At 61.0% G+C, this 57,671-nt stretch carries 52 protein-coding genes, 1 other RNA gene, 1 pseudogene and 1 riboswitch (2 of these 55 only partly in view); of the genes and pseudogenes, 33 read left to right on the top strand and 21 right to left on the bottom strand.

Annotated features, from left to right (window positions below):
* Together CVS28_RS06870 and CVS28_RS06865 are read left to right on the top strand one after the other, a co-directional pair.
* Positions 1–941, top strand: partial view of a glycosyltransferase family 4 protein gene (locus CVS28_RS06870; protein WP_103481072.1) — the 3' portion only. The gene continues 151 nt to the left of window position 1, outside the view; the window shows 941 of its 1,092 coding nt (coding positions 152–1,092); its start codon lies beyond the left edge, outside the window; it ends in the stop codon at positions 939–941.
* A 36-nt stretch (positions 942–977) separates the two neighbouring features.
* Positions 978–2,525 (top strand): DUF2029 domain-containing protein, encoded by a 1,548-nt coding sequence (locus CVS28_RS06865; protein WP_103481071.1) that lies wholly within the window; start codon positions 978–980, stop codon positions 2,523–2,525.
* Positions 2,526–2,549: 24 nt separating this feature from the next.
* Here the strand turns inward: CVS28_RS06865 and CVS28_RS06860 are convergent, their stop codons facing one another.
* The 4 genes from CVS28_RS06860 to CVS28_RS06845 all read right to left on the bottom strand — a co-directional run bounded on the left by CVS28_RS06860 (position 2,550) and on the right by CVS28_RS06845 (position 6,334).
* Positions 2,550–2,909: a DUF2304 domain-containing protein gene (locus CVS28_RS06860; RefSeq protein ID WP_103464632.1), complete on the bottom strand. Its 360-nt coding sequence runs from the start codon at positions 2,907–2,909 to the stop codon at positions 2,550–2,552.
* Positions 2,910–2,913: 4 nt separating this feature from the next.
* Positions 2,914–3,579, bottom strand: a complete 666-nt coding sequence (locus CVS28_RS06855) for a glycosyltransferase family 2 protein (protein WP_243399737.1) — start codon at positions 3,577–3,579, stop codon at positions 2,914–2,916.
* 64 nt (positions 3,580–3,643) lie between these two features.
* Positions 3,644–4,708: a non-hydrolyzing UDP-N-acetylglucosamine 2-epimerase gene (wecB, locus tag CVS28_RS06850; protein WP_103464630.1), complete on the bottom strand. Its 1,065-nt coding sequence runs from the start codon at positions 4,706–4,708 to the stop codon at positions 3,644–3,646.
* Positions 4,709–4,717: 9 nt separating this feature from the next.
* The gene (locus CVS28_RS06845) at positions 4,718–6,334 is read right to left on the bottom strand and encodes a hypothetical protein (RefSeq protein ID WP_133159075.1); all 1,617 of its coding nucleotides are present in this window, start codon (positions 6,332–6,334) and stop codon (positions 4,718–4,720) included.
* A 107-nt stretch (positions 6,335–6,441) separates the two neighbouring features.
* On the opposite strand from CVS28_RS06845, the gene CVS28_RS06840 reads away from it, so the two are divergent.
* The 16 genes and pseudogenes from CVS28_RS06840 to ssrA all read left to right on the top strand — a co-directional run bounded on the left by CVS28_RS06840 (position 6,442) and on the right by ssrA (position 22,054).
* Entirely contained in the window at positions 6,442–7,605 is a 1,164-nt protein-coding gene (locus tag CVS28_RS06840) for a glycosyltransferase (RefSeq protein ID WP_165788089.1), read from the top strand.
* Between the two features lie 358 nt (positions 7,606–7,963).
* On the top strand, positions 7,964–10,036 hold the full coding sequence (locus tag CVS28_RS06835; RefSeq protein WP_103481068.1) for an acyltransferase family protein: 2,073 nt from the start codon (positions 7,964–7,966) through the stop codon (positions 10,034–10,036).
* Between the two features lie 213 nt (positions 10,037–10,249).
* Positions 10,250–11,473, top strand: coding sequence for a TadA family conjugal transfer-associated ATPase (locus CVS28_RS06830; protein WP_103481067.1), 1,224 nt, complete (start codon positions 10,250–10,252; stop codon positions 11,471–11,473).
* The gene (locus CVS28_RS06825) at positions 11,473–12,327 is read left to right on the top strand and encodes a type II secretion system F family protein (protein ID WP_103464625.1); all 855 of its coding nucleotides are present in this window, start codon (positions 11,473–11,475) and stop codon (positions 12,325–12,327) included. The genes CVS28_RS06830 and CVS28_RS06825 overlap by 1 nt, the downstream gene beginning before the upstream one ends.
* Complete coding sequence (locus tag CVS28_RS06820) at positions 12,324–13,262, top strand: type II secretion system F family protein (RefSeq protein WP_103481066.1); 939 nt, start codon at positions 12,324–12,326, stop codon at positions 13,260–13,262. Before CVS28_RS06825 ends, CVS28_RS06820 begins: the two co-directional genes overlap by 4 nt.
* A 72-nt stretch (positions 13,263–13,334) precedes the next feature.
* Positions 13,335–13,589, top strand: coding sequence for a hypothetical protein (locus CVS28_RS06815; protein ID WP_243399736.1), 255 nt, complete (start codon positions 13,335–13,337; stop codon positions 13,587–13,589).
* Positions 13,590–13,633: 44 nt separating this feature from the next.
* Positions 13,634–13,981 (top strand): TadE/TadG family type IV pilus assembly protein, encoded by a 348-nt coding sequence (locus CVS28_RS06810; protein WP_103464623.1) that lies wholly within the window; start codon positions 13,634–13,636, stop codon positions 13,979–13,981.
* A complete protein-coding gene (locus tag CVS28_RS06805) occupies positions 13,962–14,408 on the top strand; it encodes a hypothetical protein (protein ID WP_165788088.1) in 447 nt (148 codons plus the stop codon). The genes CVS28_RS06810 and CVS28_RS06805 overlap by 20 nt, the downstream gene beginning before the upstream one ends.
* Before the next feature lie 95 nt (positions 14,409–14,503).
* Complete coding sequence (locus CVS28_RS06800; protein WP_243399735.1) at positions 14,504–14,911, top strand: pilus assembly protein TadG-related protein; 408 nt, start codon at positions 14,504–14,506, stop codon at positions 14,909–14,911.
* 56 nt (positions 14,912–14,967) lie between these two features.
* Positions 14,968–16,086 carry a peptide chain release factor 2 gene (gene prfB / locus CVS28_RS06795; protein ID WP_103464622.1) on the top strand — a complete coding sequence of 373 codons (1,119 nt, stop codon included), beginning with the start codon at positions 14,968–14,970 and terminating at the stop codon, positions 16,084–16,086.
* 193 nt (positions 16,087–16,279) lie between these two features.
* A pseudogene (gene ftsE, locus CVS28_RS06790) lies at positions 16,280–16,975 on the top strand (cell division ATP-binding protein FtsE); the annotation flags it as partial.
* 218 nt (positions 16,976–17,193) lie between these two features.
* A complete protein-coding gene (ftsX, locus tag CVS28_RS06785; protein ID WP_103464620.1) occupies positions 17,194–18,108 on the top strand; it encodes a permease-like cell division protein FtsX in 915 nt (304 codons plus the stop codon).
* A gap of 110 nt (positions 18,109–18,218) precedes the next feature.
* On the top strand, positions 18,219–19,634 hold the full coding sequence (locus CVS28_RS06780) for a M23 family metallopeptidase (RefSeq protein WP_103481064.1): 1,416 nt from the start codon (positions 18,219–18,221) through the stop codon (positions 19,632–19,634).
* 118 nt (positions 19,635–19,752) lie between these two features.
* Complete coding sequence (smpB, locus tag CVS28_RS06775; RefSeq protein WP_103464618.1) at positions 19,753–20,223, top strand: SsrA-binding protein SmpB; 471 nt, start codon at positions 19,753–19,755, stop codon at positions 20,221–20,223.
* Between the two features lie 93 nt (positions 20,224–20,316).
* Entirely contained in the window at positions 20,317–21,582 is a 1,266-nt protein-coding gene (locus tag CVS28_RS06770) for a glycoside hydrolase family 3 N-terminal domain-containing protein (protein WP_243399734.1), read from the top strand.
* A 106-nt stretch (positions 21,583–21,688) separates the two neighbouring features.
* Positions 21,689–22,054: a transfer-messenger RNA gene (ssrA, locus tag CVS28_RS06765) on the top strand.
* Between the two features lie 578 nt (positions 22,055–22,632).
* On the opposite strand, the gene CVS28_RS06760 is transcribed toward ssrA, so the two are convergent.
* From CVS28_RS06760 to CVS28_RS06750, 3 genes are read right to left on the bottom strand one after another with little or no spacing between them, the layout of a single operon-like run.
* Positions 22,633–23,340 carry a hypothetical protein gene (locus CVS28_RS06760; protein WP_103481063.1) on the bottom strand — a complete coding sequence of 236 codons (708 nt, stop codon included), beginning with the start codon at positions 23,338–23,340 and terminating at the stop codon, positions 22,633–22,635.
* Complete coding sequence (locus tag CVS28_RS06755) at positions 23,337–24,071, bottom strand: hypothetical protein (protein WP_103464615.1); 735 nt, start codon at positions 24,069–24,071, stop codon at positions 23,337–23,339. The genes CVS28_RS06760 and CVS28_RS06755 overlap by 4 nt, the downstream gene beginning before the upstream one ends.
* 52 nt (positions 24,072–24,123) lie before the next feature.
* On the bottom strand, positions 24,124–24,519 hold the full coding sequence (locus CVS28_RS06750; RefSeq protein WP_103464614.1) for a hypothetical protein: 396 nt from the start codon (positions 24,517–24,519) through the stop codon (positions 24,124–24,126).
* A 325-nt stretch (positions 24,520–24,844) separates the two neighbouring features.
* Between CVS28_RS06750 and CVS28_RS06745 the strand changes: the two genes are divergently transcribed.
* Together CVS28_RS06745 and CVS28_RS06740 are read left to right on the top strand one after the other, a co-directional pair.
* The gene (locus CVS28_RS06745; protein WP_103464613.1) at positions 24,845–25,144 is read left to right on the top strand and encodes a DUF4193 domain-containing protein; all 300 of its coding nucleotides are present in this window, start codon (positions 24,845–24,847) and stop codon (positions 25,142–25,144) included.
* 93 nt (positions 25,145–25,237) lie between these two features.
* Positions 25,238–26,893 (top strand): AMP-binding protein, encoded by a 1,656-nt coding sequence (locus tag CVS28_RS06740; RefSeq protein ID WP_103464612.1) that lies wholly within the window; start codon positions 25,238–25,240, stop codon positions 26,891–26,893.
* A 26-nt stretch (positions 26,894–26,919) separates the two neighbouring features.
* Here CVS28_RS06740 and CVS28_RS06735 read toward each other — a convergent pair whose 3' ends face one another.
* The 7 genes from CVS28_RS06735 to CVS28_RS06705 all read right to left on the bottom strand — a co-directional run bounded on the left by CVS28_RS06735 (position 26,920) and on the right by CVS28_RS06705 (position 34,308).
* Positions 26,920–27,681 carry a metal-dependent transcriptional regulator gene (locus tag CVS28_RS06735; protein WP_103481062.1) on the bottom strand — a complete coding sequence of 254 codons (762 nt, stop codon included), beginning with the start codon at positions 27,679–27,681 and terminating at the stop codon, positions 26,920–26,922.
* A gap of 22 nt (positions 27,682–27,703) precedes the next feature.
* Positions 27,704–28,474, bottom strand: coding sequence for a class I SAM-dependent methyltransferase (locus tag CVS28_RS06730; RefSeq protein WP_103481061.1), 771 nt, complete (start codon positions 28,472–28,474; stop codon positions 27,704–27,706).
* Positions 28,475–28,539: 65 nt separating this feature from the next.
* Complete coding sequence (locus CVS28_RS06725) at positions 28,540–29,949, bottom strand: aminotransferase class V-fold PLP-dependent enzyme (RefSeq protein ID WP_103464609.1); 1,410 nt, start codon at positions 29,947–29,949, stop codon at positions 28,540–28,542.
* Between the two features lie 43 nt (positions 29,950–29,992).
* Positions 29,993–30,106, bottom strand: a riboswitch (SAM riboswitch).
* A gap of 148 nt (positions 30,107–30,254) precedes the next feature.
* Positions 30,255–31,070, bottom strand: a complete 816-nt coding sequence (gene hisN, locus CVS28_RS06720; protein WP_103464757.1) for a histidinol-phosphatase — start codon at positions 31,068–31,070, stop codon at positions 30,255–30,257.
* A 264-nt stretch (positions 31,071–31,334) separates the two neighbouring features.
* A complete protein-coding gene (rsgA, locus tag CVS28_RS06715) occupies positions 31,335–32,453 on the bottom strand; it encodes a ribosome small subunit-dependent GTPase A (protein ID WP_103464608.1) in 1,119 nt (372 codons plus the stop codon).
* A gap of 4 nt (positions 32,454–32,457) precedes the next feature.
* On the bottom strand, positions 32,458–33,786 hold the full coding sequence (gene aroA / locus CVS28_RS06710) for a 3-phosphoshikimate 1-carboxyvinyltransferase (RefSeq protein ID WP_103464607.1): 1,329 nt from the start codon (positions 33,784–33,786) through the stop codon (positions 32,458–32,460).
* A 6-nt stretch (positions 33,787–33,792) separates the two neighbouring features.
* Positions 33,793–34,308 carry a DoxX family protein gene (locus CVS28_RS06705; protein WP_103464606.1) on the bottom strand — a complete coding sequence of 172 codons (516 nt, stop codon included), beginning with the start codon at positions 34,306–34,308 and terminating at the stop codon, positions 33,793–33,795.
* A 205-nt stretch (positions 34,309–34,513) separates the two neighbouring features.
* Here CVS28_RS06705 and CVS28_RS06700 point away from each other — a divergent pair, with 205 nt between their 5' ends.
* Both CVS28_RS06700 and rsrA read left to right on the top strand, forming a co-directional pair.
* Positions 34,514–35,293, top strand: a complete 780-nt coding sequence (locus CVS28_RS06700; RefSeq protein WP_103481060.1) for a sigma-70 family RNA polymerase sigma factor — start codon at positions 34,514–34,516, stop codon at positions 35,291–35,293.
* Between the two features lie 2 nt (positions 35,294–35,295).
* Positions 35,296–35,556 (top strand): mycothiol system anti-sigma-R factor, encoded by a 261-nt coding sequence (rsrA, locus tag CVS28_RS06695; protein WP_103481059.1) that lies wholly within the window; start codon positions 35,296–35,298, stop codon positions 35,554–35,556.
* A 6-nt stretch (positions 35,557–35,562) separates the two neighbouring features.
* Here the strand turns inward: rsrA and CVS28_RS06690 are convergent, their stop codons facing one another.
* The 6 genes from CVS28_RS06690 to CVS28_RS06670 form a co-directional block, all read right to left on the bottom strand.
* Positions 35,563–36,105 carry a group III truncated hemoglobin gene (locus CVS28_RS06690; RefSeq protein ID WP_207797171.1) on the bottom strand — a complete coding sequence of 181 codons (543 nt, stop codon included), beginning with the start codon at positions 36,103–36,105 and terminating at the stop codon, positions 35,563–35,565.
* Positions 36,106–36,207: 102 nt separating this feature from the next.
* Positions 36,208–36,282: a 50S ribosomal protein bL37 gene (locus CVS28_RS20420; protein ID WP_370739471.1), complete on the bottom strand. Its 75-nt coding sequence runs from the start codon at positions 36,280–36,282 to the stop codon at positions 36,208–36,210.
* A 91-nt stretch (positions 36,283–36,373) separates the two neighbouring features.
* Positions 36,374–36,982 carry a PadR family transcriptional regulator gene (locus tag CVS28_RS06685; protein WP_103464604.1) on the bottom strand — a complete coding sequence of 203 codons (609 nt, stop codon included), beginning with the start codon at positions 36,980–36,982 and terminating at the stop codon, positions 36,374–36,376.
* Positions 36,982–37,806 carry a DUF4097 family beta strand repeat-containing protein gene (locus tag CVS28_RS06680; RefSeq protein WP_103481058.1) on the bottom strand — a complete coding sequence of 275 codons (825 nt, stop codon included), beginning with the start codon at positions 37,804–37,806 and terminating at the stop codon, positions 36,982–36,984. Before CVS28_RS06680 ends, CVS28_RS06685 begins: the two co-directional genes overlap by 1 nt.
* A gap of 169 nt (positions 37,807–37,975) precedes the next feature.
* Positions 37,976–38,575 carry a GDSL-type esterase/lipase family protein gene (locus CVS28_RS06675; protein WP_103464602.1) on the bottom strand — a complete coding sequence of 200 codons (600 nt, stop codon included), beginning with the start codon at positions 38,573–38,575 and terminating at the stop codon, positions 37,976–37,978.
* 83 nt (positions 38,576–38,658) lie between these two features.
* Positions 38,659–42,480 (bottom strand): multifunctional oxoglutarate decarboxylase/oxoglutarate dehydrogenase thiamine pyrophosphate-binding subunit/dihydrolipoyllysine-residue succinyltransferase subunit, encoded by a 3,822-nt coding sequence (locus CVS28_RS06670; RefSeq protein WP_103464601.1) that lies wholly within the window; start codon positions 42,478–42,480, stop codon positions 38,659–38,661.
* Between the two features lie 323 nt (positions 42,481–42,803).
* Here CVS28_RS06670 and guaB1 point away from each other — a divergent pair, with 323 nt between their 5' ends.
* Positions 42,804–44,303, top strand: a complete 1,500-nt coding sequence (gene guaB1, locus CVS28_RS06665) for a GMP reductase (protein ID WP_103464600.1) — start codon at positions 42,804–42,806, stop codon at positions 44,301–44,303.
* Positions 44,304–44,404: 101 nt separating this feature from the next.
* Here the strand turns inward: guaB1 and CVS28_RS06660 are convergent, their stop codons facing one another.
* On the bottom strand, positions 44,405–45,448 hold the full coding sequence (locus tag CVS28_RS06660; RefSeq protein WP_103481057.1) for a LacI family DNA-binding transcriptional regulator: 1,044 nt from the start codon (positions 45,446–45,448) through the stop codon (positions 44,405–44,407).
* Positions 45,449–45,731: 283 nt separating this feature from the next.
* On the opposite strand from CVS28_RS06660, the gene CVS28_RS06655 reads away from it, so the two are divergent.
* From CVS28_RS06655 to uxaC, 10 genes are all read left to right on the top strand, one after another.
* Entirely contained in the window at positions 45,732–46,580 is an 849-nt protein-coding gene (locus tag CVS28_RS06655; protein ID WP_243399744.1) for a sugar phosphate isomerase/epimerase family protein, read from the top strand.
* A 66-nt stretch (positions 46,581–46,646) separates the two neighbouring features.
* Positions 46,647–47,654, top strand: a complete 1,008-nt coding sequence (locus CVS28_RS06650) for a Gfo/Idh/MocA family protein (protein ID WP_103481055.1) — start codon at positions 46,647–46,649, stop codon at positions 47,652–47,654.
* A 266-nt stretch (positions 47,655–47,920) separates the two neighbouring features.
* The gene (locus CVS28_RS06645) at positions 47,921–49,447 is read left to right on the top strand and encodes an ABC transporter substrate-binding protein (protein ID WP_103464596.1); all 1,527 of its coding nucleotides are present in this window, start codon (positions 47,921–47,923) and stop codon (positions 49,445–49,447) included.
* Between the two features lie 98 nt (positions 49,448–49,545).
* Positions 49,546–50,487 (top strand): ABC transporter permease, encoded by a 942-nt coding sequence (locus CVS28_RS06640; protein WP_103481054.1) that lies wholly within the window; start codon positions 49,546–49,548, stop codon positions 50,485–50,487.
* Positions 50,484–52,340: a dipeptide/oligopeptide/nickel ABC transporter permease/ATP-binding protein gene (locus CVS28_RS06635; protein WP_103481053.1), complete on the top strand. Its 1,857-nt coding sequence runs from the start codon at positions 50,484–50,486 to the stop codon at positions 52,338–52,340. Before CVS28_RS06640 ends, CVS28_RS06635 begins: the two co-directional genes overlap by 4 nt.
* Positions 52,341–52,384: 44 nt before the next feature.
* The gene (locus tag CVS28_RS06630; protein WP_103481099.1) at positions 52,385–53,245 is read left to right on the top strand and encodes an ATP-binding cassette domain-containing protein; all 861 of its coding nucleotides are present in this window, start codon (positions 52,385–52,387) and stop codon (positions 53,243–53,245) included.
* Positions 53,246–53,319: 74 nt separating this feature from the next.
* Positions 53,320–54,180 (top strand): sugar phosphate isomerase/epimerase family protein, encoded by an 861-nt coding sequence (locus tag CVS28_RS06625; RefSeq protein WP_243399733.1) that lies wholly within the window; start codon positions 53,320–53,322, stop codon positions 54,178–54,180.
* 60 nt (positions 54,181–54,240) lie between these two features.
* Entirely contained in the window at positions 54,241–55,407 is a 1,167-nt protein-coding gene (locus CVS28_RS06620; protein WP_103481052.1) for a Gfo/Idh/MocA family protein, read from the top strand.
* Positions 55,408–55,516: 109 nt separating this feature from the next.
* Entirely contained in the window at positions 55,517–56,569 is a 1,053-nt protein-coding gene (locus CVS28_RS06615; RefSeq protein ID WP_103464591.1) for a LacI family DNA-binding transcriptional regulator, read from the top strand.
* A 74-nt stretch (positions 56,570–56,643) separates the two neighbouring features.
* Positions 56,644–57,671, top strand: the 5' portion of a protein-coding gene (gene uxaC, locus CVS28_RS06610; RefSeq protein ID WP_103481051.1) for a glucuronate isomerase. Its footprint extends 430 nt past the window's final position; only the first 1,028 of its 1,458 coding nucleotides appear in the window; its start codon is at positions 56,644–56,646; its stop codon lies off the right edge, out of view.

Here is a 57,671-nt window from a genome sequence, read left to right as displayed (position 1 = left end):
TGATCAGGGCACTGAAGCGGCGCATTGCCGCGGGGGAGCGTTTTGACTTCCTGTACTCGGAGAGCCACACCATGCCCACAGCGCTGACGGATGCCGACCATTTGCCGCGCCGCCCGCTCATGGATGTTGGATTCTTACGGTACGCTCGCAAGCACGGCATCAAAGTTGGTTTGTTTTACCGGGATGTTTACTGGCGCTTCCCCGAGTACAAGGAACGGCTTAACCCGCTGGTTCACACTGCCACCCGTGCCCTCTACAATCTGGACCTTTTGGCCTATAAGTTCGCCGTTGACAAGCTTTATCTGCCGTCGCTGGACATGGGCAAATTTGTTCCGCACGTCCCGGCAGGGCGGCACGCCGCCCTGCCGCCAGGCGGGGAGATTGTTGACGTGCCGGCGACACCCAAGGATGGCATCCACTTGTTTTACGTGGGAGGGGTTGGCAGTTACTACAACATGCACGACTGCGTGCGTGCCGTCGCGGCGTCCAAGAATGCCTGCCTGACCATTTGTACCAGGGAAGAGGAATGGGAAGAAAACGCGGCGGGCTACCGGGAATTGCTCAATGATCGGATCCAGGTGGTCCACAAGAACGGCGAAGACCTCATACCGTATTACCAGCAGGCGGATATCTGCATGCTCTTCATTGAACCCAGCATTTACCGTTCCTTTGCCGCACCGATCAAGTTTGCTGAGTACATTGGATTCGGCAAACCCGTCATCGTCAACCAAGGAACCAATGTGGCCCAGTTCGTGGCCAGTCATGGCAACGGTTGGGCCGTCCCGTTCGATGCGCCGTCGCTGACGCGGCTCCTTGATGATCTCGCCGAGCACCCGGAGAAAATTGCCACCGTGACACAGACAGCCATGGGCCTTCGTGCGGACAACACGTGGCAGGCCCGCGCCCGCCAAGTGGCGGCCGAGCTCACCACCCACCCCTAAACGGAGTCTCGCCAGCGCTGACGCAGAAGGAACAAAGTGGCCATTTACCGTTTCAACGCCCGGTTCGTGCCGGGACTGCTCATTGGCGCCCTGGGTGCTGTGGCGTTTCTCACCCGGCTGCTGCCGCTGCTTGAATCGGGCACCTTGGGTGGGTTCAGGGGTTACGACGACGGCGTTCACTATGCTGCTGGTGTGCACCTGCTGGCAGGATCCCTGCCATATCGGGACTACGTCTTGGTACACCCTCCGGGCATTGCGGTGCTCATGCTGCCCTTCGCGCTGATAGGCCAGTTGGCCACAGACCCGGCTGGCGTTGCCGCAGCCAGGGTGTTCTTTGCCTTGCTAGGAACCTTGAACACCCTGATGCTGGGTATCCTCTTGCGACGATGGGGGCACCCGGCAGTCATAGCCGGGGCGGGCATATATGCCGTGGGTTCGATTGCCACGATTGCCGAGCGTTCCATCATGCTTTCGCCGGTTCTTGGTGCGTGTGTTTTGGCGGCGTTGCTTGCCCTGCGAGATTATCGCCAAGCGCCTCGCCGGGCCGTCACGGTTGCCGCAATATTTCTGGGCCTGGCCTTGTGCTTCAAGCTGTGGGCGATCCTGCCCATCCTCGTCGTGGCCGTCATGGTGGCTGTACGTTGCGGACCACGGCTGTTGCAGCGCTTCCTGGTGGCGGGAGCTGCGACGTGCCTTGTTGTCATGGGGCCGTTCTTCATTCTGGCCCCTGGTGCAATGTTCACCGATGTGATTCTGGCGCAAGTGGCACGAACGGATGGCACGGCCAAGGGCCTGGTGCATCGGCTCGGCGACTTTGCCGGCAATCACGGCGCACCGTGGGTGCTGTTCCTGTTGGGCGCTGTGGCTGTTCTGTGCATAGTTGCCGCGGCTGCTGTGGGACTCTCCGGGGGCCGCAAGCCCCGAGAATGGGGGGAGGAATTCTGGTGGGCCATGCTGGCTTCGGTAGTTGTTTGTGCTCTGCTTGCTTCAGCCAGCTTCTTTGACCACTACCCTAATTTTGCTGCCCCGTACCTGGCACTCTGCCTCGGTGTGTCGGTGGGTGCCTGTGCCGAGGCCCTGTCGCGGCGGCAAGCGTCACAGGGCCGCAGGTCCGGGTGGAAGGCCCGCGCGCCCGGTGCCGTGATGGCGGCACTCGGGTTGGCCGTGCTGGTTCCGGTGGGAGTGCGCGGTTTCGTGTTGGAACCGCAACCCCTGCCGGGGGTTGTTGGGGCAGACTTGGTGGCAGCCGCGGCGCCCTACGACTGCGTGTTCTCCACCTATGCGTACATGGGTATTGTGAGCGATTCATTGTCCCGGTCGATGCGCCATGGTTGTGGTTCCATTGTGGATGTTTTCGGCACCAGGATGGTTGAAGAACTCTCCACGAATGGTGCGCGACCCGCCATGGGCGCCGGCGTCTCAGCCCAAGAGCTGCAGGAAAGTCAACTCAACAACGCCCAGGCGGCGGTGGTCGGCGCACCCCAGGCCGACTACGGGCTCTCGGAGAAGGCCATTGAGACGCTGCGAACCAAGTTTGTGCTGGCAGCTGGCTCGGGGAACTATCAGGTGTGGATCAGGCGGTAGGTGCTGCGCCAGTCTGGACGCCGGTTACGATTCGTCCTGTTTGCTCAGCCACGGCTTCTCGGCTTCTTCGAGAGCCACATGGCGGGAAAGCCTGGTGATTGATTTTTCCGCCTGCCGGAACCGGTGGTTGTTGGTGGCCACGAACACCAGAAAACTCACAATCAGGGCATAGAGAACTAAGTCTGTTCCACGCCCGATGCCCAGGAATTGTGCAAGTCTGGTGAGGGCCACCGGAAAGAAGACGGAAAACGCCGCGACGCAGGCAAACAGGACCAGCATCATCCGCCGGATGGCCAGATTGCGGGCATTGGAACCGCCGCGCATCAGGGCCACGGAGACGATGATGACAGCCAGAACGAGCGCTATCTGAACGATGATCTGCATGGTGTTACCTAAAAAGAAGGTCCGCGAGGATGTTGACCGAATTGAGCAGTGACTGGCCCTTGGCCTTGGAATAGTCGGTGTAGATAATCTTCACAGGATGTTCCACCCAGCGTGGCTTGATGTCGGACAACTGGTGAATGAGTTCGGAAGCATGCGCCATGCGGTTTTGGGTTAGGTTGATCTTTGCTGCGGTCCCGGCGTCAAACGCGCGCAAACCATTGTGAGCGTCGGTGAGCGCCATGCCCGTGGCCATCCGTGATTGCAGTGCGGCCACTCGCAGCACCAATCTCTTCAGGGCGGAGACCTGGGTGCGGTCATCCAAGAATCGAGAGCCCAAGACAACTTGTGCTTCGCCGGACCGAATTCTGGAAACCATGTCCTTCGCATCCGACACCTGATGCTGTCCATCGGCGTCGAAGGTGACAATCTCGGTGGTCCCCGGATCGAGCAGGGCATAGTGCAAGCCTGTTTGCAGGGCGGCCCCCTGTCCCAGGTTCACGGGATGCTCCACCACCACAGCCCCGGCAGCACGGGCAACAGCTGGCGATCCGTCAGTGCTGCCGTCGTCGATGCAGACTATGTGGCTGAATTCGGAATGAAGACCCTTGATGACGTCGGCGACCACAGTTGCCTCGTTGTACATCGGGATAACAATCCAAGTTCGACTCACCCAACCAGTATCCCACGGATAAATTTAGCAATAGACGTGGATCAGGCGTCCGGCTGCTGTGATGTCAGCCGCCAAAGGCGGTCAGGATTGCGGCCACAGAACGACCGGCCGCCTGACCATCGCCATAGGGTGAGGCATCGCTTGGGGCAGGAGCAGGCCGCCGAACAGTGCTGGCCAAGCGTGTCAGATCGTCGCTGACCAGGGCATTCCAGCCGAGTTCAACGGTTTCAACCCATTCGGTCTCCGGGCGGATGGTGGTGCACGGCACACGCAGCAGGAACGCTTCTTTTTGCAGGCCTCCCGAGTCGGTGACCACTCCGGCGGAGTTCCTTGCCGCATTGATGAGGTGGGGATAGGACAGCGGGGGGCTCGGAATTATGCTCCCGCGGCCCAAGGTGATGCCATGCTGTTCGGCCAGGCTGCGCAGCCGTGGATGCGCCAAAAGGAGCACGGGTTTGTCCAGGGAAGCCAATTCATCAATGATCGCAGCCAGCCTGGCAGGGGAATCAGTGTTGTCCGGGCGGTGGATGGTGGCGACATAGTATTCTCCCGGGACCAGGCCCGCTGGGAGCGGCGCAGCGGAATCGCCCAGGGAGTCCCGCACCGCGAAAAGCACATCCGTCATGACGTCGCCAACAAGCACGGATCGGGCGGCGAGGCCCTCGTGGGCCAGATGGTCCATGGCCACTTGGGTGGGAGCCAGCAACAGGTCTGCACTGTGGTCTGTCAGGACACGGTTGTGTTCCTCCGGCATCCGGCGGTTGAAGGAACGCAAGCCTGCCTCCAAATGTGCCACGGGCACATGAAGCTTGGTTGCCGCAATGGCCGCAGCCAGCGTGGAATTGGTATCACCGTAGACCAAGACGCAATCCGGTGCGGATCCTTCGATAATCTCTTCCAATCCGGCCAACATGGCACCTGTCTGAGCTCCATGTTTGCCCGAACCCACACCAAGGTTGAAATCCGGGGCTGGAATGCCCAGGTCCTGAAAGAAGACATCGCTCATGAGCTCGTCATAGTGCTGTCCGGTGTGCGCGATCAGGTGTTCCGCCCGGCCCCGCATGGCGGTGGCGATGGGGGCTAGTTTGATGAATTGGGGACGCGCGCCAACAACACTGAGAATTCGCATGATTCCAGCTTAGTGAAAAGTATCTTCCGGAGTGAAAAGCCGGCAATGACTGTTCCAGGTGTCTGTTAGAAATTCATCGGCGTAAGCGCCCAGCAGATTTCCGCCGCTGCGTGTGTATGCGAAGAGTTCGGCGGGGCTCATGCCCTGAACAAACCAATTGAATCCCATGGGGTGATTCTGCACGGCCCGTGCCGTGACAAACCCTTCGACGACCCGGAGCAGCCCAACGCGACCCAAGATGCGCTTAACGGCATCCCGACGGCTTTTCGGGACGTCGGTGGGGGCAAAAGTTCCCAAGTCCTGACCGGTTGTGGCCCCGTACCGCCGGTTGACATAGCCTTCATACCAGTCCCGGTTGCGCGTGATGTTGGGGTGCAAGTCCCCCCATGCCAGGTAGACTTCCCTGTCCAACATGGGCAAGGCCCAGTCATAGCCAAAGAACTCGTAGTTTCGCACGGAGTTATTGATGTACTTGGTTTGGCGCTCACGGACATTCCAGTACTCCAACGCTGTCAGCCGTGACACTGCTGAGCCGTCATAGCCAATCTGGTCCAAAAAGGCATCAATGGTTCTTGTCAGGCGCACGTTCCTGTGGGCTGCGCCATTGTCCGGCTGCAGTGTGTAGTGGTGCTTCAGTATCAGTTCCTTGATGTCGTCCCTGGATGTGCTTTCAGCCTCAAGGATGGCGTCGTCATGCATATTGCCCACAATGGTGTGCCCCGGCAAGAAAATGGCGTCGTCGTCAATCAGGCCCTCCTCCTTGAGCCAGCGAACTGCGTACCAGTCTTGAATATGTGGCAGTGAGGCTCCGGCATGGGTGAACTCAATGAAGTCGGCGGTTTCCGGGGTGTCCCAGGCATCGCGGATTGTTGCCTCGTCGTAGCGGCAGAAAAGCCATTTTTGGTCCAGGGCAGCGGCCACTTGCTCGCTGATCAGCACCTCGCGTGTTTTGCCGGTGCCGTAGGTGAAATTCACAACATTGGTGTAGCCGGCGTCCTTGAGATAGACACTCAACAGCCGTGAATCCAGGCCGCCGCTGAGGGGCACCACCAGCTGGCGCCCCTTGGCGTGGGCCAGGAGCCTGGACATGGAGGCATCCAGGGCGGCGGTGAAGTGTGCGTCAACGGCGGCCGTTTCTTCCAGACGTAGGGCAGAATACTGGATTTGACGGTAAAAATTCTGTGAAATGTCGCCTGTGGCGCTGATGGTCACGAGTTCACCGGCTTGAACTTGACGCACGTCTGCGTGGACAGTGTTGCTTCCCGCTACGTAGGCCCCATGACGGAATTCGATCCGTGAGTCGTAGTCAGCCACATAGTCGGGGCCCGAGCCGGCCAAGGCTGAAACGCCGTCGGAAACTCGGGCAACATTGCCCGTCACGGTGTAAAAGATCGGGAAACTGCGAATGGGGTCCTCAATGAGGAGAATCCTTTCCGGGCCAACAACCACTGCCGCAAAATGCCCGGCAACCGTTCGGAGGCCTTCGGTGAGGGAGTCGACGTCGTCCATCAGCCGGCACAGCTGGGCGTCACAGGATGCATCACCCATGACCCAGAGGGTTGTTGTAGCGGAAACGGTGTGGGTTCGCCATTGACTGCGGGCAAGGATGGGAGACTCGAGAGGCATTCCGCTATTCTCTCACCGCCCATGTGGGCACCCGTGCAGTGGAGGCCTCCGCGCCCACACGTAGAATGTCACAGACCGCCACCAAAAAATTTAGGGGACCACAGGAAATGCACGTTCTGTTTTTACCGTCTTGGTACCCAGCAGACGAGACTGACTTTTCCGGCAGTTTCTTCATCGAACAGGCTCAAGCGGTGGCGCTTGCCGGTCACGATGTTGGTGTTGTCAGTGTCAAGGGCATCCCCATCTATTCGCCGGCGCAACTGCGTGGCCGGGCGCCCGGTATTCGCCGCAGCGTTGAATCAGGGATCTCCACGTACCGGCTGGACAAGGTGCTGCCCTTTCCCAAAGTTCCTGGCGGAAACGAACGGGTCCTCCTGCACGCATGGCGTGTGCTGCTCACCCGGTACATCAGCGAAAATGGGTTGCCGGATGTCCTGCATGCCCACGCCATGTTCCCGGCGGGAATCGTGGCGCACGCGCTGTCTGACGAATTTGGGATTCCCTTCATTGTCACTGAGCACAGGCCTTCATCCGTGGGGCGGCTCCAAGAAAAATGGAGTGGTGTGCATGGGCGCCGGGCGGCGTATGCCGCCTCGGCGCTTGTCGCCGTTGCCCGGGGGTTTGTGCCAGTGCTCAATGAGGCTTACGGAATTGCTCCGGACAAGTGGCAATACATACCGGGCCTTCTCAGCCCTCAATTTCAGGATATTGCCACTCGTGATGTTCCCCAAGGCCCTTTCGTCTTTGGTCACGTTTCACATCTGGATCCGGGCAAGCGCGTGGACCTGCTCATTGAGGCTTTTGCAGAGCAATTCAGCAATGTTGACAACGTCCGGCTGAGGATCGCCGGGGATTCGGTTCACAAGGCGGCCTTGGAAGCCCTTGCTGGCAGGCTGGGAATCGCAAAAAAAGTGGACTTCATCGGGGCCGTTCCACGGAATGGGATTGTGGCGGAGTTCAGCTCTGCCCATGTTTTTGTGCTGCCCAGTGCTGCCGAAGCCTTTGGTACCGTCCTCTGGGAAGCCATGGCTTGTGGGCTGCCGTTGGTCTCAACAGCTACGTGGGCCGGCACGAACGCGGTTGTTGAAAGCAACGGCTTATTGGCTGGCATTGACAGCCTGGCAGAACTTGGCGAGGCCATGGTGCGGATCCGGAAGGACTTTGATTCCTATGATCCGGCGACGATCCGAACTATTTGCGTGGACCATTGTGGACGTGCTGCCTTTGTCTCTCAATATGAGGCTACCTATGCCAAGGCGATTGCCGGGTAGCAGGCCACAGGAGTGAGGTGCGTTGCACTTGTTTGTTGCGCATGGATCCGAGGGCGGGGTGGATGCTCACAACCTTGTGGCTGTCGGCCAGGGGCAAAAACCCGAGTGCGCTGAATGTGGTTCGGCTGAGAGAGGCCGAAGCCAAAACACATTTCGGCAACGGCCAGCAAGTGCCACGCTGACGCCTGATCAGGCCGTCAGGCATGGCCAAACAAGGGATTCCAGGGGCTGGGGCGGCGCCTGTGAGTAGCATGTGAACTTGATCCCTTTATGTGAACGGTTGGTAACGAATTGGTATACTAGACGGGGGGATCGATGCTGCAGGTTTGGCAGCAAAATCATCTAGGGGTATCAATTTATGACGCAGGGCACCATCCAGAAGCTGGGAGCCAAGGGGAGAAGAGCAGCATCTAAGCGTGCTCCAATGTCGGAGACGACGGGCCGGAAGTTTCTTCCAGAAGTCCAAGGCTTGCGAGCCTTGGCAGTGCTTATGGTGGTTGCCTACCATGTCTGGTTTGGCCGTATTTCCGGCGGAGTCGATATCTTTCTTCTGGTGTCAGCATTCTTGTTGACAGGCCAGTTCACGCGAAAGCTTGAATCAGGCAACGCGTTGGAACTACTCAAATACTGGGTTCACCTATTCAAACGCCTCCTGCCAATGATCGCCGTGACGTTGTTGGCCACCCTCGGCGCCACCTACTTGTTTCTGCCCGAATCCAGGTGGAGCAGTATTTTTGGCCAAACGTGGGCGTCCTTGTTCTACTATCAGAACTGGTTTCTCGCCTCTGAAGCTGTGGATTACTACGCAGCTGACCACAGTGTAGCCAGCCCCCTGCAACACTTCTGGTCCCTGTCGATCCAGGGACAAATTTTCATCCTTTGGCCGCTCATTTTTGCTGGCGCAGCAATCCTTGCACGTGTTTTCCGCTTGCGAGTACGGGTGCTATTGCTCTACATGTTCGGCGCGGTCTTCGCCAGCTCCCTCATATTCTCGATCATCACGACAAATACCAACCAGACATTTGCCTACTTTGATACCAGGGCCCGGCTCTGGGAATTCGCTTTGGGTTCCCTTCTCGCCTTGGTTTTGCCGTATCTTCAATTCAGCCGAGGAACACGAGTAGTCCTGGGCTGGCTGGGTGTCGTCGCGATGTTGGCTTGCGGACTTGTCCTGCAGGTGGGTCAACAGTTCCCTGGCTATATGGCCCTGTGGCCCACGTTGGCGGCAGCATGCATCATTGTTGCCGGATTTACTAATAGTAAATTTGGCGCCGACAGATTCCTCAGCATGAAACCCCTCGTCAAACTTGGCGACAGTTCCTACGCCCTGTACCTTTTCCATTGGCCCATTCTTGTCGTCTTCCTCGTTGCGTCAGGACGAGACCAGGCCGGACCCAAGGCAGGACTGGCCATCATTGTGGCCTCAATCCTTGCGGCATGGGCAATGACAAAGTGGGTTGACACGCCCTTGCGCCGCAATAAATGGATTGAACAAAAACGCCGCCGTGCACTCACTGTGATTGTTGTGTGTGTCTCTATTGTGGCTCTGCCTCTGACCGCTTGGCAGGTGCACGTCACCAATGTCAACAATTCACTGTTGGCTGGGTCCAGTAAGAATAATCCCGGTGCAGCATCTCTCTGGTCTGGATACGTGGATCAGTCTGAACCGGGTTCGCCCCTCCTTCCGACATTTACGGCTGTCGCGGGTGATTGGCCCACATTCTCAGGGTCGTGCGAGTCCGACGCTGAAGAACTCATCAACCGTTGCACGAATGAGGTGACTAACGGGTCAAAGAGCGTCTTTGTGATTGGAAGTTCACACGCGCACGTGCTCAATACGCCCATTCTGGCCATGGCGGAGAAGAATAATTGGAGCGTCACTTCCATAACCAAGGGGTATTGCCCCCTTGGAACGGACACTACAGCAGGAATCTCAGATAGCTGCGTGGATTTCAATAAGGAAACCATGGCAGAAGTTCTTGCTGCCAAGCCCGATTTGGTGGTGACGACCAGCACTCGAACCGACACTGCCGTAGGGGTTGCAGAACGCCTTGATCCAACGTGGGTTGATGAAGTATCGGCACTCAATGCGGCTGGCATTAAGGTTGTTGCCTTGCGGGACACGCCGCGCTTTGCGCAAAGCGTCCCTGCTTGCCTAGAGCAAAACCCCAACGACTTCACGGCATGCGACGCGCCAAGAGCCGAGCTATACCAGCCCGCTTCGCCTACCGATGCTGTGGCAGGGTCGCTGCCAAATACGACGTTCCTGGATTTGACTGAGAACTTCTGCAATAGCACCATGTGTCCGGCGGTCATTGGAAACGTCATCGTCTACAAGGACGACAACCATGTCACGGCAACCTATATGAAAACGCTTGACCCAGTGTTCGACCGCGATTTTCGGGCTGCCACCGGCTGGTCCATGAATTAGCTTTCCAAGACGAGATCCATGGTGGTGCGGCTTGAAGCGGTTGTGACGGCCGGTGATTGTTTCCGTCGTAAGAGTCAAAACAGGCACCAGCACGACACAGTCAGGCAAGAGTTGTCCACAGATTGCTTTTTGCCACTGGTGCTACCCATATCCGGGGGCTAGGCTCCTGAACACAGGGTAGGGGAGCGCCGCGAAGGGGCGGGAGTGGTTTGAGTGGATGCACTGGCACTGGTTGAGGATGAAGTCCGTGAACTCATCCGCCGCAAAGGCCTTGATCCGCTCCGGCAGGGCCCCGAGGTGCGCGAGCTGGTGGATGCAGCCGTCAACGACTATGGTGAACGGTCACTGCTGGGCGCTGTCCCAGCCCTCGCCCAGGGCGAGGATGCCAGACGGCACGTGTTTAACGCCGTCGCCGGTTTCGGTGCACTCCAGCCCTTCCTCGATGATCCTGACATAGAAGAAATATGGATTAACGCCCCGAACCAGGTATTTGTGGCACGGCACGGGGAGTCGGAACTGACAGGCGTCACCTTCACCGCACAGCAAGTGCGGGACCTGGTGGAACGGATGTTGAAAAGTTCCGGCCGGCGGCTGGATCTCAGCTCGCCCTTTGTGGATGCCGCCCTCCCGGATGGTAGCCGTTTGCACGTGGTGATTCCCGACATCACCAAGAACCACTGGGCCGTGAACATCCGCAAATTTACGGCCCGGGCCAGCCGGCTTGACCACCTGGTTGAGTTGGGTTCCCTGACCCCGCAGGCCGCCCGGTTTCTGGGTGCCGCCGTCAGCAGTGGATTGAACATTCTGGTCTCCGGCGCCACCCAAGCCGGCAAAACCACCATGCTGAACTGCCTTGCCGCAGGGATTGGTTCACGCGAGCGGGTGGTCACCGTGGAGGAAATCTTTGAGCTGAGACTGCCCCTGCGGGATGTGGTGGGGCTGCAATGCCGCCAGCCCAATTTAGAGGGTGCCGGTGAAATCCCGCTGCGGCGTCTGGTCAAGGAGGCGTTGCGCATGCGCCCGGACAGGCTCATTGTGGGTGAGGTGCGTGAGGCGGAGAGCCTGGACATGTTAATTGCCCTGAATAGTGGCCTTCCCGGGATGGCTAGTGTTCATGCCAATTCGGCCCACGATGCCGTTGTGAAAATTTGCACCCTGCCACTGTTGGCCGGCGAGAACATTACAGCAGCCTTTGTGGTGCCAACTGTGGCCGCTTGCATCGATCTGGTGGTGCACTGTGTCAGGGCGCCCAATGGCAAACGCAGCGTGGGCCAAATTCTGGCCTTGGGCCGCCGGGTGGAGAACGGCATTATCGAGTCGGCGATGGTGTTTAGCACCGTCAACGGCATCCTGAGCGCCTCAGAGACTGCCATGCCGGCACCGGAGAAATTCGCCGCCGCCGGCTACAGCGTGGCCACGCTCATGGGGGATTCCTAGTGTCAGCCCTGGTGGGGCTGCTGGCCGGGATGGGGTTGTTCCTGATCTGGAGCGCCTGTTGGAGTGCGCCGGCGCGGCAGATGTCTCCGGGGCATGCCAGCAAAGTGGCGCAACTGCTGGCGCAGGCAGGGCTGCCCCAAGTCACCCCGGCTTCCCTGGTGGCCAGTGCAGCCGGGCTCGCTGCGCTGGTGGCGCTGCTGGTCCTTGTGCTCACGGGGGCGCCCGCCATCGCCGCGTGTTTGGCGCTGCTGAGCGGCTATGTGCCCTTCGCCCTGTTGCGTGCCAGGGCACGACGCCGGAGCGCAGTCATGCGCGAACTCTGGCCCGAGGTTGTGGACCACCTGCGCTCAGCCATCAGGGCGGGCCTGTCCTTGCCCGAGGCTTTGGTCCAGCTGGGTGCCAAGGGCCCCGAGCAGTTGCGTGCAGAATTTCAGTCCTTTGGGGCGGACTACCGGGCGACGGGTCAATTTGAGGGTGCCCTGCAAAAACTCAAGGCCAGGCTGTCAGACCCCGTGGCAGACAGAATCATTGAGGCTCTGCGGCTGACCCGGGATGTGGGCGGATCGGATCTGGGCAAGCTGTTGGGGACGCTCTCTGAATTTCTGCGTGACCACGCCAGGACACGGAGCGAACTCGAAGCCAGGCAATCCTGGACGGTCAATGCCGCCCGGTTGGCCGTGGCAGCACCGTGGCTGGTCCTGATGCTGATGGCCACCAGACCCGAGGCCATCGCCGCGTACAACTCCCCAGCAGGGTGGGCTGTGCTGGGTGGCGGACTGCTGATCTCGGTGATCTGTTACCGGGTCATGCTGCGCATCGGTGCACTGCCGCAAGAACAGCGGGTGTTGCAATGAACGGTCATTTGCTGGTTGTCATCGCCGCCGGGCTGAGCCTGGGCGTGGGCTTGTGGCTGACCCTTGTCAGGCTCCCTGCCATGCGCAAACCCAGCTTTGCCCAGCGCGTCGAACCACAACTTCGCTCGGTGGCCAGCCGGTCCAAACTCCTGGACAACGACGATGACCGCACGCTGTTTGGCCCGCTTGAGCGGATCCTTCGGCTGCTCCTCTCCGATGCCGCGCACAGGCTGGGGCGCTTCAACGTCAGCGTCCACGGGCTCAGCGCCCGGCTGGACCAGGCCGGACGCAGCGAGACCGCCCTGGAATTCCGGGCCAAGCAACTCCTATTTGCCGGAGTGTGGCTCATCGCCGGAATTCTCCTCTCGCTTGTGCTTTTGTGGCAGGGCAACATCAACGCCATGGGAGCAGTGACGTTGACCATCGGCCCCATGGTGGGCGGTTACCTGCTCTACGACTACCTGCTCGGCTCCGCGATCCGACGCCGGCAAACACGAATGCTGGCCGAATTCCCGGCACTGGCAGAACTCATGGCCTTGGCTGTGGGGGCGGGGGAAAGCGCAGCCAGTGCACTGGAGCGGGTGGCGCGCACCTCCAACGGGGTCCTCTCTGGCGAGTTTGGCAAGGTCCTAGCCCAAACACGCACCGGCATGCCGTTGGTGGAAGCCCTGAACCAGTTTTCCGAGCGCGTGAATGTTGGGGCCCTGGCGCGCTTTGTCGACGGGATCACTGTGGCCGTCAACAGGGGTACGCCACTGGCAGAGGTACTTCGCGCCCAAGCCCAGGACGTCCGTGATGTGGCCAAGCGGGAGCTGATGGAATCGGCGGGGCGCAAAGAGATTGCCATGATGGTTCCACTCATTTTTGGCGTGCTCCCGCTGACGGTGGTTTTTGCCGTTTTCCCGGGCCTGGCACTCTTGCAACTTGGCTTCTAATGAACATGCCCACAAACCTAGCTAGACCAGCACCACAGGAACTCACGCAGCACTATTCGGAGAGGAATCATCATGAACAAAATACTGGGGCTGGGGGTGGCGGCGCTCATCGTGGGAAAACACTTGCTCAAGACGTTGACACGGCGCCTGAGCCAGCAATTTCCCCAATTTTCCTTGCGTCCGGCAGTGCAGCGAACACGTGGCGATGTGCCAGGTTGGGTGCTCATCACCTTGATGAGCGCGGTGCTGGTGGCCGGGCTGCTGGCCATCGCGGGACCGGCACTGGAAAGACTCTTCAACCAGGCCATGGACCAGGTCCAGCCCTAAGAGCATCGACGGTCCGCTCTGGCCTGCGGGAGACAGGTGCGGCAGTGGTGGACTTTGTTCTGGTGGGCGCACTGGTCACAGTGATATTCGTGGCCCTGCTCCAACTGGCATTGGCCCTGCACGTTCGCAACACCGTGGCCGACGCCGCATCCTCGGCTGCCAGATATGGTGCGTTGGGGGATAGGACGGCAGCTGACGCCCAGGAACGGGCCGCCCATCTGGTGGGTACCGCGCTGGGACCGAACTTTGTTCAGGACGTCTCGGTCAGCGTGGAAACCCAGAACGGGCTGGACGTTTTGCGGGTGTCCATTACCGCCCCGCTGCCGTTGATAGGGCTCTTTGGTCCGGCCCGTTCCCTGGAGATGAGCGGCCATGCAGTCATTGCGAAGTAGCACCCTGCCAGCTTCGAGGGCAGAAGAGGGCAGTGCCATTGTCGAGTTCATCTTTTTGGCAGTGCTTCTGATGGTGCCAGTGGCGTACCTGATCCTGACCGTGGGCCAGATCCAGGGCGGGGCCTACGCCGTGGTGGGTGCGGCAGATCAAGCAGCCAAAGTGTTTGTCATGGAGCCCGACCTCCCCGCCGCGCAGCTGGCTGCGGAACAAGCAGTCCGGCTGGCCGTCCAAGACATGGGCTTTGACGCGGGCGCTGCCGAACTGACCATTAGCTGCAGTGCCGGCTGCCTCACGCCGGGCACAACCGTCAGTGCGCATGTGCAGTTGCGGGTGGAACTGCCCGTGGTGGGGGCAGTGCCCGGCGTTAACGCCAACGCCGCCACAGTGGACTCGACTGCCACCCAGAAAGTAGGCCGGTTTAGATGACGGCGCCAAACAAAACGCCCACACCGGCCAGCACGCCCGCGGCACCCGCGGCGGACAGGGCGGCGGCCCAAGCCGGCAACACGGAAGGCCAAGTCATGGTGCTCCTGATTGGCTACGTCCTGCTGGCGCTGCTGATAGTCACGGTGGTGTCCGCCGCCGGCAGCCTGTACCTCGGCCAGAAAAAACTGCTCTCCATGGCTGACAGTGCCGCGCTCGCAGCCGCTGACACCTTTGAGCTCAACGGCGGCAGCGCCAACAGCGACCCGGGCACGCTGCTCACCAACCAGGGTGTGCTTGCCGCGGCCCAAAACTACCTGGGCAGCATCCCGGAGCCGGAGCAGATCAGCAACGTTGTCCTTGAATCGGCCACGGGGGCCGATGACGGGCGAACCGCGCAGGTGAGCATCACCGGCGTCGTGCATCCCCTGTTCATCAACTTTCTGGTGCCTGAGGGCATCTCCATCACGGTGACAAGCACGGCCCGCGCCAATCTGTTGCTGTGACACCGGCACAGGGGATCGCCGCCCAGACCGCCGCGTATGCCGTAGGCTTGAATACCATGGCAGAGATCGATTTTCCCGCAGAGATCCGCGCGTTACGCGCAACCTATACCTCCATCGAGCAAGTCTCCGAGGTGGAGAAGCTCCTGGAGGATATTGAGGATCTGTCCGACCAGGCTGGCTCACCCAATCTGTGGGATGACCCCGCCGCGGCGCAGAAGGTCACCTCCAAGCTCAGCCATGCCCAGTCAAAACTTGAAAAGTTGCGCACCCTGGAAGCCCGGATCGATGACCTTGAGGTCTTGGTTGAGCTGGCCCAGGACGAGGGCGACGCCGATTCTCTCGCCGAAGCGGCCAAAGACCTCCCGGGGCTGCAAAAGTCCCTGCAGGATTTGGAAATTGTCACCCTGTTGGCGGGGGAGTACGACGAGCGCGAAGCCGTTATCACCATCCGCTCCGGCGCCGGTGGCGTGGACGCCGCAGACTTTGCCCAAATGTTGCTGCGCATGTACCTGCGCTGGGCCGAACGCCACGGCTACCCCACGGCTGTTCTGGACACCTCCTATGCCGAAGAGGCCGGGCTCAAATCCGCCACCTTTGAAGTCAAGGCGCCCTACGCATTTGGCACCTTGAGCGTTGAAGCCGGCACGCACCGCCTAGTCCGGATCAGCCCCTTCGACAACCAGGGCCGGCGCCAAACCTCCTTTGCCGCCGTTGAAGTTATTCCGCTCATTGAGACGACGGACAGCATCGAGATTCCCGACAACGACATTCGTGTAGACGTGTTCCGGTCCTCGGGCCCCGGCGGGCAGTCCGTGAACACCACCGACTCTGCCGTGCGCCTGACTCACCTCCCCACGGGCACTGTGGTGTCCATGCAGAATGAGAAGTCGCAGATCCAAAACCGTGCCGCCGCCATGCGTGTGCTGCAATCGCGCCTGCTGCTGCTGAAAAAGGCTGAGGAAGACGCCACGAAGAAGGCCATGGCCGGGGATGTGAAGGCGTCGTGGGGGGACCAGATGCGCTCCTACGTGCTCAACCCCTACCAAATGGTCAAGGACCTGCGCACGGAACACGAAGTTGGCAACGCTGCCGCCGTGCTCGACGGCGAAATCGACGACTTCATCGACGCCGGCATCCGCTGGCGTGCCGACAACCGCAACGCCGAAAAGGCATAGGTGCTTCAGGATGGGCCCTGCACCGCAGGGCCAGGCGGGTAACAGTAACGATCCAGTCTCGACACACCGGCTAGGAAACAGCAATCATCGGACATGGAGCCTATAGTCGTTATGCTGGCGGTTTCTTCCCCCAAACCTCTGCCCGGCCGTCAGCATGCCAGCGATTCGTCGCTGGGCGGGCAACGAAAAAGTCATGATTCGTTTTGAAAATGTGAGCATTGCTTACGATCGCAAGTCCAAGCCTGCGCTCGACGACGTCTCCTTGGATGTGGATCGCGGCGAGTTTGTGTTCCTCGTTGGCTCCTCGGGATCCGGCAAGTCAACGCTGCTGCGCCTGGTGCTCCGCGAGTACAAGACTCCGCACGGGCAGGTCTATGTGGCCGGCCAGAACGTGGCGAACGTGCCCAGCTGGCGTGTACCCAAGTTCCGGCGCGGCATTGGCGTGGTGTTCCAGGACTTCCGCCTCATTCAAACCAAGACAGTCTTCGCCAACGTGGCCTACGCCATGCAGGTGCTTGGCAAGTCCCGCGCCGCCATCCGCACCGAAGTGCCACGTGTGCTTGACCTGGTGGGTCTGGCGGACAAGGGCCACCGCAAGCCCACGGAGCTCTCCGGTGGTGAGCAGCAGCGCGTGGCCATTGCCCGCGCCATTGTGAACCAGCCCGGCATTCTGTTGGCCGATGAGCCCACAGGCAACCTGGACCCCATCACCAGCGCCGGCATCATGGACATCCTGGACAAGATCAACCAAAACGGCACCACCGTCGTCATGGCCACCCACGATGATGACATCGTGAACTCCATGCGCAAGCGCGTCATCGAGCTGCGGCACGGCAAAGTGGTTCGAGATGAACATGCAGCCTTGTACACCTCCATGATCCCGGTTGTCCCGGTGGCAGGTGCGGCTCCGGCCCCGGAGCCCGTGAAGAAGGACGACGCCGAACCCCAGACCCGCCGCCAGCGCGCAGTCAGTGCGGCGGCCGCAGGTGACGGGGCCTCCGCCGCGGACTCCATGCCGCCGCGGCTGGAACGCAGGCGTGAGCGGGAATTCCCGCTGGGGGATGAGCCGAAGACAAGCACTGCAAACATTATGATTGAGGACCAACTGTGAGACTTGCTTTCATCATGAGCGAGTTGGGCAGCGGCCTGCGCCGCAACCTGACAATGGTCATTTCGGTGATCCTGGTGACATTTGTGTCGCTGACCTTTGTGGGCGCCGCCGGGCTGTTGCAAATGCAGATCGGCCAGCTCAAGGGCTTCTGGTATGACAAGGTTCAGGTCACCATCTACCTCTGCACTGACATACCGGCCAACTCCAACTGCGTGTCCGGGCCGGTCACACCGGATCAAAAAGCCACCATCGAGGGCATGCTCGAATCACCGGCTGTGAAGCCGTACATCGAGAACTGGACCTTTGAAACTCAGGAGGAGGCACTGGCCCACTTCCGTGAGCAGTTTGCCAACTCGCCCATGGTGGATTCGGTGGAAGCAGGAAACCTGCCCTCCTCGTTCCGCATCAAGTTGGACGATCCGGAAAAGTACCAGATCATCAACGAGACCTTCTCGGCCACGCCGGGAGTGGATTCGGTGGTGGATCAGCGCAAGGTCCTGGAGAAACTTTTCTCATGGATGAACATTGCCACCTATGTGGCCATGGGCGTGGCAGGGCTGATGATCATCTGTGCCGCCTTGCTGATTGCCACCACGATTCGACTTTCGGCCCAGTCGCGCATGCGAGAGATCGACATCATGCGCCTGGTGGGGGCATCCAAGACGGTGATCCAGCTGCCCTTTGTGCTTGAAGGCGTCATCGCCGCCACGATTGGTGCCTTGTTGGCATCCGGGGCTGTGTGGTCCATTGTGGTGTTCTTTATGGGCGGCTACCTTGCCGACGCCAACACCGGGACCCCGTTCATTTCCGCCCGTGAGGCGTTGGTGATCTACCCGGTCCTGATCCTGCTGGGTGTGGTGTTGGCCGGCGTAGCCTCGGCTGTTTCCCTGCGGAAGAACCTGAAAGTGTAGGGTGGGTGGGGGCCTTGTTACTCAAGGTGCTCGTGTGACTGGTGTTTCTAGTGGCAAAATTCGAGGAGCTATACGGCATGAATTCGAAATCAAGCGGGGGAATTGGATCAATGGAATCCTCCCCACTTGGGTCTAAACTCCCCAGCTCACGCCCTCTTTTCCGCCGTGTCAGCGGTGCAGTCGCAGTCCTGCTGGCTGTGGGACTGCTCGGACTGGTGCCGCCGGCACAGGCCGAGGATCTCAACGACAAGGCTGCCGCCCTGGAGCAGCAAGCCCAGGATGTGCAGTCATCCTTGGAGTTTGTTGATTCGGGCATTGCCCAGTCGGCTGCCGACCTGGTCACGTACCAGGGCCAACTGCCGGGTGCCCAGGCAGCACTGACGGAAGCACAGAATCGTGTCAGCGCTGCTGCTGCCGAGTCCAGTTCCTTGGCGGCCCGCATTGACCTGGCCCAGCAAAGCAAGGACAAGATCACGGCACAAATTGCTGCCGATGCCGAAAAGGCCACCGCCACCAAGGCATTGATCGGGCAAATTGCCGCCCAGTCCTACAAGGCTGGCGGCCTCCCGGCCAACCTCACCCTGATTCTGGGTGCCGGATCCACCACTGACCTTGCCAACTCGATTGACCTAGCGGAGCAGGCCCTGCGCAGCCAGACGGCTGCCCTGGAGCAGCTGAGCGCACAAAAGGCCACCAATCAAAACGCCCAGGCGCGCTTGGTTGCCGTTGAAGCTGAGATCAAGGACCTGAAGCAGAAGGCTGACGCTGCGTTGGCCGCGGAGCAGGTGGCACGAGATGCCGCCGCCGCCCAAAAGGCAACAGTGGATAAGCTGATCGCCGATTCTGCCGTGTTGAATGCCAAGTTGGCCGCCGAAAAGCCGCGCATCCAGGCCAAGCTCAAGGCTGTTGAATCTGAGAAATACGCCGTGGCTGCCCAAATTGCCGAGATGCAGCGCAAGGAACTTGAGGCCGCGCAAGCAGCCGCCAAGGCCGAAGCCGAACGCCTAGCCCGCGAACAGGCCGCCAACCAGGGCAACGGCGGTGGCGGCTATGTGCCCCCGCCCTACGTTCCCCCGGCACCCGGGAACCCATCAGCTTTTGGGCTCCGCCACCCCTTCGCCGGCAACATCCCCATCACCTCACCCTTTGCCAGGAATCGCCCGGTTCCCCCGGGATCCGCTGACTTCAATGGCACCGGGTACTACGATCACACGGGTGTTGATTTTGGTGCCCAGTGTGGCACTCCGGTTTATGCCCCAGCCGACGGAACAGTTAAGATTGCCGGACAAACAACTGTTGTTTACGGTGGCGGAAATGTTTTGTACATCAGCCACGGCGTGGTCCAGGGCAATGCCTTGATGACTGTTTTCTACCACAACGCTTCGGTGGTTGTTTCAGCCGGACAGCGGGTCAGTGCGGGTCAGCTGGTGGCTTACTCCGGAAACACCGGAAACTCCACCGGCTGCCACGCCCACTTCGAAACATGGCTCAACGGAGTTCCCGTTGATCCCATGGGGCTGCTCTAAACGCTGTTGCCCGCACTGCCCCGGCAGGTAGTTGCTACACTGGGGTTTCGCGCCAGCAAGAAGTTGCCGGCGACAGAGCACGCACCATTCGTTTTAACCTAAGTCAGAGGAGTCAGCTGTGCCCAAAGAAAGTGGCCGTAAGGTTGTGGCCACCAACCGCAAGGCCCAGCACGATTACCACATCATGGACACCTATGAGGCCGGACTGGTCTTGATGGGCACCGAGGTGAAGTCGTTGCGCGAGGGCAGGGCATCGCTGGTTGACGGATTTGGCACTTTCTACAATGACGAATTGTGGATTGAGGCCGTCTACATCCCTGAGTACCTCAACGGGAGCTGGACCAACCACACGGCCCGGCGACGGCGCAAGCTGCTGTTGCATCGTGAGGAGCTGGATAAGATTGCCTCCAAAACTCGCGAATCCGGCTACACCATCGTGCCGTTGCAGCTGTACTTTTTGGACGGCCGAGCCAAGATTGAAATTGCCATTGCCCGCGGTAAGAAAGAGTACGACAAACGCCACGCGCTTCGCGAAAAGCAGGACAACCGTGAAGCCCAGCGGGTCATGCGGGAGAAGAACCGCAGCTAGTTCCCGCGCCACTTACTTGCACGGGCCGGGCCCCAATCAGGGCAGCTGCACTAGGGTAAAGGCAACATCCTCTGTTACGAAAGGCAGATTGTGATGGCGCTGCGAGGAAAACGCTGGTGGATACTCGGAACCAGCCTGGTGGTGGTGGCCCTAGTGGCGACCTTTGCCCTGCTGTATGGCGGCACACAAAACCGCGGACCCACAGGGAACCCCGGCGCAACGGATACGGCCGTTGCCTCGCCCGCCGCAAGCACTGCCGAAACCCCAACGCAGCGCCCAAGCCAGGCTCCGGCGTCGAACACTCCATCCGGCGCAGCGGCCAGTGCCACGTTGGCGGCCATGAGCCTGGAACAAAAAGTGGGCCAAGTTCTGATGGTGTCCTCGCCCGTGACAGGAGCCGACGCCGATTCGCGCTACGCCGTGGAAACCTTGTATGTGGGCAATGTGTTCATGAAGGGGCGCAGCACGGCCGGACAAGCCGGGATTGCTGCCCAAGTGGCTGACATTGCGGGCCATATTTCCGGGGAGCGCACGGCAGGGGCCAGACCCTTCGTGGCCACTGACCAAGAGGGCGGCCTGGTGCAGATCATGCGCGGCCCCGGTTTTGCGGACATGCCCCAAGCCATTGAGCAGGGGCAGTTGCCTGCGGCGGACTTGCTGGCCGAGGCGACCACGTGGGGGCAGCAACTGGCCGCTGTGGGTGTCAACGTGAACTTGGCTCCAGTCATGGACACAGTGCCCAGCGCTGCATTTGCCCCTCAGAACGCCCCCATCGGCGCGTTTGGGCGCGAATTTGGCTACACCCCGGACCTCGTGGCGAGCCATGGCGTGGCCTTCGCCCAGGGCATGGCTGCGGCGGGGGTTCAAGCAACCGTCAAGCATTTCCCCGGACTGGGCCGGGTCACCCTGAACACCGACGTTTCTGCCGGCGTGAGCGATGACATCACGGTGCGCAACGACGCCTATATTGAGCCGTTCCGTGCAGCAGTGAACGCCGGAGTCCCGTGGTTGATGGTATCCAACGCTCTTTATCCCAAGATTGATGCCGCAAATTTGGCGCCGTTCTCAAGCGTCATTGTCACCGACATGGTGCGCGGTGACTTGGGCTTTGCGGGGATCATCGTCAGCGACGACATTTGCGACGCCGTTCAGGTCTCCACAGTGCCCGTGGCCCAACGCGGCGTGGACTTCCTTGCAGCCGGCGGCACCATGGCGTTGTGCACCAATCAGTCCCTGCTGCCGCAGATGTACGCCGGGCTGCTCACGGCGGCACAGGGCGATCCTGCCTTTGCCGCCAAGGTGGACGCAGCGGCGCTGGTGGTCCTGCAGGCCAAAGCGGACAAGGGGCTTCTTAACTAGCACGGTTCAACTAGCACTGTGGGAATAAAACCCCCGGGCAATGCGCTAGCATGGATAGACCACGGTGAATTTCGCAAGGATGCAACCGCGGGTTGAAAAAACAATAGGGGATGATCGGTTTCGACGGTGTTAGTCGAGACAGGTGAAGCGGGTCGAGGATACAGGGTTAACTCGTAAACGATCTCTGTAAAACATAAGTGCTGAATCAAATCGCACTGACTTCGCTCTTGCTGCCTAAGCAGTAAGACAGTCCGTCAGCCCGGGAATGCTCTCGTCCCGGATCCTGGCGTCATTTAGAGGGCCACTGCTCTAAGTTCTTGTTGTAGGCACTTAGGGGACTCTTATACAACTGGGCCTGGCAGCTACTTGTTTGCGAGATAGCTGGGGCCGAGAAAAACCGATGCAAACTGCACCCGGAGAAGCCCTGACAAAGCAACATCGGACGGGAGTTCAATTCTCCCCATCTCCACATCCCTATTGGGACCTGTTCCCCGCCCTCGTGGTGGGGGGCGGGTCCTTTTTTGTGCCCGACGCCGGTTGCTGCGGGTTTGTGAACTTATGCGTTGGACTCGTGTTGGGTTTGGCGCATGCGTGTTTATGCGTTGGACTCGTGCTGGGTTTGGCGCATATGTTCATGGTTTCGCCGTGTTGGGATACCAGCGTCCATCAGTTCCTGCACAAAGGGTGCCGCTGGCAAGCCTTTCCATAGACCGCTGCAACCATCAAATGCCATGGGAGGGCCTACCTGCTCCATGGGGTCGGGATCCCGGCCTAGTCGATGTTGGTGGCCGTGGTGGGGGCCAGGGGGGCCTACAGACTGCCGCCAGTGGAGTGATCAACAGCGTCCGCGGGATAGGTTGCAATCGCAATCTCCGATGCCCGTACGTCCTTAAATACTAAGTGGTGGCCCGGTAACTAAACCGAACCACCACTTACCCCCAAAGATTTGGTGAGCTAGACATTGGCATGCTTTGTTCACACATTCATTAGTATGCCAGAAACTAATGGAAAAGTGCACATTTATCATTTCGAGTGGCAAACCCCAGCAGGCTAGGCCCGCGGTCCGCCGCGGACCCGCCGTCGGCCGAAGGAGATCCACACCAGCACCAGGCCGACGGCGACAAACAAGATGGCGGCAAAGGTCATGATGTCAACGGCCGGCCAGTTCCTCCACAGTGGAAGTCGCAGCGGCACTGTGGCACAGACAAGGGCGAAGCCGACGAGCATGGAAAAAGCCGCGGTCCGGTCTATGGCGGGTCTGCGGGAGAAGGCAGCCTTGGCTGTCGCCACCACCACGCAGGCAGAGGCGTAGGTGGTGTACGCAACGCCGAACCACATGTACGCAGCTATCTCAGGCTGGCTGGTGAAGGCAACCAGACCCGTACTTGAGCCGTCCACATCGGCGAGCAAGTACGCGACACAAATGCCCAGCGAACACACCGCTAAAACAGCGACGCCCAGGGGACCCCGGATGAGTGCCCGAGCCAAGGGGGAATTATAGGCGGCGGCTACCCGGGACGTCAGGAGAAAGAAAACCCCAAAAATACTCAACCGCAACAGGACATTTGCCAGGTTTATGCCACCAAGCAAGGCATCAACTGGCAGGTAGATTGCTGGCAGGCTCAGGGCAACGCTGACAGTGGCCAAGGCGAAGGCCCATGAGAGCCCACGGTTGCGCCCCCCGAACAGGGAGGGGGAACGCCAGATGGTGCAGGCCAAGCAGACGGCCAGGGCAGTCCATTGCAGAATTACTGTCATCCCAAGTACTCCCAAACGTTGCGTGCGGCAGCTGTGTCATCTTCCGAGCGGCGCAAGACTCGGCTCAGTGCTTCCAATCGTTCCGCTGCCAATGAAGCCAGGACACTGTTGGCTGTTCCCCTTAGCGCGGAGGCGCAGGCGCCAGCAGCCCAGCCGGCCTCGGCTGGGGACAAGAAGCCGGTGGCCACCAGGCCGTTGGTCAGGCCCACACCGGCTATCCGGGCGCTGTCGATGGCCAACTCGGCGCTCAACCTGTTGGCGCTGATCTGAGCTGACAAATTCTGCGGTGCCATGGCTGCGTTCCTAGCAACTTTTTGCCTCAAGTCTGTTGGATCGATGGCGTCCAGCCATGCCCGCACCGAAGATCGATGGGGGATGGGGGAAAGCTCCACCGGTATGGGATCGTTCCCTGTCTCAGCCGCTACATTGCGATTGAGAATTTCCTGCAGTAGGTCGGCGTCGGAAATCTGGCTGAGCAGTTCCGCAGTAGTGGGCGCCTTGATACCGGAGACCAAGTCTTCGAGGTCCGGGAAGACGGACAACGAGGCCACCACCGGCAGGTCCAGGGAGCGGCTGACAGCTGCAATGGTGGCCAGTGAGACTCGCCCGCGAACCAGCTGCTGTGCCAGCGTGGAGCGCTTTATGCCAGCTGCGCGGCACACAGCCGCCTGACTTGTGGAGCCGGCAACATGGCTGAGCCACATTTGGAAATTCTTTGCTGCAACAGTCATTTTTTCATTCCCCCTGGCCCCAATCTAGAGCCAGTTTCACATGAGGACCAAGTTATTGCGGGTCTTGCGTGTCCACGATGCCACGGAAGCGGCTGCCCACGCCGTCGTATTCGCTGCGGCGCATGCCGGCACCTGGTGCGGGCAGCTCGGAGTCGTCGTGAAAATCGCAGATGACGTAGGTGAAATCTGGCCACCACTTTTTGGGCCGCGCCACCTCAAGGAAGTCGCAGAGATAACACCGCAAATCAACCCAAACGGGGCGTTTGCCCGTGGCATTGGCCCGGGATTGTGCGAGCCACGCCGGAGGGTTTGTATCCATCGAGGCTACGTCGGCCGCGCTCATTCGTGAAGGAATGCCGTTCCGTGCAGCCATTTCCGGCGGAATGTTCAATGCCTGGGCCACCTGGCGGCGATTCAGGGAAGAGTGTGAGGAATAGTTGTTTGCCATGTTCTCTTAAGGATAAGGCGCAGCCGGGCTGCTGGCGATTCAACCCCGCCTGCAGCCCGGCTGGCTCGGCGTTGTGGGCTTGTTCGCAGGCTCCAGTCCGGTCGTCAAAACCGCCGCCTTCGTTGGTGAGAATGCTCACAGGACGCCACTGTTGCTCGTCAAAGAGTGCGTAGTTTCGGCTTGAAGAGAGCAAAATTGCCTCCCGTACTCTATGCTGTGGGAAAACAGTGGGCAATTAAGGGCGCAATTCCAGCTTTCAGGGGCTATGATGAGGCGCTGAAACACCCAGCCGAAACCACGAACACCTCAGGAGTTTGAAAACCGCATGGCAACGGATTACGACGCACCCCGCAACAAGGACGAAGACCACGAGACAGAGTCGCTTCAGGCGCTCCAGGTTCAGCGTGGCGGTGCTCAGACGGCTCATATTGACGTCGAAGATTCAGACACGGCCGAGGGCATGGATCTGCCCGGAGCTGACCTCTCCAACGAGGAATTGGTAGTTCAGGTCATTCCGGCACAGGACGACGAATTCACATGCTCCTCCTGCTTCCTGGTCCGCCACCGCAGCCAGGTAGCGCGTGAAAAGAATGGCCTGCTGTTCTGCAAGGACTGCGAAGGCTAAACAGCCCCGCCGAAACACAGCGCGCAACAGCGTTGTGTGCAACAAGGGTTGGGAGCAACAAGGGTTGCGCGCAACACGACTCAGGAGCGGATCATGCAGGCACGTGTGCAGGAACTGTTGGACACCTTCGCCGTGCCCGGGGCATGTGCAGCTGAGCTGTTGTGCGATCGGCACCCCGCCAGCGCCACGGCCTTTACGGTCATTGCGGCCGACCAAAGTTTTGTTGATATTAGTTACGGCGAGCTGCGGGAGAAGTCCACGCAGTTCGCCGCTGCTTTAAGCTCTTTGGGAGTGCACCGTGGCGATCACGTGGCCACCTTGATGGCAAAATCGGCAGAACTTGTCATAGCCCTGCTGGGCATTTGGCGTCTGGGCGCCGTGGACGTTCCCTTGTTCACGGCCTTCGCCTACGATGCCATTGACTTCCGGCTGCAAGCCAGTGGTGCCCGCATAGTCATCTGCGACGCGGATCAGCGCAGCAAGCTGGTACCCCCGGGCGACGTTCCCACTGACGCCTCCCGCCTGGTTATTGTGGCCCGTGGTGAGGCCTATGGCTACGATGTCTCCCTGGCCGAAATGGTTGCCGGCAAAGGCGCCTTCGCCCAGCTTGAGAATTCTGCGGAGTACGACGGCGGGGCGGTTGCCGTTGGCGGCGACGGCCAGCTGGTGCAGCTGTTCACCTCAGGCACCACCGGCTCACCCAAAGGCGTGCCCATCCCACTGCGGGCCGTAGCCTCCTTTGTGGGCTACCAGGAATTTGGCCTGGATGTCCGTGTCGAGGACGTCTTTTGGAACATGGCTGACCCCGGTTGGGCGTATGGACTGTACTTTGCGTTGCTGGCGCCGCTGGCCACAGGAACCCGGTCGCTGCTGCTGACTGCCGGCTTCAACCCTGCGTTAACGTGGACTGTTATGGAGAAGTTCGGCGTTACCAACTTTGCTGCTGCACCCACCATCTACAGGTCGCTGCGCGCCGGCTCCACCCCCGGGCAACAACACTCCTTGCGCCGCGCATCCAGTGCCGGCGAGCCGCTGACCCCCGACGTCATCGCCTGGGGCCGCGACGTTTTTGGCTTGGAAGTCCGGGACCACTATGGCCAAACTGAACTGGGAATGGTGGCGGGAAATGCTTGGGCCGACGGCCTCCTGGCACCCCTGCGGTCAGGCTCCATGGGTGTTTCCCTGCCCGGCTGGAGGGTGAATGTGCTGGCTGAGCTCAAGGACGAACTGGCCGCCGACGGCGAACCCGGCCGGGTTGCCGTCAACGTGCAGGAAAGTCCCTTCATGTGGTTTGCCGGCTACGTCGATGCCGCCGGGAAAACTGCGCTGAGGTACAGTCCCGACGGTGCGTGGTACCTGACGGGCGACTCCGGACGGCGCGACAGCGACGGGTTCATTTACTTCTCCTCGCGCGACGACGACGTGATCATCATGGCCGGCTACCGCATTGGCCCCTTCGAGGTGGAATCTGTTTTGGTCAACCACCCCGGCGTCTCGGAAGCCGCGGTGGTTGGCACCCCGGATGAGATCCGCGGCGAAGTACTGGAAGCATTTGTGGTGCTGCGCGATCCGTCCGCCGCTGGCGACGCCATGGTGGCTGAACTGCAACAGTTGGTGAAAGACCGCTTTGCCGCCCACGCCTATCCGCGGCGCATTCACTTTGTGCCCGAACTTCCCAAAACTCCCAGCGGCAAGGTTCAGCGCTATGTGCTGCGCAAAGCCCGTGCAGCCATGAGGGACCTGCCCTAGGACCTTGGTGGGCAGGTCAGTAGACGCTAGCTGTTTGTTGCGCCGGAGTGCGGATTCATGAGGGAACCGCCGGTGAGGTCCTGTACTGAGCAGTCGGAGTGCGTCCCCGACGATGTCAGCCACAGCGAAATCGCAACCTCGTGTGCAAGAGCCAAGGGTCCGGCGTCGTGCGGGGCACTGAGCCTTTGCACCTCAATGCCGGCACCGAAGGGCAGCAGCCGCAACACCAGCAAGGCCGTATCCAGACCAATGCCGTGCTTCTCCAGGTACCGCAACAATTCCGGATCATGATCGCTGATGCGGCTGACACGCCCGCTGTGGCCGGCGTCGAGCTCGTCGAGCCGGTGCGAGGGGGCCATGATGATCCGGCCTTCCGGGTCCGGGATGGGATCACCGTGCGGGTCCCGGGTGGGATGGCCCAACTTGGCACTCATGCGCTCAATGAAGTGCTCGGACACGGCATGCTCCAGCTGTTCGGCCTCGTCGTGCACCTCATCCCAGGTGTAGCCAAGCTCGCTGACAAGGTAGGTTTCCAGCAGCCGATGCCTGCGCACCATGGACAGCGCCAGAGTTAGACCTCGCTCGGTCAGGTGGATGGGGCTGTACGGCTGGTGGTCCACCAAGCCCTGGTCCTTGAGTTTGCGGACCATTTCCGAAACCGAGGAATTGGCAACCCCAAGGCGGGTGGCTAAGGCGGTGGAGGTGATGGGTTTGTCCTGCCACTCCGTGTAGGCATAGATGACCTTGACATAGTCCTCGATGCTGGAGGAGGTGGCAGTTTGTTTCACAGAATCCAGCCTACCGCTAGGCTCAGAGTTTGTGCGTGCGCCAGGTCTGGGCCACGTAAGGCAGCTGGAGCTCTTCATCAGGAGAGTGACCCAGATGGTCAAGAAGGTACCACTGAAGATTTGCCATGACCTTGGCGCGGATGGGGTCCGAGGCCTTGAGGTAGTAGCTGCGGGATTTGGCCAGTTCCATGATGGCCTCTGGCGTCAAGGACTGGCTCCAGCGGGTGTTGTGCACGTGCGGAGCGGCGAATTCCTTACCAATGGTGGGGTGGAAGTCTGCCTTGTGGACGTCACCGGCATGCATGATGCGTGCCAGCCGGTGAACCCAAGGGATGCCGACGTCGAGCTGGTTCCAGATCAAGCCCAAGGTGCCGCCGGGGCGAAGTACGCGGGCAATCTCGGTACTGGCGGCGAGGGGATCGCACCAGTGCCACGCCTGCGCCACCACTGCCAGATCCATGGAGTTCACTGGCAGCTCAAGGTGTTCGGCCGTGCCCACAATGGTTGTGGTCCGGGGCAGCTCTGCGGCCAACTGGGTGAGCATGTCTGCCGAAGGGTCCACCGCCGTCAGATTCCAGCCGTGCCGGGCCAATAGTTGAGTGTACTTTCCCGTTCCCGCACCCACATCAAGGGCGTCCTTGATGGGGTGCGGGGAACCAGCGATTAGCCAGTCCAGGGAATCGCGGGGGTAGCTGGGACGGACCTGATGATAATGCTCCCCGCCTTCCAGAAATGCCGCAGCCATGTGCTTGCGCCGTTCCGCGTCGAAGACCGGTCCGCCTACCCCTGCCATAGTGCTCCCCTAAAGTTGTGCCGTTTTGCCCGTTCAACTTTACCGCGGGGGAGAGGGTGTGTTGTTTAAGTGTTGCAGGGGGCTGCGCCAGCGGTTCCGGGCGTGTTCGGGGCCCAGTGCGGGTACGCACGGTTGTCATCGGCGGGCACCCAGCGGCCGGCGTCAACCACGTAATCCCAGCCCAGCCCGTCACGCAACAGGGCACTGACACCCTCGATCAGGCGCTGTGCGTCCTCAAGCCGGGAACCCACACCAAAGCTGGCACGCAATGAACCCGACGGCAGGCCCAAACGGTTCAGCAGCGGGTGGGCGCAGAACTTGCCATCACGCACGCCCACGCCATGCTCGGCCGACAAGTAGGCGGCAACCAATCCGGCGTCGTACCCGGTGATGGAGAAGTTCACCACGCCGATGCTGCCGCACTCGGGGTAGTCTGCGGAGTCGGAGAACAGCGAATGGACGTTGACGCCCTCAATCGCGGCGAAGCCCGCCACCAGATACTCACGCAGCTGCTGTTCGTGGCTGTGCCAGTCCTGCGCGTCGAGTGCTGCCAGGGTGGCGGCGGCCTTGGCGAGAGTGGCGGCGCCCAAAACGTTGGGGGAGCCGGCTTCGTGGCGTGCGGGGCCGTCACTCCAGCGGGTTGATTCCAGTCGCACTTCCGTCACGGCGCCACCGCCGGCCAAATGCGGCTTGCCCGTGTCCAGCCAATCAGAGCGGCCCACCAAAACGCCCGCACCAAAGGGCGCGTACAGCTTGTGGCCGGAGAACGCCAGGTAGTCGATTCCGCTGGCGCTCAAGTCGATACGGCGGTGCGGGGCCAGTTGGGCCGCGTCAACCACAATGCGGGCGCCGTAGCGGTGGGCCAAGGCGGCCAGTTCATTGACGGGCAGCACCTCGCCCGTCACATTGGAGGCACCAGTGACGGCCAACAGGAGCACGTTGCCGGCCCGCAGCTGTGTTTCAACGCGGGCCAGGGTCGCTGCGATGGAATCCGCAGCCACCACTGAGCGGTGCGGCAGCGCCTGCCACGGAAGCAGATTGGCGTGGTGCTCAATATCCAGATACAGCACTTCGCCGTGAACGTTGGAGCGGCCCTCGGTGAACCCCTTTTGGGTCAGGATGCTTTGCACGCACCCGGCCAAGAGGTTCAAGGAATCTGTTGTGTGGCGCGTGAAGATGACGGTGTCATCGGGGCGGGCGCCCACAAAGTTGGCCACAATCTTGCGGGCATTCTCATACACGGACGTGCTGACCTGGGAGGCAAACCCTGCACCGCGGTGCACACTGGCGTAGTACGGCAAAACCTCGTTCAGGTGGGCGGCCACGTCCTCAAGTGCCGGGGCCGACGCCGCATAGTCAAGGTTGGCGTACCGCACCTGTCCGCCGTGGATCAAGGGGGCGTTTAAATCCTGGCCCACCACCGGCAACAAGGGAGATTTGGATAGGGATGTTTTTTCCAAAAGGGCGTAGCTCATGGGTAAATCCTTCGACACAAAGGACCCTTGGAAGGAGCCAAGAAGTCCGCGCTTGCCATGACCGCTCCGGCCTGACCTGGTCGTCACCCGGGGCACCCCGCCGCGAAAGGAGGGTTGCCGGCCAGCAAACCGGGGTTTAGCGCTGGCACTCGTGACCTATGCCAAAAAGATTAGCCCAAGAATAGAGTTCTCGCATTTGTTACGTCATGAAACGCACGCCGCCGTTGGGCCGGGGGCAGGCGGGCAAAAAGAACGACGGCGGAAGCCGCCGTCGTTCTTAATACGATTGAGCTAAATGCCGTGGATTAGCCCAGCAGATCGTCCCAGTTGGGGTTCAAACGCTGCAGGACTTCTGTGTGCAGGATGGAGTTGGTGGCCAAGGCGTTGCCGCCGAAGGGGCCGTCTGCTCCCTCCAGGGATGTGAATCGGCCGCCAGCCTCGGTCACGATCGGCACCAGCGCGGCCATGTCGTAGAGGTTTAGTTCGGGCTCGCAGGCGATGTCCACGCTGCCCTCGGCAACCATGCAGTAGGACCAGAAATCGCCGTACGCGCGGGTGCGCCAGACGTCGTCGGTGAGGGCAATGAACTCATCACGGTTGCCCCGTTCAGCCCAGCCGCTCAGAGACGAGTAGGACAGTGACGCGTCCTTGAGCTCTGCAACATTGGAGACGCGAATGCGGGTGGCGGCGGCCAGAGACTTGCCCATGTATGCGCCGGTGCCCTCGGCAGCCCACCACCGCTTGCCCAGGGCTGGGGCGCTGACCAAACCAACCACGGGGCGGCCCTCATCCACCAGGGCAATCAGGGTGGCCCAGACAGGAACTCCGCGCACAAAGTTCTTGGTGCCGTCAATGGGATCGATGATCCAGCGGCGTGTTCCATGACCCGTGCTGCCAAACTCCTCGCCCAACACCGCATCGCGGGGACGTACCCGGGACAGTTGGCTGCGGATTGACTCCTCGGCGGCCTTGTCAGCATCCGTCACGGGAGTCAGATCCGGCTTGGTCTCAACCTCCAGATCAAGGGCCTTGAAACGGGCCATGGTCAGCGAATCCACGCTGTCCGCCAACACATGGGCCAAGCGGAGGTCGTCGTTGTACGTCTGGGGTTCAATCGTCATGTACATCACGCTATCGCGATTTGTCCCAAACGCCCGTTACGACGCCCTCCGGCGCCTGAATGCCAAATAAACCCGTGGCAGTTGGGGTTGGCGGCGCTATTAGTGAACTTATGCGCTGAACCGGAGCCGGGTAGTGCGCATATCTAAATTCTTGTGAAGTTATGCGCAGAACCCACCGCGAGTCCAGCGCATAAGTGTTTATGCACAGGACTCGCCATGGGTTCAGCGCATAAGTTCACTGCGCCCCGAGCCCGGCCAGCACAGCTACTCGATGATGCCCAGTTCCTTTTCCGCGGCGCGGCCCTCTGTCCTGTCGCTGGTGCCCAGCAGGCGGCGAAGCGAGGCAAGGCGGGCCGGTCCGGCGTCGCCGGCGAGCCCTGCAGCCACATAGGGGTCCAGGCCGCAGTTCACCGCGACACTGTCATGCTTGCAACCGCGTTCACAGTCGTCCGTGCCGGGCTGCAGATCGGGGAAGGCTTGGAGGATCCTGTCCGGGTTCACGTGGGCCAGTCCGAAGGAGCGGATGCCGGGGGTGTCAATGATCCAGGAGCCGGGCTTGCCGTCCTCGATGCGCAGAGCAAGCGCCGATGAGGAGGTGTGGCGCCCGCGGCCCGTGACGGCATTGACGCCGCCGGTTGCCCGCCGCGAACCCGTCAAGGCGTTGACCATGGTGGACTTGCCCACGCCGGAGTGGCCCACCATGACGCTGACCTTGCCGTCGAGGTAGCTGTGCAATTGCTCCACGGCACCGCCTGCCAAGAGGGCCGAATCGCCGTCGTCGCTGCGGGCGTCGATGCCTGATGCGCCGTCGGCAGCGGTCCGGCTGATGATGACAGTCATGTCGAGGTGTTCGTAATTGGCAAGAAGCTCCGAAGGGTCCTTGATGTCCGTTTTGGTGATCAACAGCAGCGGTGCAATGCCGGCGTCGTATGCGGCCACCAGGGCCCTGTCGATGAAGCCGGTACGGGGCTCGGGGTTGGCAGCGGCCACCACGATGACCAGTTGGTCGGCATTGGCCACCACCGCCCGCTCTACGGGATCGGTGTCGTCGGCACTGCGGCGCAGCAGCGTTCGGCGTTCCTCGATGCGAACCAGCCGGGCCAAGGTATCCGGCTTGCCCGTGACATCACCCACCAGTGCCACAAAGTCACCAGCGACCACTGGATTGCGCCGCAGTTCCCTGGCCCTGGCGGCGATCAGGGTGCGTTCGGTGGACTGATTCTCATCGATAATGGCTGTGTAGCGTCCGCGGTCAACCGTAACAATGCGGCCAATGATGGCTTCCTCGTAAGCGGGCCTGTCCTTGGTGCGCGGCCGGCTGCCCTTCTTGTTGGCCCTGACCCGGACGTCGGATTCGTCCCAGTTGCTGTAGTCCTTTGCCATGCCCTTACGCTCTGGCCGCTGTTGTGTCGGCCGCTGCAGTCTGTGACACCATGGCCGCCCACATGGCCGGGAAATCGGGCATTGTTTTGGCGGTGGTGCCAATATTTTCAACCTCGACGCCGGGCACGGCCAGGCCGATGATGGCGCCAGCCGTGGCCATGCGGTGGTCGTGGTAGCTGTGAAAAACGCCGCCGCGGAGGGGGGCCGGGGTGATGATGAGCCCATCCTCGGTTTCTTCGGCATTGCCGCCCAGGGCGTTGATTTCAGCAACCAAGGCCGCCAAGCGGTCAGTTTCGTGCCCGCGCAAGTGGGAAATGCCGCGCAGGCGCGACGGGGTTGAGGCCAGAGCGCAGATGGCTGCCGTTGACGGTGCCAGCTCACTGGTGTCGGCAATGTCCACGCCGTGGATCTCAGGGCCGCCGGTCACTGTCAAAACACCGTCTTCGAGGGTCACCGTGGCGCCGAACTGGGGCAGGATTTCACGCCATTTGTCACCCACCTGGGTGGTGTTGGCGGGCCAGTTGGGGATACGCACGGTGCCACGGGTGGCCAGTGCGGCAGCCAGGAACGGGCCGGCGTTGGAGAGGTCTTGTTCCAGCACCACGTCAAAGGCGGCGACGGGGCCGGGCGCGACGATCCAGTGGTTCGGGGTGGAATCGTCAACAACAACACCCACGGACCGCAGGATTTCCACTGTCATGGAAATGTGGTCAACGCTAGGTACGGAATCGCCGGTGTGCTCCAGGTGCAGGCCCTGGACAAAACGCGAGGCGACCAGCAACATGGCAGAAATAAACTGCGAAGACCCGCCGGCGTCGATACGCACGTGGCCGCCCTCAACAGCTCCGGTGCCGTGCACGGTGAAGGGCAGGAAACCGTCCCCGCCGTCTTCGACCAGCACTCCAAGTCCCTCCAACGCAGCCACAAGGGGAGCCATGGGGCGAACAAGGGCCGCGGGATCGCCGTCGAACCTTACCGGGCCGTTGACTAGGGCAGCCAGCGGGGGGACAAAGCGCATCACCGTGCCGGCCAGGCCGCAGTCCACCAGGATGCCGCCGTCGGGTGCCGCAAAACCGGCAGGAATGGGTGTGACCACAAGATCAGGGACGCCGCCGCTGCCGGGAACTTCGGCAATGCCCGCACCCATGGCACGCAGGGCGCCGATCATCAGATCAGAGTCGCGGGACTGCAGGGGTGCGCGCAAGCGCGATTGGCCGTCGGCAATGGCGGCGAGGACAAGATACCTGTTGGTCAGCGACTTGGAGGCCGGAATGGTGACTGTGGCATCCAAGGGTTTTGTGGAGAAGGGTGCGGGCCAATGGGCTGCGGTCATGGGTAATTACTGTCCTGTCACATCGTGAGCTAGCGCGCGAACTGTCTTGTCCGCATTCTTCAATTGCTTGTGGGTGGTCTTCTTGCCGGATGCGATCAGCTTTTCCGCACGCCAAGCCAAGCCGGGGCGTCCAGCCGTGTCCACGCTTGCCAGCAGTGCCCCGCCGATCAGGCCAATGTTCTTGGCCAGCTGGTTGCGGCGGTGGGAACGGTTTTCCTTGCTGGTGGGCTCGGCGTTGCGATATTCCACCACAGTGGTCAGGCCAGCCGTCACGGCGAGCACCACAGCTGCTGCGCGGGAGGATTTCCCCGTGGCCAGCAAAATGCCTGCACCTACCTGGGTCCCGGCCAGCACGCGTGCCAGGGTCTTCTCGCTCGCCTCCATGGGCAAAGCGGCGCTGAGCGGTCGCAGAACGGGGCTCAATTGCGCAGCCGTCTGGTCTGCATGGCGCAACCGGTCAAGGCCGGCGAGGATGAACGATGATGCCAACATGGGGCGGGCAAGTGCGCGAACAATGGACAAGTAGGCCTCCTTGGATGTGCTCTAATCTTCCCGCTGACTTTTCTACTGGCCAAACGGAAAGCTGGTGCTGTATCTAAGTCTCCCACGTCTCTTTCGCTGATGCCGTGTTTGCGGAATATCCGACGTCGTTCGCGGGTTTAGTAGGTATGTGACAGTTCCCGTGGGGGTTGGCTGCACGGACAAATCAATCGAAGGAAAGGCGGCAATGCAGACACTGAGCCATCCGGCACCCCTGAAGCTGAGTCTGAGCATAGACTCAACAGTGATGAACATTTCCGAGCCTGAGCAAACCATCGATTCAGCCGTTGCGAGCCCCGACGCCGAGCAACCCACTGCGAAGGAGCCAGCCGTCGTGCGGGCCACTGACGTGGAGGGGGTGGACGTTGTCACCGAAACCACCGATCAGAGGCGTGCGCGCTTTGAACGTGATGCCATGGTCTATGTTGATCAGCTGTATTCTGCAGCCATGCGTATGGCACGCAATCCCAGTGATGCCGAAGATCTGGTGCAGGAGGCCTACACCAAGGCGTTCTCGGCTTTCCACCAATACAAGCCTGGCACCAATCTAAAGGCGTGGCTGTACAGGATTCTGACCAACACGTACATCAACCTGTACCGCAAGCGCCAGCGTGAGCCGCTGCAGTCGAATTCCGACAGCGTTGAGGACTGGCAGCTGGCCCGGGCAGAATCGCACACCTCGCGCGGCCTGCGCTCGGCCGAGGCAGACGCCCTGGACCACTTGCCGGATTCAGATGTGAAGAACGCTTTGCAGGCCATTCCGGAAGAGTTCCGGCTCGCGGTGTATTTTGCCGACGTGGAAGGTTTTGCGTACAAAGAAATTTCAGAGATCATGAACACCCCCATTGGCACCGTGATGTCGCGGTTGCACAGGGGACGGAAGCTTTTACGAGATATGTTGGCCGACTACGCCGTGGATCGCGGCTATGTCAAGGACGCCACTCAAATGACGGAAACGGAGAAATAATCATGGGCGACTGCCAAAGCCTCGGAGATTGCGACGACGAACGGGTCGGACGGATCTACGAGTACCTCGATGGGGCGCTGTCCCTCGATGACCTTGCCGAGATCAAGGCCCACCTGGACGGCTGCGAGGACTGCGCGCACCAGTATGACCTGGAATGCGTGATTCGCACGGTTGTTAAGCGTTCCTGCAAGGAAGCGGCTCCGGAAACACTCAAGGCAGCTATTTTGGCCCGCCTGCACGAGAGCAAGCCTGCGTCAGTCTAGGCCAGCTCAGCCGCCGCGTGGTTCACTGCCTGCCCCGGCAGCACCGGAACCGGGTTCCGGCCGCAGGGTGATGGTGCTGTAGGCGCTGGCCGGACGGCCGCTCACGCGGCGGTGCATGGAGCCTGCGATCACATGGGCTTGGGCTTTTGCCAGTTCGGCTTTTTCGCCGGCAAAGAGACTGTCCACGGTGTGGCTCCACAGCCGCAACCACCTGTTGAAGTGCTCCAGGGTCAGCGGTTCCTTGGCAGAGATATCAAAGTGGATCTTCAGCGCATTGCGTTGGTAGAGCCCGGCCTTGAACAGTACAGTTTGCCAGAAGTCGGCCATGATGGGCAGATGTTCTGCCAGGTCCATCTGCACCACCTCGGTGAAGATGGGCCCAATGAGATCATCGGCAAAAGCCTCATTATAGAAGGCCTCCACCAATCGCAGGATGTCCGCGCGGTTGTCAATGTCAGCCAGCTGCGACTCCGGCTCAGGTGCCCCTGCAGGGGCGTAGGCGAGAAGGTGCGACGCCGTTCTTCCGGACTTGGTCGGTGAGATGTCCATGACTCCAGCCTAACCTTGGCCTGATCTTCTCGTGTCTTGGCAAAAGTACAAAAGCCCGCCCCGCCACATGGCTGAGCGGGCTTTTGCTTTTTACGTCAAGATTTACGTGTTGGGACGCTTACCGTGGTTAGCGCCGCCCTTTTTACGATCCCGACGCTTACGTGAACGCTTCGACATAGCTGTCTCCAATCATCTAGAAAGACCTTTAAAAACGATCCTTACCCATTTTGGCATAAATGACTCTTGCGTGCCTAACCGAGGGCCCCGGTCACTTCCTCAACGAGGCGCGGATGGCAATGGCCGACTGATTCAGAACTGTTCGCATCGTCTCAAGCGCCAACTCGTCCATTCCGTTCCGGGCGGCGTGCAGGCGCAAATCCAAACGAAGGTCGTCGCGGAATTTTTGCAGCAGAAACTCGGCCTCCTTGAGTTGCCTGCCGGTGACTGCCGTTTCGCTGTGCGGGGTTCGTGCTGCCTGGCGGGCTTGGGTTTTGGCGTTTTCGGCGGTGGCTGCCAGATCTGCCCGCAGGCTGCGCATGTTCTCCTGGAGATCCACACGGATATCGTCGGCGAGCCTGCGCACGGAGGCGGAAATGCTTGCCTGCACTTCCGTCAGCTCATGGCGGCGCTGTTCAAGCTCGACCCGTCCGGCTGGCGTCAGGGAGTAGACGGTGCGCCGCCCCTCCATTGTGGTTGCCAGCAGCCCCTCCTCCTGAAGTTTGGCCAGCCTCGGGTACACGGTGCCGGCGCTGGGGGAGTAGGTGCCGCCGAAGCGGTCTGTCAAGGCCCGGATGATCTCATAACCGTGTTGGGGCCCCTCCTCGAGAACGGCGAGCAGGTACAGGCGCAGGGCGCCGTGGGCGAAGACGGGAGGCATTAGTTCTCCTCCTTGGTCAAGGAGATGTCCAGATGAGGTTCTTCCGGGGCGTACACCATTGAGACAGCTCCGGACACTGTCGAGGTGTGGGCAATGAGCAGTGGGGTGGCCGGGCCCGTGGAGACCGTGGTGCTCTGGCCCAGGTTGCCGTGCCGCTCCCCGTCCACTAGCAGGGTCCCCGAGGCGCTGGTTGATGTCACGTGGACGCCAACGGTCCTGGGCAGCCGGACCGTGACGTCACCAGAGACAGATTTGGCCTTCAAGGTTAGGGGTGTGCCGTGCAGGTCGAAGCTGACGTTGCCGGAAACTGTGCTGGCCCGGACGTTGTTCAGTTCCCCCGAGGCCATGACGTCCCCTGAGACGCTTTTGGCCACCAAGTCGCCGCGGTGGTCACGGGCAATGATTTCCCCGCTCACGGTGTCCAGGGTGAGAAGCTCCTCGGTGGCGTCGGCCATCAAGGAACCAGTGACTGTGCGCAGGGTCGTCTTCGCGCTGCCGCTGACCATGCCATCGGCGTTGACGGTGCTTGCAGAGACAAATGTTCCTGGCGGAACCGCAATGCTGATGACGGCACTTGCGCCCTGTTGAAAGTTGATCAGCCGCTGCAACCAGTTGGAGGCATTGAAATGTTCCACCTTCAACGTTCCGTTGCTGAAGCGCACCTCCAGGGGTTGGCCCTCCACTTCGGAGATTTCCAGCGTTGCTTTTGGCCCCTCCGTCACCACAATGTCAAAGCGCCCCTTGACCAGGGCCACCTTAACTTCGGCAACTCCGGCAAATTCAAGTGTTTGCGGGTCGCTAATGGACCACAAATCCTGATTCATTGCTGCTCCTTCATTCGCGTTATATCGCGTCCATGTGAAACACGATATAAGGCGTTGCGCCACAAAACAAGATATATCGCGAAATAAAAAATGCCGAACGGGCAGTAGTTGTTGATGTTCCGGGGAAACATCAACAACTACTGCCCGTTCGGCGGAGAGGGGGGGCGGGCTAGGCGGACTCGGGCAGGTCCAGCCACTGGTACCAGCCGCGGTGCAGCACCAGCCACGCCATGAGGCCGTAGCCGGCCTGGCCGGGGGTGCCCGCGTTGGCCGCCACGTCATTGCGCCACTGCTCGTGGTTCTGCAGCGGTGCAAAGGTGTCAACGTAGTGGTGCTTGCGCCGCGTGGTGACATCGGCAAAGGCTGCGTTGAGCTCGGCCAGTTTCCGGTTCAGCGCAGGATCCAACGACGGCGGCGGGCCCACCACAAACACGGGAATGTTCAGCTGGGTGGCGCCATCTAAGATGTTGGCAAGATTCAGCCGGCTTCGGGCGGTGGAGAGACCGTACTCGATGTCTCGGCCGGAGAGACCTATGACCAGCCGGTTCTCGTGGAAATCATCAAATCGGCGCCCGGCCTCGTGCAGCCAGCGTCCCGCCAGCGCCTCGGTGCCCTCGCGCGGGCACGCCAGGACAAACGGCTCAACCGTGATGGTGTCCTGTGGAGTCCTTGCCAAAACCCTGCCCAGCCAGCCCAGTGCGCGGGGATCGCCCACACCTGCAACCAACTCGTCCCCCACAGCCACAATGCGCAGTTCCCGCTTGTCCACGGCGCCCCTTTCATTCCTACAAATTTTGAAGTCCAAAGAAAAGATGCCCGGCCTGATAATGCAGACCGGGCATCCATGGTGTTCTAGCTACGCTCGAACGCCTGCTTGATCAGCAAGGTCTGTTCGACGGCGTGGTTCTTTGCAGAACCTGTTGCTGTTGCCGCTGACGCCGGGCGTGAAACCCGGCTCAGCTTCTGATCCAGCTCGGGTGCCAGGTTCAGGCCCATGAACGGCCACGGCCCCTGGTTGGCAGGTTCGTCCTGAGCCCAGACCAGCTCGGCATTGGGGTACTTTGCCAGCTCAGCCTTGATCTCCTCCAGCGGCAGCGGGTACAGCTGCTCCACACGGATGATGGCAGCCTTGTTGTCCCCGGCCTTCTCGCGTGCCGCGAGCAGGTCGTAGTACAAGCGGCCGGAGACCAGAATGACGCGGTCCACAGCGTTGTTCTCCAACGCAGCATGCTCGCCGATGACCGGGCGGAAGCCGCCGGTGGTGAAGTCCTCCACCGAGGAAGCAGCAGCCTTCAGGCGCAGCAACTGCTTCGGGGTGAAAATGATCAACGGCTTGCGCGGGCGGCGGTAAGCCTGGCGGCGCAGCAGGTGGAAGTGCGACGCCGGTGTGGTCGGGTTGGCCACGATCATGTTCTCTTCGGCACACATCTGCATGAAGCGCTCGATGCGTGCTGAGGAGTGGTCGGGGCCCTGGCCTTCGTAGCCGTGCGGAAGCATCAGCACCAGTGAGGAACGCTGGCCCCACTTCTGCTCGGCGGAGGAGATGAACTCATCGATGATGGTTTGCGCACCATTGACGAAGTCACCAAACTGGGCCTCCCACACCACCAAGGCGTCGGGACGTTCCACGGAGTAGCCGTACTCGAAGCCCATGGCAGCGTATTCGCTGAGCAGGGAGTCGTAGATCCACAGTTTGGCCTGGTCTTCGCTCAGGTCGCGCAGCGGGGTCCAGTTCTTGCCGTTGGCACGGTCGTGGAATACTGCGTGGCGCTGCACGAAGGTGCCGCGGCGTGAGTCCTGGCCGGCCATGCGGACCGGGACGCCTTCAAGCAGCAAGGAGCCAAAGGCGCTCAGTTCGCCAAAGCCCCAGTCAATGTTGCCCTCGCGGGACATGGCCTCACGCTTTTCCAGCAAGGGCTTGAGCTTCTGGTGAACCTCAAAGCCTTCCGGGATCGCCATGTGGACGGAGCCGATCTTGGCCAGCATTTCGGCGCTGATGGCCGTCACCTGGGGATCGTTCACGCCGGAATCGCTTTGCTGCGCAATGGGGCGTTCCAGATCGGAAACCGCCGCAGCATCCTTGGTGACGATCGGGATGGGGGAGGTCTGGGCTGCGTGCGTTTCAGCAAACACGCGTTCCAGGCGTTCCTGGTAGTCACGCAGCAGCTGCGTGGCTTCCTCTTCGGTGATGTCGCCGCGACCAATCAAGGCCTCGGTGTACAGGCGGCGCACTGAACGCTTGGCCTCGATCAGGTTGTACATCAGCGGCTGGGTCATCGAGGGGTCATCACCCTCGTTGTGACCGCGACGGCGGTAACAGACCATGTCGATGACAACGTCCTTGCGGAAGCGCTGCTGGAACTGGTAAGCCAGCTGGGCCGTGCGCACCACAGCTTCGGGGTCGTCACCGTTCACATGGAACACGGGGGCCTGGATCATCTTGGCCACGTCGGTGGAGTACACCGAGGAACGCGAGGACGACGGCGCCGTGGTGAAGCCAACCTGGTTGTTGACAACGATGTGAATGGTTCCACCTGTGCGGTAGCCGCGCAGCTGGGAAAGGTTCAGGGTCTCTGCAACAACACCCTGGCCGGCAAAGGCGGCGTCACCGTGAACCATGATGGGCAGCACGGGGAAGTTCTCGCCCTGGTCCAGGCGGTCCTGCTTGGCGCGGACAATGCCCTCAAGGACGCCGTCAACGGCTTCCAGGTGGGACGGGTTTGCGGCGAGGTAGACCTTGGTCTCGTTGCCGGCGTCGGAAGTGAAAGTGCCCTCAGTACCCAAGTGGTACTTCACATCGCCGGAGCCCTGCACGCTGCGAACGTCCTGGGTGCCCTCAAATTCGCGGAACACCTGTGCGTAGGTCTTGCCAGCAATGTTGGTGAGCACGTTCAGGCGGCCACGGTGCGCCATGCCAATGGCAACCTCGTCCAGGCCGTCGTCGGCTGCGTCGGAGATGATGGAGTCCAGCAGCGGAATCAAGGATTCGCCGCCCTCCAGGGAGAAACGCTTCTGGCCAACAAACTTGGTCTGCAGGAACGTCTCAAACGCTTCGGCAGAGTTGAGCTTGGAGACAATGCGCAGCTGCTCTTCGCGGCTCGGCTTGGAGTAGGGGTGCTCCAGCTCATTCTGGAACCATTCACGCTGCTCGGGTTCCTGAATGTGCATGTACTCCACACCCGTGGTGCGGCAGTACGCGTCACGCAGTACGCCCAGGATGTCGCGCAGCAGCAGTTTCGCTTTGCCGCCGAAGCCGCCCGTGGGCCACTCGCGGTCAAGATCCCACAATGTCAGGCCGTAGGTGAGCACGTCCAGGTCGGGGTGCTTGCGCTGGACATACTCCAGCGGATCGGTGTCAGCCATCAGGTGGCCGCGCACTCGGTAGGAGTGGATCATCTGCTGGATGCGGGCAACCTTGTTGATCTCATCTGCCGGGTCAACCTGCAGGTCAAGGCTCCACCGCACGGGCTCGTACGGGATGCGCAGGGACTCAAAGATGTCATCGTAGAAGTTTTCCGCACCAAGCAACAGCTGGTGAACCTTCTTCAAGAATTCGCCCGAGCCAGCACCCTGGATGACGCGGTGGTCATAGGTGGAGGTCAGCGTCAGGATCTTGGAGACTGCGTTGTGGGCGATGATCTTGGGGCTGGCGCCCTGGTATTCGGCCGGGTAGTCAAGTGCGCCAACACCAATGATGGCGGCCTGGCCCTTGGACAGGCGCGGAACAGAGTGAACCGTGCCGATGCCGCCGGGGTTGGTCAGTGAAACGGTGGTCCCGGAGTGGTCATCCGCCGTGAGCTTGCCGGCGCGGGCGCGCTTGATCAGGTCCTCGTAGGTGCGCCAGAACTCGGCGAAATTCAGTGTTTCGGCGCGCTTGATGTTCGGCACCATGAGCAGGCGCGTGCCATCAGGCTTGGGCATGTCAATGGCAATGCCGAAGTTCACGTGCGGCGGCTGGACGGCAACGGGCTTGCCGTCGATCTCGTCGTAGTACACGTTCATGGAGGGGAACTGCCCCAGCGCCTTGATGACGGCGTAGCCGATCAGGTGCGTAAAGGAGACCTTGCCGCCGCGTGCACGGGCAAGGTTGGAGTTGATGACAACACGGTTGTCAATGAGCAGCTTGGCCGGGATGGCCCGGACGCTGGTGGCCGTAGGGACTTCCAGGCTGCTGATCATGTTCACGGCGATGGCCTTGGCCGGGCCGCGCAGCACAGTCTGGACAGCCTCTTCAGGAACGGCATTGTTCTTGGCAGACTTGGGCAGCTGGGCCGGGATGGGGGTGGTGCCGGTGCGGGCCGCATCCTTGGCGGGTGCCGGCGGCCGCGGGGCTGCCGGTGCCTTCGCCGCGGCAGGAGCAGCAGCGACCGGCTGGGCCGTCTCGGCAGGAACCTCAGCGGCAGGTGCCCGAACAGCGGCGGCGGGTGCCGGCGTCGTACTGGCAACTGGTGTTGCGGCTTGAACTACCGGGATCTGGGCCGTGATGGGCGTGGCGTGACTAGCCGTGTGGCGTCCGTTGCCCGCTGCGTCATCGGCAGCGAAACCCTCAAAGAGTGGCCACCATTTGGCATCTACGGAACTTTTGTCGCCCTTGTAGCGCTCATACAGTTCATCGACGAGCCACTCGTTGCCGCCAAATTCTTCGGGTAGACGGTGGATGGATTGCTCTGGCACGTGTATTACGCCTCTTCCATGAGATCTTGTTGCCCGCTGTGCAACCTTGCGCATGGCGACGGCACCCGAATCTGGCGGATGCTGACGGCGCAAACTTGCGTAGCCTATTCGAAAGTTGGTTGGGGTCCAACAAACCCGTTCCGCAGTAAGTCTAGTAAGCAATTTAGCTTGTAGGCCAATCTGTGATGTGGCGCGCCCTGATCAACGCTCAAAAGTGCGTCATTTTTGCGGTGAATGGACGGATTAGCTGGTTAGACTCAAACCCGGGCGGCCCTTGGATCCGACTGGCGGCCGCCGACTGTCCAACAGTTGCAAGGAGTGCCATGCGTTTTCTTAACCAACCAGCCACCGATCTGACATATTCAGATGTATTCCTTGTCCCGTCGCGTTCCACCGTGACCTCACGGCTGGACGTTGACCTGTCCAGCGGTGACGGCACCGGCACCACCATTCCCCTGGTGGTTTCGAACATGACCGCCGTTTCGGGCAAACGCATGGCCGAAACCGTTGCCAGGCGTGGCGGCATGGCCATACTGCCGCAGGACATTCCCCTGGACGTGCTAAAAACCGTCACAGAGTGGGTCAAACAGCGCGACTCCCTCTATGAGACACCGTTGTTGATGGGGGCCGGGGACATTGTCATTGATGCCGTGCACCTGATGAGCAAGCGTTCACACAACGCCGTGGTGGTGGTTGATGGCAACGACTTTGTGGGGGTGGTGCGGGGGGCCGACTGCGAAGGCGTGGACAGGTTTTCCTCCCTTGCCTCGGTGATGCGTTCCAATGTGGTGACACTTGATGCGGCACCCTTTGATGGGATTCGCGCCCAGGCCGATGCCGGCGTGCTGGACTACGCCGCGGCCAAGACGCTCACGGATGAGGCCCTGCGCCACGCCTTTGCCGTGCTGGATGCCGCCGGAACCGACTACGCGCCTGTTTTGCGCGGGGGTGAGGTGGTGGGTGTGCTGACCCGCACCGGCGCCCTGCGCTCCACCATCTACCAGCCTGCCCTGGACGATTCCGGCCGGCTCCGCGTGGGTGTTGCCGTGGGCATCAACGGCGATGTGGCGGCCAAGGCGGCTGCCCTGCTGGACTACGGGGTTGACGCCCTGGTGGTGGACACCGCCCACGGCCACCAGGCAAAGATGCTCGATGCCCTGCGCGCCGTGCGTGCCTTGGCCCCCGCGGTGCCGGTGGCCGCCGGCAACGTTGTCAGTGCCGCCGGCGTGCAGGATCTGGTGGAGGCCGGTGCAGACATTCTCAAAGTGGGGGTCGGCCCCGGCGCCATGTGCACCACCCGCATGATGACGGCTGTTGGCAGGCCACAATTTTCAGCCGTTTTGGAATGTTCGACGGCGGCTGCGCCGTTGGGTGCGCACGTCTGGGCCGACGGTGGCGTGCGCTACCCGCGCGATGTGGCCCTGGCCCTGGCCGCCGGCGCCAGCCAGGTCATGATTGGTTCCTGGTTTGCCGGCACCTACGAAAGTCCCGGAGACTTGCAGACCGATGCCGGCGGGCGCCTGTACAAGGAGAGCTTTGGCATGGCCTCGGCCCGGGCAGTGCAAAACCGGACCTCGGGGGACCAGGCGTTTGAGCGTGCCCGCAAGGGACTCTTCGAGGAGGGTATTTCCACCTCCAAGATGTACCTTGATCCGGCCCGGCCGGGGGTTGAGGATCTCCTGGACATGATCACGGCCGGGCTGCGCAGTTCCTTCACGTACGCGGGTGCCGCGTCGCTGGCACAGTTCCGTGACCGGGCCATTGTGGGGGTGCAGTCGGCCGCCGGCTATGAGGAAGGCCGGCCGCTGCCGCAAAGCTGGTAACCACGCTGCCTCTTTGCCTGCCGAACGGGCAGTAGTTGTTGATGTTTTGGTAAAATATCAACAACTACTGCCCGTTCGGCAGGCACGGCAGGGGTGGGAGGCTAGGTCCGGACAGGGCCTGTGGACCCCCGGATGGTGAGGTGGGTTGGCAGGACGGACAGGCTGCGCGGGAGCAGCCCCCGGCCCGGCTCAATCTGGCTCAGAAGCATGGTGACCGCCACCCGTCCGGCCTGTTCCACCGGAGCAGTGACGGTGGTCAGCGGTGGGCTGCAGAAGTCGGCGCCGAAGATGTCATCGCACCCAACAATGCTGATGTCCTCGGGCACCTTGACACCACGGGCCTGGAGCCGTTGGAGCATGCCGATGGCCAGCAGGTCGTTGAAGGCTATGCCAGCGGTGGCACCGGAGTGGACCAAGGCGTCCGCCGCGGCAGCACCGGCGTAGGTCCGCGGGGCGAAGGGGCCCAGCCGGACAACATCCACGCTGCGTACCTGCGCGGCCGCGGTCAGCGCCTCCCAGCGGCGAATATTGGAACTTGAGGTTTCCGGACCCCCCAGATAGGCGATGTGCGAATGGCCCAGGGAGATCAGGTGGTCAAGTGCCTGGTTGGTTGCCGTGGGCGTGTCCAGAACAACTGATGGAACGCCGGGGACGCTCCGGTTGATGGTGACCAGCGGCATCTTTGCGGCAACCTGCGCCAGGGCATCGTCGGAGAGCCGGGATGCTGTCAGGATGATGCCGTCAGCCGTGTTCTGCAGCTGCTCAATCGTATTCACCTCAACCTCGTCGGACTCTTCCGTGTCCACCAGCAACTGGGTGTAGCCGGCGGCCTTGAGCTGGAGTTGGGTGCCGCGGATGATGTCAAAGTAGAACGGGTTGGTGATGTCGGCAACCAGCACGGCAACGGCCTTGGTTCGGCCCGAGCTCAGCGCCTTGGCTTGGGCATTGGGAACGTAGTTCAGCTGCGCGGCGGCTGCCTCGATGCGGGCGCGGGTGCGGAAGTTGACCCGGGCAGGGGTGGACAAGGCCCGCGAGACGGTTGAGGCTGCGACTCCGGAAAGCGCTGCGACATCGTGAATCGTTGCAGGCTTCCGGGGCAGGGCTCCTGAGCCGGCATCCGGGGTAGTGCTGGGGGGAGCACTCATGGGGCACGTCCTTGTGGGGGAGGGTCGTGGCGCTGCGTTGCACCAACGGTCAAAATGTGATGGACAGCACTGTCCTAATCGCAAGAATACGGATAATGGCCAGAAATGGCAATCGGTTGTCATTGAGTTGTATCGGCGCTAAACTTCACAGCATAAGGGCGGCGTGTGAAATGAGTCACCGGCACCATCAAGGAGAATGCGGCATCTGCCGCAGGTCAGCCCGGATGGTGCGGCGCAAACCGCACGGCAACAAGTGACACACCCACCCAACCTGGAGGCACCCTTGACCAGCACCTCAAATCCCACCTGGGCTCTTTCCGGCTTCGGCGACGAAATTGACCCCGATCCCAAGATTCAGGCGGCAGTCATGCTCGCCTTGGGCGCATCGCACATTGAGGTGCGCAGCGCCTGGGGCGTCAACGTTGTTGAACTATCTGAGGCCCAAGTGGCTGAACTGAAAGCGATCCTGGACGAGTCGGGACTGAAGGTTTCCGCCGTGGCCAGCCCCATCGGCAAGGTTGATGCCAGCCTTCCGGCAGCCCACGAGGTGGAGCGCCTGCGCCGCATCATTGACGTTGCCAAGGCCCTGGACACCCGCTACATCCGCATGTTCTCCTTCTTCCGGGCCGAGGACAAGAGCCCCGAGGACATTCGCGACGCCGTCATGGAACGCCTCACGCTGCTGGCCGCCGAAGCCGAGAGGGCCGGCGTGGTGCTCATCCACGAAAACGAAAAGGACATCTACGGTGACACTCCCGAGCGCGTCCTGGACCTCCTTCAGACTGTGAACTCCCCGGCGCTGCGCGCCGCCTGGGACAACGCCAACTTTGTCCAGGTCGGCGTCAAGCCCTACACGGACGCCTACGCCATGCTCCGCCCGTACCTGGAATACCTTCAGGTCAAGGACGCCATCGCAGGCAGCGGCGAAGTGGTCCCCACGGGCCGTGGCGACGGCCAGCTGGTGGAGACGCTGACCGCCCTGAGCCAGGACGGCTACACCGGATTTGCCTCGCTCGAACCGCACCTTGCAGCTCAGCACGAATTGGGCGGATTCTCCGGCCCCGCAGCATTCGGCGAGGCAGCTCGGGCCTTCCGCACCGCCACGGACGCGATCGGCGTAACGCTCGCCTAAACGGCCCGCCATCCCCTGCTGCGCCCCATCAGTTTGCCGCACCCACCACCAGACAAAGGAGTCACCATGCCCAGAATTGCCGTCATCGGAGCCGGAGACGTTGCCACAGTTCACTTCGAGGCGATTTCCGCCATCGACGGCGCCGAGCTGGTGGCGGTGTGTGACACCGATCCGGGCCGTTTGGCCACTGCCGCAGCGACCTATGGCGTGCCGGGGTATAGCGATCTGGCGGCCATGCTGGATCAGGTGCGCCCCGACGTGGTCCATGTCTGCACGCCCCACAACCAGCACGCCGACCCGGCCATCGCGGCGCTGGAGCGCGGCATCAACGTGATCAGCGAGAAGCCGTTGGCCAGCACCCTGGCCGACGGCGAACGGCTGGCTGCCGCTGCCGCCGCCAGTACGGCACGGATCGGCATCTGCTTTCAAAACCGCTACAACCAGGCGGTGCAGGCCATGGCGGAGCGGCTCGCCAGCGGCGAATTTGGTGCCCTCCAGGGTGGTTCGGGAACCGTGATGTGGTTCCGGGACGCCGCCTATTACCAGAACCGGCCATGGCGCGGGAGCTGGTCCGGTGGTGGCGGGGGCCTGCTCATGAACCAGGCCATCCACACCCTGGACCTGCTCCAGTGGATGATGGGAGGGGTCACGGCGGTGTCGGGCCACGCAGCCACGCATGCGCTGGGCGAGACCATTGATGTCGAAGACACCGCGGAACTGGTGCTCTCGCACGGCAACGCGGTCCGCAGCGTCTTTTACGCAACCCTTGCCAACTCTGTCAATGCGCCCGTCACGGTGGACATAGTCGCGGAGAAAGCCACCCTGCACCTGCGCGGGGACCTGACCATCACCCACGACGACGGCCGGGTGGAAGTGGTTGAAGAGCGGCGTGCCGCGTCCGGCGGGCGCGACTACTGGGGTGTCTCACACCAGCTGTTGATTGCCGACTTCTATGCCCAGCTTGGCCAGGACGGACCTTTTTGGATCGACCCCGCCGAAGCCCTCAAGACTCTGCGCATCATCAAGAACGTCTACGCCCAAAGCTACCCGGACAAGCTGGCAGAGGTCTCCTAGCAATGACCGCCAGGACGGCATTTGACGCACCTGGAATTGTCATGGATAACAACCGATTGCCGTTATATGGTGCCCAAAAATACCTAGAATCCTGAACTTTCGATGCGTGCATGTAACAATTTTCGCCATTTCATGACAATCGGTTGCCAAAATGTTGCATCGGCAGTAGCGTGTTCCCTACAACATCAAATGTGGCGCAAGACACATTGAGTTTAGACAGACCCCCAACCCTTTTGAACAAGATCTTTATGAACAAGGAGCCAACAATGAAGTTTGGTCCAAAATCCACAGTCGTGGCAGTTCTTACTGCTTCTGCGCTTGCCCTGACCGCCTGCGGCGGCGGCAGCAATAACGGCGGCGGCGCCGACGCAGCTGCCACGGCACTCACCCTGGGCACGCTTAATGATGTCCGTTCCTGGGATCCTGCCCAGGCGCACGTGGGACACCTGCTTCAGCCCTATCAGGCCGTCTACGACTCCTTGCTGCTGCGTGAACCTGACGGCAAGCTGAGCCCCATGCTGGCTACGGCGTGGAAGTATAACGACACCAACACTGTGCTGACAGTGGACCTGCGTACGGACGTCACGTTCAGCGACGGCGCCAAGTTCGACGCAGCGGCGGCCAAGGCCAATCTTGATCACTTCAAGAAAGCCAACGGCCCGCAGATGCCCCAGCTCACGGCCGTTTCGGAGGTGAAGGTCGTTGACGCTGACACCGTCGAACTCAACCTCGCTTCCCCGGATCCGTCTTTGGAGTACTACCTCAGCCAGGCGGCCGGCCTGATGGGAAGCCCCAAGGCGCTGGAAACTGAAGGCATCAAGACGGAGCCCGTTGGCAGCGGTCCGTACGTCATGGACAAAGCATCTTCCGTCAAGGATTCGCAGACCGTTTTCAATGCCCGCGAAGGCTACTGGAACAAGGACCTGCAGAAGTACACCAAACTGACTTTCAAGATCCTCGCCGACCTGACGGCCCGCACGAACGCCCTGGTCTCCGGGCAGGTGGATGCCACCCTCCTGGACCCCAAGACGGGAAAGCAGGCTGAGGGTGCCAAAATGATCTTGGCCTCGAACGAGGTTGACTGGCAGGGGTTCCTGCTCCTGGACCGCGATGGCACCAAGAATCCGGCCTTGAAGGATGTTCGTGTCCGCCAAGCCATCAACTACGCGTTTGACCGCAAGACCATTCTTGACCAGGTGCTTTTGGGCCAGGGTACGCCCACCTCGCAGCCCTTCGGCAAGGCAAGTGGAGCATGGGTTGAGGATCTTGAGAACAAGTACCCTTACGACCCGGCTAAGGCCAAGGCTTTGCTGAAAGAAGCCGGATTCGAATCCGGAGTGACACTGGATGTGCCGACGTACTCGGGCATCGAGTCACTTCTGGCGGTACTGAAGCAACAGCTGGCTGATGTTGGCATTACTTTGAACATTGGTGCGGCCCTGGCGAATACCTTCACCAGCGATGTCGCCTCACAGAAGTACACCAGCCTCTACTTCCAGTTGTTCCAAGGTGAGCCGTGGGTTGCCATTAACCAGATGGTTTCCACTAAGGCGCTGTACAACCCGTTCAAGAACACCACCCCTGAGCTGCAGGCCAAGATCGATGCCGTCCAAACAGCTGGGACGGAGGCCGGAAAGGCCGCGCAGGAAGTCAACAAGTACGTCGTCGACCAGGCTTGGTTCGCCCCGCTGTTCAGGATCAATCAGATGTACTACCACAACGACAAGGTCAATGTTGAGCCCCAGGTTCAGCAAGCAGTCCCGTCGATCTACAACTACTCCCCGGCCAAGTAATCCCAGCCAAGTAGCCTTCCAGTTCCGGCGCCCCGCCCTGTTAGGGGGAGAGGCGCCGGAACGAGGTAGCCAAACATGCCAGTTCAACGGAGCCAGCAATGATCACATTCATCCTCAAGCGCCTCGGTAGCGGACTTGTAGTCCTGCTCACTGTCTCGGTCCTTACCTTCGTCCTACTTTATGCTTCCAGCGGCAGCATTGCCCGCAACATTCTCGGAGACCAGGCAACGCCGGAGCAGCTGTTGGTCAAGGAAGCTGAACTTGGGCTAGACCAGCCACTCTTCGTCCGCTACTTTAGTTGGCTGACCCACGCACTGCGCGGTGATCTTGGTGCTTCCTGGTTTAGTTCAGAACCGGTCACCAACTCACTTGCCACCCGCATTCCGGTCACGATGACCATGGTGATCACCGCCATGATTCTGATTGCCATCATAGCCACCCTCATTGGCGTCGCTGCTGCCGTCAAACGTGGCTGGGTGGACCGGGTGGTTCAAATCGGTGCGATCATTGGTGACTCCATTCCCGGGTTCGTCATCGGCGTTATCCTGGTGACGGTATTGGCCATTCAGGCGGGGCTATTCCCCGCCACCAGCACCATTTCGCCAGGGGCTCCGCTCAACGCATGGGTGATGTCCATGACGCTTCCGGTGATCGCGTTGTTGATCAATGGTGTGACAGGCGGTGCACAGCAAATCCGCAGCGCCGTCATCAAACAGCTCGAACGCGATTACGTCCGCACGCTCCGAAGCCGCGGCATTGGCGAACGCGAGATCCTCTTCAAGCACGTACTGCGCAGTGCCGCGCCGGCCGGGCTAACAGTGCTCAGCCTCCAACTGATCGGCATGCTTGGCGGTGTGGTCATTCTCGAATCGATCTTTGCCTTGCCAGGCATGGGCCCGCTCGCCGTCACCGCAACAGCTCAGAGTGACCTGCCCGTGGTGATGGGCATCGTTATGTACACCGTCGTCGTTGTGATTGTGGTCAACCTGCTGGTGGACCTGCTCAACGGCTGGCTCAACCCGAAGGTGCGTGTCTCGTGACCGAGTCCGTCAATACCTCAGCCCTGACTCCTGCCCCCGGAACGCCAGGCCAGTCGGGGACCGTCGTTCGTTCAACGGTTCTCAAGCGACTGTTCAAGAATCCTCTCGGCATCGTTGCCATCGTCATTTTGTTGGGGATTGCTCTGCTAGCCGCTTTCGCCGACGTCCTGGCGCCCTTCGAGGAGAACTACGCCAATATCGCCAAGACCCTCGCGAGTCCGGATAGCGTCAATATTCTGGGCACCGACAGCGCCGGACGGGATATCTGGTCCCGGCTGCTCTTTGGTGCGCGGCTGACTTTGCTGTCCGCACTGCTTTGTGCAGGCGTGGCCGTGGCCATTGGCCTGCCTGCGGGCCTGATAGCGGGCTACTATGCCGGAAGATTTGAAGCAGTCTCCAACTGGGTGGTAAGCATCCTCATGAGCCTGCCTGGACTGATCGTCCTGCTCACGATCCGAGCTGCTTTCGGACCGTCGGTGTGGATTTCCATGATCGCCTTCGGCGTTCTGATCAGCCCGGCCTATTTTCGCCTCACCAGGACGGCTGTCCAATCGGTGCGCAACGAACTTTACGTGGACGCTGCCCGAGTTTCGGGGCTTTCGGACCGCAGCATCATCGTCCGGCACATCTTCTCCGTGGTTCGAGCGCCTGTCATCATCCAGACGGCCGCCATTGCCGGGGTGGCCATCGCCATCCAGTCCGGACTCGAATTTCTTGGCCTGGGCGATCCCAGCAAGGCAACCTGGGGCGTCATGCTGAGCGAAGGCTTCAAGAATGTTTATCTCAAGCCCGAGTTGCTGTTCTGGCCATCCTTTGCAATGTCGCTCACCATTGGGGCGCTGGTCCTGCTCGGCAATGCCATCCGCGATGCCATGGAAGACGGCGAGAAGATCAAGCACCGCAAGAAGCCGGCCGACAAGGCCGCGACAGCGACATCCGGCCCAAGCCCCACTGTTACGCGGGCATCCCGCAAGGCTGTTGCCGCCGTCGAATCTGGAACAGAGCACCATCTGGTCAAGGTCACCAATCTCGGCGTTGGCTACCCTCAAGCTGATGGATCCATTAAGAAGGTGGTGGATGACGTTTCCTTCCACGTTGACCGTGGAGAAATTCTCGGGATCGTGGGGGAGTCCGGCTCCGGGAAGTCGCAGACTGCCTTCTCCATCCTGGGTTTGCTGCCGGACACTGCACGCATTGTGGGTGGGGCCATTCAATTTGATGGCGACTACACCGTGGCTCCGGGCGACGATACCGTTAATCAGGATCGGCTCTCCAAGCTGCGCGGCAAGCGGATCTCTTACATTCCGCAGGAACCCATGAGCAACCTGGACCCGGCCTTCACCATCGGCTACCAGCTGGTCACGCCCATGGTGCGCGTGCTGGGCATTTCCAAGGCTGAAGCAACCAATCGGGCGATGAAGTTGCTCTCCGATGTGGGAATCACCTACCCGGACCGGACCTTCAAGGCGTACCCCCATGAGGTGTCCGGTGGAATGGCCCAGAGGGTGCTTATCGCCGGTGCCATCAGTTGTGAGCCCGATTTGATCATCGCCGATGAGCCGACCACAGCACTTGACGTGACGGTGCAGGCGGACGTGTTGGATTTGATCCGGGACCTACAAAAGCGCCTGGGCGTCGGTGTCATCCTGGTTACCCACAACTTCGGCGTGGTGGCCGACCTGTGCGACCGTGTTGTGGTCATGCAGAACGGCCGACTGGTTGAAGAAGGCCCTGTGCGGGAGATCCTGCGCAATCCGGCCGACCCCTATACCCAGAAACTCCTGGGGTCCATGCTTGAAGGCAAGGAACCCATGACTATGCTCGTCGCGGCGGGCACGGAGGCAGCACAGTGAGCACTTTCCAGAACAGCGGCACGCTGGCAACGCCGGGGCAGAACCTGGACGGCAGTCTGCTGAGCGTTGATTCACTGGTGGTCGAGTACCCCACCAAGCATTTCCGGGCCAAACCCTTCCGCGCCCTGACGGACATCAACATTTCCATCAAGGCGGGAGAGACCTTGGGCCTGGTGGGGGAGTCCGGTTCCGGCAAGACCACCTTGGGTCGAGCCGTGCTGGGGTTGGCGCCTGTTACCCAGGGCACCATCACGTTTGAGGGAAAAGACATCAGCCACGCCAGCCGCAAGGACCGCCGGGCCCTCAGCAGGGACCTGCAGGTTGTTTTCCAGGACCCCTACACGTCCCTGAACCCGGCCTTGGAAATCGGCGACATCCTCGCAGAACCGCTGAGCGTGCAGGGGAAATCGCCCACCGAGGCCAAACGTCGAGTTCGTGAACTGCTGGATCAGGTGGGCCTGCCGTCGGACGCCATCCACAGGCTTCCCCGGGAATTCAGTGGCGGCCAGCGCCAGCGCGTGGCGATCGCCCGTGCGCTGGCGCTGTCTCCGAAACTCATTGTGTGTGATGAGCCGGTCAGTGCCTTGGATCTTTCCACCCAGGCGGTGGTCCTTGACCTCTTCCTGCAGATCCAGCGGGACACGGGCGTCTCCTACCTGTTCGTCTCCCATGATCTGGACGTTGTGCGGCACATCAGCCACCGCGTTGCTGTCATGTACCGCGGGGAGATCGTTGAACAGGGAACTGCCGAGGTGGTCACCCGAACACCGGAACACCCCTACACGCAGCGACTTCTCCTGGCCTCACCCGTGCCGGATCCTGACCGGCAGGAAAAACGCCGGAAAGACAGGCACGAGCTGCTGAAAGCACAGCGGATCGAAGCCGCCGCCTCTGTGCCGGCCTAGCCGTCACGCAAGATTTTAAACGTCAAGTAAGTGCCGGACGGGGCATTCATGCCCCGTCCAACGAAAGGAATATCGTGGCAAAAATCGGTGTACAGGCAATGATGCTCAAGGACAGCTTTGCGGAAGCGGGCGCCTTTGAGACGCTCCGCAAAGTTAGCGAACTGGGCTACAACGCCGTCGAGATTTCCCAGATCCCCATGGACGAAAAAAACGTCGGCGAACTGGAAAAGGCGCAGACGGAGCTGGGCATGGATGTGGCTTCGCTGTCGGTCATGATGGAAAAGCCCGTGGGCCGCCCAGGGGAATCCCTCCAAGAAGACTTCGAGAAGATCGTCAACGATGCCAAGCGTCTTGACACAAACCTCGTACGGATCGGCATGTTGCCATTCGGAGCAATGACGTCGATCGACGCAGTCATTGAATTTGCCAAGGAAACCAACGGCTACGCCGAACGCCTGGCAGAGCACGGCATCAGCCTGTACTACCACAATCACCACATTGAGTTCGCGAAGTTTGATGGCAAGTACATGCTGGACATCATTAATGAAAACTCGCCCGCCATGGGCTTGGAAATCGATGTCCACTGGGTGCAGCGCGGCGGACTTGACCCCGTGCGGACACTTCAGAAGTATTCCGGCCGCACCGCCATGGTTCACCTGAAGGACTACCGGATTGGGCAAATGCCGGAGTCGGCCCTTGGCTACTTGGAAAGCGGTGACTTCGTGAACTTCATGACTGAGTTCAAGAACGTGGTCCAGTTCGCCGAGGTGGGCGAGGGCAACCTCGATTTCCCGTCCATCATTCCCGCAGCAGAAGCTGCTGGCGCCCAGTATCTGCTCGTTGAACAGGACGAACTGTACGGGCGCACCGTTTGGGAAGCCCTGGAAACCTCGCACCGCAACCTCACCACCATGGGCTTTGGCGATCTCTTCTGACGCTTGAGTCTCGATCAAGAAATTCACCCTGAATTACTGCAACGAAATGGAGCAACACCAGTGAGTAACAAAGTACGCCTGGGCATTATTGGCCTCGGCCAGCAGGGCGGCGCCTACGCCAAGTTCATCACCTCCGGGCTGGTCCCGAACATGGTTATTGGTGCCATCACGGACATCGACCCGGCCAAGCGTGAACTTGCCACGGAGACCTACCCCGACGTCAAGGTTTACGACGATTACTTGACCATGCTGGACAGTGGCGACGTGGACGCCGTCGTCACCTGTGTCCCGCACTACCTCCACCCCGAGATGGGCATGGAAACGCTCAAGCGCAACATCCACGCGCTCGTCGAAAAGCCTGCTGGCGTCTACACCAAACAGGTTGCCGAACTCAACGAATTTGCCGCGAGTAGGCCGGAACTGTCCTTTGCCATCATGTTCAACCAGCGCAACAACCCGCTGTACCAGCGCTTGAAGGAGATCGTCGACAACGGCGAGATCGGGAACATCTTGCGCACCAACTGGATCATCACCAACTGGTGGCGTCCCCAGGGCTACTACAACTCCAGCGAATGGCGTGCAACCTGGGGCGGCGAGGGCGGCGGCGTTCTGGTCAACCAGGCTCCGCACCAGTTGGACCTGTGGCAGTGGATCTGCGGCGTGCCGAAGTCTGTCTTTGCCAAGGTCTCGTACGGCTTCCGCCGCGACATTGCGGTTGAGGATGAGGTCACCGCGTTGGTTGATTACGGCAACGGCGCCACGGGCACGTTTGTCACGGCAACGCACGACATGATCGGCACCGACCGCTTCGAAATCTTGGGAGACCAGGGAAAGATCGTCGTGGAAGGCAGCAAGACCGCCACCGTGACGCGCCTGAAGAAGAAGGAACGCGAGATCAGCGAAAGCATGGGCCTGGACGATGTCCGCAAGTTGTTCATGGGCCAGCTGGACATGGACGAATACCGATCCACCGAGATCGTAGAGTTTGAGTCCGTCTGGGGCGCCCAGCACGCAGGGGTTCTGGAAAATTTCGCCGCCAACATCCTCGATGGAACACCGCTGCTGGCACCGGGTTCCGACGGTATCAAGGGCGTGCGCTTGGCCAACGCCATCCATCTCTCCAGTTGGAAGGGCGAAGAAGTGGGTCTCGACTTTGACGAAGACGAGTTCTTGAGGCTGCTCAATGACCGCATTCGTGAAGAAGGCAAGTACGCCGAACGCGCATAAGCGCCTTCACGGCGTCTAGCTTTCTCAACTGGCCAGTTCCGTCCCCTTCGACGGTGCTGGCCAGTTGTGCGTTAAGCTGGCAAGTGGCAACCAATTGCGGAGGAATGACTTGACTGACATAGACCAGACCGGCAACACGCCTCGGAGCGCTGTTCCCACCCTACGAGCAGGCAAGTCCTCGCCCACGATCTATGACATTGCTGAGCTTGCCGGCGTCAACCCGTCAACGGTGTCACGTGCCCTCAGCAAACCCGGCCGTGTCAGTGCCAAGACCGCGCAAAAGATCATGGATGCCGCTGAGCAACTGAACTATCAAGTCAACGTCTTTGCCCGCGCCTTGCCCACCGGGCGCACGCAAACCATAGGCCTGATCGTCTCCGACATCACCAACCCCGCGTTCTTTGACGTCATCCGCGGCGCTGAATCTGCCGCTTCCGCCAGGGACTACACCCTGATGCTGGCCGAGTCCGCGGAGTCTGCTGACTTGGAGCTGACAGCTGCCCGGCGCATGCTGGCCACTGTGGACGGTCTTATCCTTGCGAGCCCGCGTCTCTCCGATGAGGAAATTGCTTCATTGGCTGCAAAAAAGCCGGTGGTGGTCATCAACCGCAATGTTGACGGCGTACCCAGCGTCATTGCAGATGCCGATGCCGGGGTGAGTGACGCTGTTCGGCACTTGGCTGACATGGGTCACACAGAAATCTCATACGTAGCTGGGCCGGAACGGTCGTGGATGTCGGCTCGACGCTGGGAGAGCATCAAGGCGCGGTGTGACTGGCATGGCATAATGGCCGCAGTGGTGGCTTCCAGCCAGCCAACGGTCGACGGCGGCCGCCGCGCCGCTGCTACGGTGCGGGCTGGCACGGCCACGGCCGTCATTTGCTACAACGATCTGATGGCCATTGGTCTCATGCGGGAGCTTCAGGCTGCCGGCCTGGAGATTCCCAATGACTTGAGCATCATGGGCTTCGACAATATTTTTGGTTCTGATTTCACGACCCCGCCACTATCCACCATTAAATCGCCCCTCGGTGAGCTGGGTGCGGCGGCCCTCCAGCACGTCTTGGCTGCACTTGATCACGCAGACGCGGCCCCAACGCTTCCGGCCCTGCCAACCGAGCTGGTTTTGCGTGGCTCCACGGGACGTGTCAAGGGCTCCTGAACGTCCAGGGAACTGTTGTGGCAATATTTGGCAACCGGTTGACAAAGTGGGTAAATTACATGGACGATTGACCTATGTCACATTTCCCTTCATCAACAGAGACCACTTCCGAGGCGCCTGCCGCGACATCGTTGTCACCGGCCGCCGATCCCGACCGGCTGCTGCCCGCCGATCCCGGCACCCGCGCCATCGCCCGGGAGCTGCTGGCCCGCGTTGAAGACCTCCCCATCATTTCCCCGCATGGCCACGTTGACGCCGCCATGCTGGAACTGGACACCCCATTCCCTGATCCGGCAACGTTGCTGGTTAGCCCGGACCACTACGTCACCAGGCTCATTCACGCCAGCGGGGTCCCCCTGGAAAACTTGCGTGTGGGCGGCACCTCGGCCGTGGAACCCAGGGAGACCTGGCGCGAGTTCGCCAAGGCCTGGCCGCTCTTTGACGGTACGGCCTCAGGCTACTGGATGCGCGATTCCTTTGAGCACGTCTTTGGCCTGAGCCGCGAGGTCAATGCCGAGAATGCCGACGCGCTCTTTGATGAGCTCGATGCCAAGCTCAAGAGCCCGGCATTCCGGCCCCGCCAGCTGTTCAAGGACTTCAATATTGAGGTACTGGCCACCACCGATGACCCGCTGGATGACTTGGCTGCCCACGCCGCGATCGCCAAGGACCCCAGTTTCACGGGCAGGGTTCTGCCCACGTTCCGTCCCGACGCCTACATCAAGTTTGCCGCCGCCGGCTGGGCCGAGCGCGTGGAGAAGCTCATCAGTGTCGCCGGCGACGGCCTCACCGGCTATGCCGGTTACATCCGCGCCCTGGAAAACCGCCGACAATATTTTGTGGAGCACGGTGCCGTCTCCGCAGACCATGGGGTTCGCACGGCACGGACCTTGCGCCTGGACACCACCACCGCTGAGGCCTTGTTTGAAAAGGCCCGCCGCGGCGAAGCAACGGCCGTTGACGCCGACGTTTTCGAAGCCCACATGACCTACCAGATGGCCCGCATGTCAGTGGCCGACGGCCTGGTCATGACCATCCACCCCGGTGTCTTCCGCAACCACCACACCGAATCGTTCAACAAGTTCGGCGCCGACACCGGCCA

The organism is Arthrobacter glacialis, from assembly GCF_002909415.1.
GTDB lineage: Bacteria > Actinomycetota > Actinomycetes > Actinomycetales > Micrococcaceae > Specibacter > Specibacter glacialis.
Note: the sequence above shows the minus strand (reverse complement) of the source record. Positions and strands in the feature narration are given on the sequence as shown.

What these genes read in the sequence shown, in the direction of transcription:
- CVS28_RS06745 (WP_103464613.1), top strand. Translation starts at nt 24,845, where the DNA reads ATGGCAACGGATTACGACGCACCCCGCAACAAGGACGAAGACCACGAG.
- aroA (WP_103464607.1), bottom strand. Translation starts at nt 33,786, where the DNA reads ATGACCGCAGCCCATTGGCCCGCACCCTTCTCCACAAAACCCTTGGAT.
- wecB (WP_103464630.1), bottom strand. Translation starts at nt 4,708, where the DNA reads ATGCGAATTCTCAGTGTTGTTGGCGCGCGTCCCCAATTCATCAAACTA.
- CVS28_RS06725 (WP_103464609.1), bottom strand. Translation starts at nt 29,949, where the DNA reads ATGAGCTACGCCCTTTTGGAAAAAACATCCCTATCCAAATCTCCCTTG.
- CVS28_RS06640 (WP_103481054.1), top strand. Translation starts at nt 49,546, where the DNA reads ATGATCACATTCATCCTCAAGCGCCTCGGTAGCGGACTTGTAGTCCTG.
- rsrA (WP_103481059.1), top strand. Translation starts at nt 35,296, where the DNA reads ATGGGCGACTGCCAAAGCCTCGGAGATTGCGACGACGAACGGGTCGGA.
- hisN (WP_103464757.1), bottom strand. Translation starts at nt 31,070, where the DNA reads ATGACGATTGAACCCCAGACGTACAACGACGACCTCCGCTTGGCCCAT.
- CVS28_RS06730 (WP_103481061.1), bottom strand. Translation starts at nt 28,474, where the DNA reads ATGGCAGGGGTAGGCGGACCGGTCTTCGACGCGGAACGGCGCAAGCAC.
- CVS28_RS06860 (WP_103464632.1), bottom strand. Translation starts at nt 2,909, where the DNA reads ATGCAGATCATCGTTCAGATAGCGCTCGTTCTGGCTGTCATCATCGTC.
- prfB (WP_103464622.1), top strand. Translation starts at nt 14,968, where the DNA reads ATGGCAGAGATCGATTTTCCCGCAGAGATCCGCGCGTTACGCGCAACC.
- CVS28_RS06755 (WP_103464615.1), bottom strand. Translation starts at nt 24,071, where the DNA reads ATGACTGTTGCAGCAAAGAATTTCCAAATGTGGCTCAGCCATGTTGCC.
- CVS28_RS06700 (WP_103481060.1), top strand. Translation starts at nt 34,514, where the DNA reads ATGCAGACACTGAGCCATCCGGCACCCCTGAAGCTGAGTCTGAGCATA.
- CVS28_RS06685 (WP_103464604.1), bottom strand. Translation starts at nt 36,982, where the DNA reads ATGCCTCCCGTCTTCGCCCACGGCGCCCTGCGCCTGTACCTGCTCGCC.
- CVS28_RS06780 (WP_103481064.1), top strand. Translation starts at nt 18,219, where the DNA reads ATGGAATCCTCCCCACTTGGGTCTAAACTCCCCAGCTCACGCCCTCTT.
- CVS28_RS06820 (WP_103481066.1), top strand. Translation starts at nt 12,324, where the DNA reads ATGAACGGTCATTTGCTGGTTGTCATCGCCGCCGGGCTGAGCCTGGGC.
- CVS28_RS06805 (WP_165788088.1), top strand. Translation starts at nt 13,962, where the DNA reads ATGCAGTCATTGCGAAGTAGCACCCTGCCAGCTTCGAGGGCAGAAGAG.
- rsgA (WP_103464608.1), bottom strand. Translation starts at nt 32,453, where the DNA reads ATGGCAAAGGACTACAGCAACTGGGACGAATCCGACGTCCGGGTCAGG.
- CVS28_RS06680 (WP_103481058.1), bottom strand. Translation starts at nt 37,806, where the DNA reads ATGAATCAGGATTTGTGGTCCATTAGCGACCCGCAAACACTTGAATTT.
- CVS28_RS06835 (WP_103481068.1), top strand. Translation starts at nt 7,964, where the DNA reads ATGACGCAGGGCACCATCCAGAAGCTGGGAGCCAAGGGGAGAAGAGCA.
- CVS28_RS06815 (WP_243399736.1), top strand. Translation starts at nt 13,335, where the DNA reads ATGAACAAAATACTGGGGCTGGGGGTGGCGGCGCTCATCGTGGGAAAA.
- CVS28_RS06645 (WP_103464596.1), top strand. Translation starts at nt 47,921, where the DNA reads ATGAAGTTTGGTCCAAAATCCACAGTCGTGGCAGTTCTTACTGCTTCT.
- guaB1 (WP_103464600.1), top strand. Translation starts at nt 42,804, where the DNA reads ATGCGTTTTCTTAACCAACCAGCCACCGATCTGACATATTCAGATGTA.
- CVS28_RS06845 (WP_133159075.1), bottom strand. Translation starts at nt 6,334, where the DNA reads ATGCCTCTCGAGTCTCCCATCCTTGCCCGCAGTCAATGGCGAACCCAC.
- CVS28_RS06740 (WP_103464612.1), top strand. Translation starts at nt 25,238, where the DNA reads ATGCAGGCACGTGTGCAGGAACTGTTGGACACCTTCGCCGTGCCCGGG.
- CVS28_RS06770 (WP_243399734.1), top strand. Translation starts at nt 20,317, where the DNA reads ATGGCGCTGCGAGGAAAACGCTGGTGGATACTCGGAACCAGCCTGGTG.
- CVS28_RS06750 (WP_103464614.1), bottom strand. Translation starts at nt 24,519, where the DNA reads ATGGCAAACAACTATTCCTCACACTCTTCCCTGAATCGCCGCCAGGTG.
- CVS28_RS06800 (WP_243399735.1), top strand. Translation starts at nt 14,504, where the DNA reads ATGGTGCTCCTGATTGGCTACGTCCTGCTGGCGCTGCTGATAGTCACG.
- CVS28_RS06840 (WP_165788089.1), top strand. Translation starts at nt 6,442, where the DNA reads ATGCACGTTCTGTTTTTACCGTCTTGGTACCCAGCAGACGAGACTGAC.
- CVS28_RS06690 (WP_207797171.1), bottom strand. Translation starts at nt 36,105, where the DNA reads ATGGACATCTCACCGACCAAGTCCGGAAGAACGGCGTCGCACCTTCTC.
- CVS28_RS06760 (WP_103481063.1), bottom strand. Translation starts at nt 23,340, where the DNA reads ATGACAGTAATTCTGCAATGGACTGCCCTGGCCGTCTGCTTGGCCTGC.
- CVS28_RS06660 (WP_103481057.1), bottom strand. Translation starts at nt 45,448, where the DNA reads ATGAGTGCTCCCCCCAGCACTACCCCGGATGCCGGCTCAGGAGCCCTG.
- CVS28_RS06650 (WP_103481055.1), top strand. Translation starts at nt 46,647, where the DNA reads ATGCCCAGAATTGCCGTCATCGGAGCCGGAGACGTTGCCACAGTTCAC.